Origin of the sequence: Sphingomonas rhizophila (genome assembly GCF_014396585.1) — a bacterium.
Taxonomy (GTDB): Bacteria; Pseudomonadota; Alphaproteobacteria; order Sphingomonadales; family Sphingomonadaceae; genus Sphingomicrobium; species Sphingomicrobium rhizophilum.
Window position 1 is genome coordinate 788,471 of record NZ_CP060717.1, and the last position, 54,919, is coordinate 843,389.

Sequence of the window (54,919 nt, forward strand, 5' to 3'; positions counted from 1 at the left end):
CGATCTGGTCGCGGTCAGTCCTCGATCCGGCCGCGCGGTCAGCGCTGTCGAGGCTGCGCCTTATTCCGACAAGTTGCTGCGCCTGCCGTCGTTCCTTCGTGAAGGCGGGTCAGCGAAGTGGACGGAAATCCTCGACGGGATGGCGTTGACGGGCCACTTCCTGCTTCGCGACCTCATTACCGACCGTTCCGCCCGGTGGCCGAGGCGCGCTCGAGGCTGATCGACCGCTTGCGCCGCGCGGCCGGCGTCGCCTAGGTCATGGTCATGACCGACGCCATGGCGCTCTTATTCCCCATGTCGCCAAGACCGGCGACATCTCGGTGCGCGTCGCGGTCAGTTTCCTTCCCGAACAATCGGCACCGGCGCTTGGCCGCTGGTTCTGGTCGTATCACGTTCGCATCGAGAACGACGGACGCGAGTCGGTGCAGCTTCTCGAAAGGTCGTGGCGGATCATCGATGGCGAAGGTCGCCTGTTCGAGGTGCGCGGCGAGGGCGTGGTCGGTGAAACTCCGCTGATCCGGCCGGGCGAGAGCTTCGACTATGTCTCGGGTTGCCCGCTGGAAACCAGCAGCGGGGAAATGAGCGGCAGTTACCATCTCGTCAGCGAGTCGGGTGCGGTGCTGGAAGTGGAGATCCCCGCGTTCGACCTGGTCGGGCCGGGTTCGGCAACAGCCTGAAACAATCGACCGGGCGCTGGCGGAACGTTGCAGCATGCCGCGCGTAAATCCGCTATGGACCAATCCCCAGCCGTTGCGCTGGACTTGTCGCATGACCGTTAGAGGAGTCGGTGATGAAGTATCTATCAGGCCTCGTCGTTGCTTCGGCCGCCATGGCCATCCCGCTCAGCGCCGCCTCCGCCCAGGGCGTCTGGGTTCCTGGATCGGAAATCGTCGGACAGTCGGTCCAGGTCGAAACGAACGGCATCACCAACACCGTCTATTTCGACCAGGGCGGCGCGGCGCGCATCGTGACGCCGAACGGCACCAGCGTCCCGGCGACGTGGACCGCTTCTGCCGGGAAGTTGTGCCTCTATGGATCTGCTTCGCAGGAGTGCTGGCCGTATCAGGCGCCGTTCCAGGCCGGTCAGCCGGCGACGCTGAGCAGCAGCTGTGCAACCTCGTCGCGTTGGCTCGCCGCGGCAACCAACCCCCTTCCGGAAGCGCCCGTGCAGCAGGTGCAGCCCGAGGTGCGGGGTGAACGCGGACGGTAGATTTCGAGCAATTTGCTTCAGAATTCTCTGATCGATCGCCAACGGGTCTGTGGAGGCCGTTGGCACCTACGAAATCAATACGCCCTCGAGTCATACTTGTCTGGCTTGAGAGAGGAGCGGAACGAATGGCTCTTAGTCTTCTACCTTTCCACGGGTCATAAGTTACTTGGCGTCGAGGCGATCACGCAGGATTGTCCGACAAGAGTGGAATGGGATTTTCGCCATTTGCTTCGACGGGCGCTGCTAATTCGAGCTGACGCAATGATCATCGCGCACAATCACCCGAGTGGAGACGTCACGGCGAGCCGTAGCGACATGATAACCACTGCGCAATTTGCGAGAGTATGCCAAGAATTGGGAATTCCGCTTCTTGCACACTACATAGTCACAGAAAATGAAACTGGGCTTTGCGGATACTGGTGATGCGTCACATGCTCGGGAGATATTGCCTAATCTGGCGCACTGGTGCCGCAATTACTGATCCATAATTTCCGTTAGGCGTTGTCAATGCTGATTGTAACCCAAAAACCAAATAGCGAGTATGTCCTGCCACTTTAGTCACGGCGTATAACGGCCCGCCTGAGTCTCCGGGCATAACATCGCAGTTATTCCACAGTTGATCCTTAGAAATCATTGTCACTCGGCATGATTCATCGACCTTCGGCCCGAGTTTCCAATCCCAATGAGTTCTGAAGCCGGCGCTCTGCAGTGGTTCGCTGTTAGGCTTCCAATAGCTCGTCGCGTCGATTTCGGCTGAACTCAACTCCGCCCACCCTACGGTGTGGCCAATGCAACGGCTGAGTTGTAAGAGCATCCAGTCGCCACGGCGGTCACCAGATAGCAGATCATTTTCGACGTCGAGATCACCAGCCGCGACAACCGTGGCATTGCTTTGTAGAGTCCGTCCACCTCGCAAAGGAATTCGGAACTTCATCAGCGAGCCAACAATTTTCGGATTTGGCCCTCCTACATGCTTAGCTGTCACGACATGGCATGGTCCCACCAGGAAGCCGGTGCCTCTGCCGACGCCTACGCCTCCGCTGACGACGCCAATCGGCGAGTATACTTGCCGGACCTGGCTGGTGCCTACCGTTGCGGCAGCCTCCAGGAGTAATATTGAAAGCGCATGCGGACCCACCGCCCGGCTGTGGGGGCCAACACCGGACTAAACTATTGAAACAGCGTTCGAATCGGACCGAACTCAGATCGCGGAACTGAGTTACGAGAGATTAGGCAGGACTGATTGGATCGGGTTCGGATGAAGAATCCGACGAGGCCAAAGCCGCAGCGGCCACCGCTCCGTTCAAGCCGGCAATCAACGGCCCCAGTAGAAACGCAGCGGGGCCAACCGGCGCAGCGACAACCTGAGCTTGAGTTACTGGGTCAGCCATCGGCAAAACGCAGCCATTTCCTGTCTGAGGCGCAGGAGTTGCCGCAGCGTTACTCGCCGGTGCTGACGGCGTCGCCACCTCTTTAACGTTAGTCTCGTCGGCAACATTGGCGCTCACAACTGATGCGGAAGTTGCACACAAGGCAGTTCGCGAAGCATCGGAAGCCAGATAACTCAAGGCAACGTAGTCTGAGACATGCGCGACGGCGCTGGGCGCTCCGACTGGAGCGGACGCGAATTCCTCTGCGAGCGTCGGCGACGCGCAAAGCGATGCCGATATCAGGGCGAAAGCAACGCGCTTGGTCGGGCTCGGCAGTTTCATTCCCACTACTCCTACGCACTCGGCCTCATCATCTATAGCAGATTGACGTCGAGCGTAAGTCCCCGCTTCGGATTAGAATAACTCGAAACTGGTTCGGCGGTTTCGCAGCATATGGTTGCGATACGATGAAAGTTAGCCAACAGCGTCAAAAAGGTAACACCCGCGGGTGCGTGAGAGGTAGTTGGCGGTGGCGGTAGTGCGCTCAAGGGCTTCGGCGGGGAAGGGCGGCGGGCGGCTGGTCGTGATGACGGCCAATAGCGCCTGGAACATCGTCAACTTCCGGTCCGCCCTGGTCGCCGCGTTGATCGCCAATGGTTTCCGCGTGACCGTGCTTGCGCCGGACGAGCCGGCGACGCGGGCGACGATCGAGGGCCTCGGGGCGTCGTTCGAGCCGATCCCGCTGCAGAGCTCGGGCATGTCACCGCTGGCGGACCTTCGCCTGTTCCTGTCTTACCTGCGCCATTTCCGGCGACTGAAGCCGTTCGCCATGCTCGGCTACACGGTAAAGCCGAACATTTATGGCTCCCTGGCCGCTGGCCTTTGTGGCACCCGCGTCATCAACAACATCAGCGGATTGGGGACCGCCTTCCTCCAGGCAGGTACGCTCCAGAACCTTGTCTCCCGGCTCTACCGAGCGGCGCTTCGGCGGTCGCGGACCGTTGTCTTCCAGAACGGCGATGACCGCGCGTTGTTCGTCGAGCGGGGTCTGATCCGTGACGGGCAAACGGCACTGCTGCCGGGTTCTGGAATAGACCTCGACCATTTCGCGCCGCGACCGTCCCGAAAGGACGATGGCGACGTTCGCTTCCTGCTGATCGCGCGATTGCTGTGGGACAAGGGAGTGGGCGAATTTGTCGACGCCGCGCGGTCGCTGCGCGAACGGCATCCGAACGCGAAGTTCGAGTTGCTCGGCTTCCTGGGTGCCGACAACCGCAGCGCCGTCCCGAAGGCGGTTGTCGAATCGTGGGTCGCCGAGGGGCTTATCGATTATCTCGGGCAAACCGACGACGTCCGTGATGCGATCGCGCAGGCGGATTGCGTGGTCCTGCCGTCTTATCGGGAAGGGATGCCGCGCAGCCTGATCGAGGCAGCGGCGATGGGCAAGCCGGTGATCGCATCCGACGTCCCGGGCTGCCGCGATGCGGTGATCGCTGGCGAGACCGGACTGTTATGCGCTGCCAGATCGGCGGAGGATCTGGCCCGGGCGATGGATGAATTCCTCACCATGTGTCCGGACGATCGGGCGGAGATGGGCCGCTCAGCGCGAAAATGGGCGGAGCAGACGTTTGACCAACATCATGTCATCGATGCCTATCTTCACGCCTTGCGCGATTGATGCCATTCCGGCCCCAGGGACAGGAAGTTTTCGAAATGCTCGGCCGCCTATTCTCGCGAAGTTCGCAGTCCGCTCCATTCGTTCCGGAAGGCTATCGCGTCTATGCGGTCGGCGATGTCCACGGCCGCGATGACCTCCTCGCCGACCTGCTAAGCCAGATCGAACAGGATCATGGCGAACGAGGCCCGGCGCACCCCATCGTCGTCTTCCTCGGCGACCTTATCGACCGCGGTCCGCAGTCGGCGCAGGTGGTCGAACGGCTCCGCCGCTATGCCACCGAGGGTCTCGCCACGGTCTTCCTTGCCGGCAACCACGAGGAAGTGATGCTCCGCGTCCTTGCCGGACAAGCGGAAATCCTGGTCGACTGGCTGCGCTTCGGCGGCACGGAATGCCTGCAAAGCTATGGTGTCGACGTCGATCGGATCGTCCGCATGGCTCCCCAACAGGCGGTCCAGCATATCCTCGGCGTGATCCCCTCCGAACATCTCGAATTCCTTCGATCGATGGGCGATACTTTTCGCCTTGGCGACTATCTGTTCGTCCATGCCGGGATCCGCCCGGGCGTGCCGCTGTCCGGCCAGCGCCAATCCGACCTTCGCTGGATCAGGCACCCTTTCCTGACCGACCGGCGCGATCATGGCTTCTTCGTCGTCCACGGGCACACGATCGCCGAAGATATCGACGAATGCGTCAACCGGATCGGGATCGATACCGGCGCTTATTCTTCGGGTGTCCTCACCGCGATCGGCCTCGAAGGGCAGGAACGCTGGTTCCTGCAATGCCGTTCGGCGTCATGACGCCAAAATCGCCTAAGTCATGGCCACAACGGAACGACCTTGCTAATCAGCCACAAACTGCCCCAGTTTGAGGAGCGTTTCGGTGCGTAACTCATCAGTTCGGATCCACGCCTTCAAGGCCGTCCTCCCCATCATCGCGCTCGGCGCTGCGATGTCAGGGTGTGCCGACAAGCGCGGCGGACCGATCGCCTACGATGTCGGAAACTTTCGCCCGCCGGACGCGCCGACCGTGGTGGCGCTGGAACAGGGCTACAAGATCGCGCCGCTCGATACGGTGACGGTGAAAGTCTTCAAGATGGCGGACCTCACCGGCGACTATGAGGTCGACCTGGCCGGCAATATCTCCATGCCGTTGATCGGCGAGGTCAAGGCCATCGACATGACCACCGCGCAGCTCGACGATGTGCTGACCAAGCAGCTTGGCGACAAATACCTCGAACGTCCCGACGTCAGCGTTGGCATGAAGGCATCGACGCGCCGGAGCGTAACGATCGACGGCGCGGTGAAGTCCGCCGGTTCGTTCCCGGTCAACGGCCCGATGACCCTGATGCAGGCGCTGGCACTTGCCGGCGGGGCCAGCGAGGACGCGAACATCCACCGCGTCGCTATTTTCCGCACGATCGACGGACGGCGTCAGGCGGCGGCGTTCGATCTCGCCGATATCCGGCAGGGGAAATCGCCCGACCCGGCCATTTATGCCGGCGACATCGTCGTCATCGACGGGTCGCGGATCAAGGAACTGCAGAAGCGGATCATGAACAACCTGTCGATTCTGTCGGTTTTCCGGCCCTTCTGATGATCCGGCGTTCAGCCTGCGGAGCCGATGGCGCATGAATAATGAACTTGCGCGTCAAGGGGACGGTTATCGGCCCTATTCCTACCCGCTGGCGCATTTCACGCCGGGGAGCGAGCAGCGTCCCGCCGGCTCTACGCCGCAGCACGGCCTGGATTTTGCCGCGATCTTTCGCGTCATCAACGAATGGAAGTGGCTGGTCCTCGGCGTGCTTGCGGCGGGCATCGCGCTTGGTCTGCTTGCAAGCCTGCTGACGACCAAGATGTACCGGGCGTGGGTGACGCTGGAAGTGAATCCACCGACGGTGGAAATCCTCGATGAAAAGAGCCGCGAAGTCAGCACGCAGACGTCCTGGGACCTGATGGCGACGCAGGTCGGCCTGTTGTCGAGCAGGACGCTGGCGCAGCGCGTTGCGGAGGACCTTAACCTGGCCGCCGACCGCAATTTCGTCGGTGCCGACGGCGATGCATCGGCCCGGCTGGAACGCGCGACGTCACGTGTTGCCGGCGGCCTCAAGGTCGTCGCCCCCGAAGAAGGCCAGTTGATCCGCTTCAGCTACGTGTCGGACTCGCCGGAGATGGCGGCGAAAATCGCCAACGGCGTGGCTGACGGCTTCATCAAAAATGGTCTCGAACGCCGCTTCGAGGCGTCGGCCTACGCCCGTACGTTCCTTCAGCAGCAGATCGCCAAGACCCGCGCGCAGTTGGAGAAGTCGGAGCGTGACCTCGTCACCTACGCGCAGGCCGAAGGCATCATCAACACGTCCTCCGGCGCCCCCGGGACTCAGCCGACCGATGCCAATTCACTCCAGGGGGAATCGTTGGTCGCGCTCAACCAGGCGCTTGCCGAAGCGACGGCACGCCGGGTGATGGCCGAAGGAGCTTACCGCCAGGCCCAGCTTGCCGGAGGGTCTTCGGAAGCCAATGCCAGCACGCAGGCGCTTCGCCAGTCCAAGGCAACGCTCGAGGCGGAATATCAGGACAAGCGAACGCTGATGAAGCCGGAGCATCCCGACATGCTCAGCCTCCGCTCGCGAATCGACGAGCTTGACCGGCAGATCGCCAAGGAGCGGTCGACCACCGCCAGCGCACAGGCGACCACGCTGCTCGGCGCGTACCGGGCGGCGCAATCGGCGGAAAACAACCTTCGTGCCCAGGTCGCCGGCCTGAAGGGATCGGTGCTCAACCTGCGGGGCCGGAGCATCCGCTACAACATCCTGCAGCGCGAGGTGGACACCAATCGCGGCCTCTATGACGCGCTCTTGCAGCGCTACAAGGCGATCGGCGTGGGTGGCAGCGTCGGGACCTCGCCGGTGATGATCGTCGATCGCGCCGAGGTGCCGGGCGCGCCGTACAAGCCCAACGTGATGCTCAATCTCTTGCTGGGAACCGTCGGCGGCCTGGTTGCCGGCATCGCGCTTGCGTTCATGCTCGATGTGCTGAACGACACGATCAAGACGCGCGAGGACGTGCGCAACAAGCTTGGCCAGGCGTGCCTTGGCGTCATCCCCAAGGAACGCGGCAAGGAAGACCTGCTCGCCCAGCTGGAGGATCCGGCGTCGGCGGTTTCCGAAGCCTATTCTGCCGTGCTCGCCGCGCTGCGCTTCAGCGCCGAGACTGGGGCGCCCAAGGCGCTCCTCGTCACCAGCGCCAATCCCAACGAGGGCAAGTCGTCGTCCGCCCTGGCGCTTGCCCAAAGCTACGCGCGCCGCGGCGAAACGGTGCTGCTGATCGATGCCGACCTGCGGCGCCCGGCCTTCAAGGGCGTATCGACCAGCCACGGCGTCACCGACCTGCTGACCAGCAACGAGTCCATTTCCGCCCATGTCGTTCGCACTCAGCACAGCAACCTGTGGCTGCTGCCGTGCGGACCGATCGCGCCCAACCCGGCGGACCTGCTGTCGACCGGCCGTTTCGCGGAAATCCTTGAAGAAGCGAAGGAGCATTTCGACCGGGTCGTCATCGACAGTCCGCCGGCGCTTGGCATCGCGGACGCGACCTTCCTCGCCGCATTCGCCGGCCATGCCATGCTGGTCGTCGAATCCGGCCGCACCCGCACCAACCAAGCACGCGAAGCGGTCGAGCGGCTTCTTTCATCGGGCGTCCATCTCGTCGGCGTGACGCTGACCAAGTCTGCGGAAGGGGCCAGCCGCTACGGCTATGCGTCCTATCGCTACGGCCAGGTCGAGGATAAGCGGAAGGAGATCATCATGATTTCCGAACAGGCCGACGCCTGAGCGCCAATCGCCCCAAACCCGTCGTTCGGCGGCTGCTGGCCGTCGCCTTTGGCGTTGTCGCTGCATTCGGCGCAATCCGTGTCGCGGCAGTGGAATGGCCGACCAGGCACTCACCGATCAGCGCCGAGGCGATCTGGCCTTCGCATCCGGCTGTCCAGTCGAACCGGGCAATGGCGATGATCGGCGCAGCGGCGGCCCAGGGCAAGGCGCCGCCAGAAGCGGCCTTGACTCTTCTCGACCACGTCGCACGCTCGTCTCCCCTGGCGCCAGAACCTTACCTTGTTCGCGGCGCGACGCAGCAGGCGGCCGGCAATTTCGCCGCGGCCGAAGATGCCTTCGAGGCGGCCAGACTTCGCGACCCTCGAAACGGCGCTGCCCGCTTCTTCCTGGCGCAGCGTTACCTGTCGTCAGGACGTGCCGACCAGGGCATCGACGAACTCGCGGCCTTTTCCCGGGTCGTCCCGGAAGCCGGAGAGGCGGTCATTGGACTGCTGGGCGATTTCGCGCGACAGCCGGGCGCCGCCCGGCCGGTTGCGCGCTTCCTCCGGATGCGGCCCTCCTATGAAGCGGGCGTCATGGACCGCCTGCTTCCCGATCTCGCCAACACCGACGCAATGCTCGCCATTGCGCGCGCCATGCCACGCTCCAGCCCGCCGCCGCCGTGGCAGGGGTCGCTGGTGACCCGCCTGCTCGCAGCAGGCGATTATGCGCGGGCTCGATTGGCGTGGCGGCAGTTCACCGGCCGCGATGCCGGCACCTTCCTTTTCAATCCCGGGTTCGCGCCGCTCGACGCCCCGCCGCCCTTCAACTGGACGCTGGCGTCGAACGAGGCTGGGATGGTTGACGCCCGGCCGGAGGGCGGGATTGATTTCATCTTCTACGGCCGCAGCGAGAATGTGTTCGCCAGCCAGACACTTCTCCTGCCCCCTGGCCGCTACCGCCTGACCATCCCGGTTACCATCGAGAAGCAGGGTGGGGCGTCACGCTGGGACATCTTCTGCAATAACGTGCCGACTCCCATCCTGAACCTCCCGCTCGCGGTCGACACAGGCAGCGCCGCCAGCGCCACGTTCGTCGTGCCGAGAGATTGCCCAGTCCAGGCCCTTTCCCTGCGCGGCATCCCGGACGAAACGGGCGCGGGCTTTCGCGGGAAACTCGGACCGCTGAAGCTGGAAAAGGTGCCGTCATGAGCGGGCGCGTCCGAGAAGCGGTCGTCCCGCTTTTCCTGTTTGCCTGCCTCCTTCTGGGAGGAAGCGCGCAGGGCGTCGGCCAACTCCTTCTGCTCGAGTTCGGCGCGATCCTGTTGATCATTGCGGCGACGTGGTCGGGCGGAGCCGGCGCGGCGAAGACGGAAGCGCGACCGCTGCTCTGGCTGGGGTCCGCATTTCTCCTGCTGCTTGTTCTCCAGCAACTGCCACTCCCGCCGGCAATCTGGGGTGCGCTGCCAGGTCGAGGGTTCGTCGCGCAGGGCTATGCGCTGCTGGGCCAGGAATTGCCTTGGTTGCCGCTGTCACTGGCACCTTACGACGCATGGCCTGCGCTATTGCCGGTGCTCGTCCCGCTCGCAGTGTTGGTGGCGATGCGGCGAAAGTCGTGGGTGCGGCCATCGCTGCTGGTGGTTGCCCTGCTCCTGGCGACCTTGCTTGGCGCCATCCTCGGGGCGCTCCAGATCCAAAGCGGGTGGCAGCAATTCTACCTTTACCGTTACAGTGCCTACGGCCAGCCGACCGGTTTCTTTGCCAACAGCAACCACATGGGCACGTTGCTATTGGTCGCGATCCCGTTCGCCGTCGCCTTGGTGACCGAGCAATTGCACAAGCGGCGTAGCCGACGGTGGCGGTCTGCGTTGATCGCGTTCGGGATCTTGGCTGGCCTGGCCCTGCTCGGTGCGCTGGCGCTCAATCGCTCGCTTGCCGTCCTTCTGCTCAGCGCGCCGATCGTGCTGGCGTCGATTGCCATCGCTGCATCCGGCCGAGCGACATGGCGGAAACCGTTGCTGCTTCTGTCCATCGCACTTTTCGCTGCGATGCTGGTTGCCGGCTTCGTCCGCCATTCCGCCGGAGCGTCGAAGGAGTCGTCTTTCGCCACCCGCGAAGAAATCTGGACGAGCAGTCTCACGCTGGTGAAGGAATATGGCGTGACCGGTTCGGGCTTGGGCACCTATCCACGCTTGTATGCTCACGCCGAGGCGCCCGGGTCGGTCGACCTCACCTACGTCAATCATGCCCACAATGATTACCTCGAACTGCTGATCGAACTCGGGCTTCCGGGCGCGCTCCTTCTCGCCGCCTTCCTGCCGTGGTGGTCTCGCCAGGCACGACGCGCGTGGGCAGTTCAAGGCAATGATCCGTACGCTCAGGCAGCCTCGATTTCGTCTGCGGCGATCCTGCTCCACTCACTGGTCGATTTCCCGCTCCGGACCGCCGCCATCGCCGCGGTCTTCGCGATGTGCGTGATGCTTCTTGCGCGCCGGTCCAAGCCGCTGCTCGCCGAGCAGGAGGGGGACCTATGGCCGACGCGGCACCTGACGATCGATCAGCTGGGCGCTCGGTAGCGACGGTTGGCGGCCATCGATCGCCACTGACGGGCGGCTTCGGCCTGTTTGAAGCGAAAGCCTCGCCGAAGGAAGAACTGGCTCAGGTGGATCGGAAGCGTACCCAGCATTCGCTCGGTCGGCTCATCGACCGCGATCTGACGGAGCGCAATCGCGGCGAGCCAGCGAAGGGTGCGGTCACCCTCCAGCTCGACGGACAGGGGCCGCGGCAATGGAAGCCCGAGCAGGCGCTGGCCGAGCAACAGTGCAAGGCCGATACTCCGGCCGGCCCCAAGCTGCAGGGCCGATCGATAGAAGGGCTCGATCCTGTCCGGCCCGGCCCGAAGCAGGAGCGCCGTAATGTCTGCCAGCCATTTCAACCGAAACCAGGCGCTGGATGCGCCGTGGACGGCAAGATAGGCGATCAGGTCAGGACTGGCGATGGTGTCGAGGTGAACGCCAGGCGCGATCTCGACGGACTGACGCGGCGATCGCAGGCCGATGGTCGGGATGAGCAGCGGCTGGTCGGCGAGGCGGCCGTGAAGATCGACGGGAGGACGACCGTCATCGGCCACCCATACCGATTCCTTCCGAAGCGCATGCCAGGCCAGCAACTCGGATAGGCCGGGAGCGGAGGGTTCGGCCAGCCGGTAATCAAGCGATTCTAGAACCGTCGCGGCACCGTCGATGGATGAGGAAGCGACCAAGAGGTCGATGTCGATGGCGGATTTCAGGGCGATCTGCTCATAGGCCAACTGGCCAAGGGCCAGGCCTTTGACAAACAGGTGGTCGATGCCGGCAGCGCGCAGGGCATTGTCGATGGCGCGGCTGGCATCCACAGCCCGGAGGACCGCCACGGCATTGTCGCGGACCGCCCGTTCCAGGGTTGCTCCGATGTCCGGGGGAGCGATCACTCCCAGTGGGGCGAGGCCTGCGGCAAGCAGTGCTTCGACCCTGTGCCGACGAGCGATGATTAGAAGATCGTTCCACTCGTCATGTCCCAACGGCCGATGGTCGAGTGGCTGCGCGCCGATCACCGCGCGGCAGGCGGAAAGCAGCATCGCCATCGCGGGGTTGAACATGGCGGCCAGCGAGAGAATCCCTATAAGACGCGAGGTGCCACAGCGTAGCGGCACAATCGGGGCGTCCCCAAGCCCTAACGAAAGGTCGCCGGGTTCGTGTCGTTCGCCAACCGCCTCCGCATCGCCGCATCGTGGGAAGGCAAACGCCGCACCCTCGCGTTGGAAGCGGCAATGGAGCTGTTGCGCGCTTCGGCGCTGGTCCGCTTTGCACCTTTCCGCGTGTCGATTCGTTCGTCTGCCTCTTCGCTGGGCGAGAGGATGAATCGCGATCCTACCGGAGACGTCCGTTGGGCGATCGACCTTGCAAGCCGCAATCTTCCCTGGCGGATCGTCTGCTTCCAGCGCGGTCTGGCGGCGCAGGCGATGCTGCGGCGGCGCGGTATCGATGCGCGGCTCCATTATGGCGCCGGCCTGGCCCAAGGCGACTTGGCGGCGCACGTCTGGGTCACGGTCGGCGAGCGCATCGTCATCGGCGAGGACGAAGCCGCCGATCATCGGTGCATGGCGGTGTTCCCGTGAACGGGCAGGATGCGCGCTATGACTATCGGCTTTTCGGGCTCCGCATTCGAAGTGACCGCCGGCTACCCGAACTGGTCACCGCGGACGAATTGGGCAAACCCGACGTCATGGTGACCAGCATGGCGGCCCGCGGCGCGGTGTCTGAACAACCGCCGACCATCGAGCAGGGGGCCGTCGTTTTCGCGGTCGAAGGCGTTGCCCGCTACGCGATCGCGGGTGGGCAATCGGTTTCGATGGAGGTGGTGGAGGGAGCGGACGCGCGCGATGTCAGGATGTACCTTCTTGGCTCTGCGCTTGGTTTCCTGATGCAGCAACGCGGTGTCCTTCCGATCCACGCCAACGCCGTGGTTATCGACGGCCGTGCGGTGTTGTTCATGGGCGGCTCGGGCGAGGGAAAATCGACTCTCGCGTCGTGGTTTCACCAGTGTGGGATGGAAGTGCTGGCAGACGATGTCGCCGCAATCTCGTTCGACGCATGCGGGCGCCCGGTCGTCCACGCCGGCCTGGCGCGCTTGCGGTTGTGGGATGACGCGCTGGAGGCAACCGGCCGGACCGCGAGCGACTATCAGCGCTCCTTCGCCGGTGACGAGCAACGTACGAAGTACGACGTCCCTTTGGAGGGCGCTTCGACCGATCGGAGTTACCCGGTCGCGGCGATCTACGAACTCCGTGCAGGGGAGATGATCGAGGTCGAGCGCCTGCGCGGGTCAGCCGCATTCGAACGGCTGGTCGCAAACATCTATCGCGGGGCATTCCTCGCAAAGACCGACCCGACTTCGCGCTATTGGATTTCCTCCACAAGACTGGTCGAAGCGGTCCCTGTCTTCGCGGCCCACCGTCCCTGGAGTCTTGATCGGTTCGACGACAGCGCGGAGGCCATCCTCGCCCACGCGCGGTCTATTACCGCTTAAGGGCAGGGGTGACGGTAGTCGCCGCTTGCCATCATCGCTTCGAATTCGACGACATAGGCGGCGAGCGAAAGCGTGAGGGGGATCATTCGCCGGTATAGTGTCGTCACGCGGTTGCTTCCCCAGTCCCCGCTTGGCCAGTCGGCAATCGCCCGGCGCAGCTTCTGGAAATCGACCAACTCCCGAAGCGTGGGACTGGCCTCGAACTCATCGACCATGGCCAGAGCCTCGGCCGGGTCGAGATGCTCGTGCCAGTCCGCCGTCTGCTGGCCGCGATAGGGGTTATTCATCACCTCGCGAGGCAGCATGTCGGCCAGTACGCGCCGCATCATGGGCCGACCCACCCCGTCCTTGATCAACTGCTCGGGCGGAAGACGCAGGCTGAATTCGACGAGTTCCCGGTCGGCAGTGGGATCGCGTTCGTCGATGCCGAACACTGCCAGGCCACCGTGATGGTTCAGGCTGAAGTCCGACATCTGGATAAGGCGAAGGCGCTGCTCATGGGTCGATCCTGCAAAGAAAAAGCGATGTTCCCGCTGTTCGGCGTCGGCCCGCACCGCCTGCCATTTCGGCAACGCGAAGCTGATGGATTCGGTCGCGTCGGCTTGGCGGAAGAGCCGTTCGAATAACGACACGACGGGCGCGGGAAGGACAGACTTGAAACTGCTGAACAGGATCCCCCGCCAGCGAACGGTCGCAATCCTCCGTGCAGCCAGCGCCTGACGAAGCCACGAAAGCCAGCCGCGTACCTGCCGCCACTCGGCAAGAGATTGCAGCCCGCCATAATGGATCGACAGGTTGCCGAGCGACCCGGTCAGCATCGTTGTGACGTCGTCGGCTTTCGCCTGCGCATGAATCTGTTGCCACCAGGGTTGGTTGATGGCGTTGCGGTCCGGCTCCTGAACGATGCGGGCGTCCCGCCGCAGCATTGCAAGCGCGCCGCCGCTTGCCCGCACAATGCGGTGGGGGATCCCGAGATGATTTGCGGTCAGCGCTGCAAGTCCGGACTCGTCGGACAGGCGATGCCTTACGCTGTCCCCGTCATAATCCGCTCGTGGTGCTGAGGTGTAGGCGACTGGCCGGTCCTCGGGCCGGCCCTTGCTTGCGAAAGCCGCGACGCTGCTGCTATCGAAACCCGAGCTGAGGTGGACGCCCAGACGACCGCCGTGGCGCCGTGACATTGCGGTTACCGCCCTGCGCATGAGGGAGCGATAACGGTCGTCGGCCTCCGCATCGGTCAATGTCAGTAACGAGGTTTCCGGCATCCAATATCGATCGACCTCCAATTGCCCGTCGCGAATACAGGCGATCTCCCCGCCGAGAAGCGTCGATATTTCCCGGAACGGCGTCCGCCGGGTGACCGCCGCGAAGCCCATCGCCTGTGTCGCAAGCCGTTCGAGGTCGAATTTCGGCTCGACCAGGCCGCTGGCCAGAATTGCACCCGGCATGGTCGCAAACACCAGCGTGTCCCCAACAAGCGCAAAGTGCATGGCGCGCCGCGACGCCGGGTCCCGCGCCAACCAGCTCGTTCCGGTCGATCGATCGTGGACTGCGAACGCGAAATCGCCGCGAATCCGCTGGAGGCAGCCTTCGGACCACTTGGCCCAACACAATAGCAGGAGATCGGAGTCCGCGAGCCGGGACTGTCCCGCTTCCAGTTCCGCAGCCAATTCGGATCGATTGTCGAGGCGGACATCTCCGACCAGCATTAGGTCGCCGATGATCACCGGTTGGCGATCGTGATCATCCTCGGGAAGTTTGATGGAAAGCGTGCGGCCGAACAGGGCCGATCCGATCCGCGCGGTAGCGCGTGGGCCGCCTCGATGACCGGGCATCGCACCCAGCATGGCGGCAATCGAATGATCGGTTGGCGTCGTCGGGCCTTGAAAAACGATACCCGCGATCGATGTCATTCAGGCCCTCGCGCCGCCGGCGAGGGAAGTCAGGAACGCGGAGTCTTGGCGTTGTCGGTCCCGCCGCCCTTGCCACTTTCCGCCGAGCCGGCGGCAATCCGCTTTACTTCGGGTTTCACCCACTGCTTCTTGCCCATCGTCAGGACTCCACTCGATTGCCGGCGGGCGCTGCCTGCCTGGTTAACGCAACCAGCCCCATGTCGACGAACTGGTCAAGCAAGGATTTCAATTCGGCGGCACATCGTTCCGGATCGACCTCATATTGCTCGGCTAGCCTGGCGCGGAGCTGCGAGGCGGACTGCGGCTGTTCCAGCATTTTCCAGACATCGGTCGCGACGCTGTTGAACCCGAAACACATGCCGTCATCGACATTCAATGCGACCAGTTCATCGCCGATGTCGGCTTCCAGTATGTCGCCCCGACGTTGGTATATTGTCCCTTCCATCGGGCACGTCCTGCCATAGTTTCGATCAGTGCGCCAATGGCCGCGTCGGTGGACAGTCGATAGCCTCGATGACATATCGGCGCCGGCCAGCCGAAAGCGGGGACTGCGTTGATTCCTTACTGGACCCTGTTTGCGCTGTTCGCGGTAGGCGCGATCCGCCAGGCCCCGATGGAGCTGCAGTTTCGCCGGCCCGGGCTCGGTTTGAAGCTGGCGCTGCTCGCGGTCGCGCTGCTGATCGGGTTGCGGTACCGCGTCGGCGGCGACTGGCGCTCCTACGTGGACTTTCTCACCAAGGTGGAATTCCGGCCACTAGGGGACGTCGTCGCCCTGAGTGACCCCGGTTACTCGGTAATCAATTGGCTGGTGGCCTCCGCAGGCCTGGAAATCTGGGCCGTCAACCTTCTCTGCGGACTAATCTTTGTCTGGGGGATGTGGCGGCTGGTTCGGTTGCAGCCGGAACCGTGGCTGTGCGTCCTGGTTGCGGTTCCATACATCATCATTGTCGTCGCCATGGGCTACACGCGCCAGGCCGTCGCGCTAGGCCTGCTGATGGCCGCGCTCGCGTCATTCCAGCAAAAGCGGATCGGCCAGTTCGCGCTGCTCGTCGTGATCGCGGTAACCTTCCACCGCTCGGCGATTGTCGTGTTGCCGATCGGCCTGTTGTCGATCACCCGCAACCGCATCCTGATCGGTGTCATGCTGCTCGCGCTTGCAGCGTCCCTGTACAGCGTGTTCGTCGCGTCGGAAGTGGACCGGCTCGTCCGCAATTACGTCACCAATCCATACGCCTCGCAGGGTGCCGCCATCCGCGTCGGAATGAGCCTTCCGCCAGCGCTCTTGTTTCTCGTTTTCAGGGACCGCTTCGGTTTCGACCGCGACGCGCGCAAGCTGTGGACCAACCTCGCGATCACGTCGATCCTGACGGCGTTCGTACTCGCATTGACCTCTGCGTCGACGGCCGTTGATCGGCTTGCCCTCTACCTGCTGCCCTTGCAGATGGTGATGCTGTGCCGATTGCCACTCGCCTTCGCGAAGGGTGATCGGGACGCGCAACTCATTCGGGCCGGCGTCGTGATCTATCTGGCCTCGGTGCAGTTCGTGTGGCTCAACTACGCGGCTTACGCCCATTATTGGGTGCCGTACCAATTCTATCCGTTGTTCTAGCGCGCCTGCTCGCCGAGCCACCCCTGGAACATCAATACAGACCATAATGCGGGTGTGAGGTCGCGGCGCCCTGACTGGTGCAAGGCCCAGGCCCGGGCCACTCGCTTTTCATCGAAATGCCCTGAGCGCCGAAGTGAGTCCGGGCTGATCAAATCCTCGGCCCAGGGCTTGAGCGGTCCGCGCAGCCATTGACCGACCGGAATCGCAAAACCCGCTTTCGGCCGGTCGAACAGTTCTGACGGCAAATGCCGGGCGACCAGTTTGCGGAGAAGCGACTTGCCTTCGCCGCCGCGGATTTTCATGGCGAGGGGCAGGCGGGCAGCGAAGGCCGACACGCGGTGGTCGAGGAAGGGTACGCGCGTTTCCAGGCTGACGGCCATCGCCGCTCGGTCGACCTTGCACAAGATGTCGTCCGGCAAATAACTCAGCGCGTCGGTCGCCATGAGCTGCTGTTCGACACTGACGTGCGGGGGCAGGGGATCTGCCCGAACGAGCTGTCGCAATTTGCAGCGGGATTGCCGATTCCCGACCATTGATCGAGGAAGCCCGCCATCAGGCCGTCCAGGTCACGGGCACCTGCCAATGATGCGAACATGCCTTGTACGCGACTGCCGAGGTGCGGCGCGCGTTCGCTTCGCGAGGCAAGGTCGATGAGGCCCTGCCAAGCCGTCGACGGGATGGTTGCGGCGACGCTTCCCACTGCCGTCCGAACAGGAGCGGGCAGGCGGCGCGCGTATCGCCAAAGCCTGGCGACAGTCAGGTAGCGGTTGTAGCCCCCGAACAATTCGTCGCCGCCATCTCCCGAGAGGGCGACCTTGACGTGTTGCCGGGCGAGCTTGCTGACGAGGAACGTCGGGATTTGCGAGGAGTCGGCAAAGGGTTCGTCATAGATGGTCGGCAGGTCGGGTATGACCGCAAGCGCTTCATCCGCATCGACATAATGCTCGGTGTGTTCGGTGCCCAGATGGGCGGCCACCCGCCGCGCGAAGTCGGCCTCGTCGAAACCGGCTTCGGCGAAACCAAGCGTGAAGCTTCGCACCCGGCCCGGCGCGATTGCCTGGTAGAGCGCGGTCACGGTCGAGGAGTCGATGCCGCCGGACAGGAAAGAACCGACCGACACGTCCGCCACCGATTGGCCGCCGATCGATTGCCGGAGCACGGCGTCGAGACCTTCCAGCGCCTCCGCCTCGTCCTCGATCGGATCGCGAAGTCCTTCGACGATCTGGTCGCGATAGGACCAGTAACGCTTCACCGTCACGCCTGGACCTGGCGCGGTTTCGGTCGGAGCGGCGTGGCAAGGGTGCTCGTTGGCGCGGCGGGTGGCTGTAAGGACGTGCCCGGGGGCAGTTTGAAAATGCCCTCGTGGATCGACATGGGCGCCGGAATGTAGCCGCGGGCGCAAAGCGCGTGGATCGCCGGACGATTCAGCGAATTGTCGAAACCTGCGTGGACGCGAACGGCCTTCAATTCCGATGCGAAGACAAAATCCGTCCCGACCCAGCCGTAATAGAGGGGCTTCTCGCCAAAGCGGTCGCGGACGAGCCTGACCGTGCGCTCGCGCGCGTCCCACAGGGCAAAGGCGAACATCCCGATCAGCTTGTCGAGCGTCCCTTCGATCCCCCACCGCGCAATCGCCTCGACCAGTGTTTCGGTATCGCTGTGGCCACGCCATTCGATCCCGCCTGACCGGTCGAGCTCGGCTCGGACAGCCCCATGATTGTAGATCTCGCCGTTGTAGCAGAGCGTGAAACGCCCGTCGGCGCTCACCATCGGCTGGTGTCCTGCGGCCGACAGGTCGACAATCGCCAGTCGGCGGTGGACGAAAGCCACCGGATTTTCGCTGTCCGCCCAGATGCCGTGATCGCCCGGACCGCGATGGGCAATGCTGATACCCATTCGCCGTAATAATGCGGTGTCGCGGCTCGACGGCCCGATGATGCCTGCGATGCCGCACATGACCGGTCAGTCGGCTCCCCGCCACCGTTCCGGACCTACGACCTGTTCGTAGCTGCCCTGGTCGGCGATGCGCCCATCAACCAGCCGGTAAATGCGGTCGCAATTGGCGACGGTCGAAAGGCGATGCGCAATAAGGATGATCGTCAGGTCACTCGACAGGCCCGCGACCGCGTCCATCACTGCCGCCTCGGTCTCGTCATCAAGGGCGCTGGTTGCCTCGTCGAGCACCAGCAGGCTGGCGCGCTTGTAAAGCGCGCGGGCGATGCCGATGCGTTGCCGCTGTCCGCCGGAAAGGCGAATGCCCCGCTCCCCACAAGCGTTTCCAGTCCGTCGGGAAGTGTGTTCACGAAATCGCCTAGTCCAGCCTTCCGGGCCGCATCCCGGACGCGATCTTGATCGACGTCCTCGTCCGCAAGTCCGAATGCGATGTTCGACGCAATGCTGTTGTCGGTGAGGAATATCGCCTGTGGAACATGGGCGATCTGAGCCTGCCAGCGGGCGAGGTTTTCCCAGCCGATCGTCTCACCGTCGATCGCCAATCGACCGCGTTCGGGCTGAAGCAGGCCCATGATGAGGTCGACTGTCGTGCTCTTGCCGCTGCCCGTCTTGCCGATCAGTCCGATCCGCTCGCCCTTGCGGATGACGAGGTCGATGTCGCTCAGGGCGTTCTGCCCGCGGCCATATCCGAACGTCACGCCTTCCAGCGCAATCGACCGTTCGAAAGGCTCGACAACCGCTCCGGGTTGCAGCCGGACGGTCGGATCGATCGGCGTGTCGAGCAGGCTGACGACCCGGTGCAGGCTTTCGTTGTGAAGCGACGTGCCGGACCACCCCTGGTACACCGCCTGGATCATCGGCAGCAATCGCTGCGCGCCCAGCGCCAGCGCACCGAGAACGGGAATGGCGGCGATCACTCCGCCCTCCCGCGTGCCGTACCAGACGGCGAATAATGCCACCATGATGATGACCCCGCCTTCGACCACCAGCCGCGGCGCCGCCTGCAGCACGTTGGCTGTGACCATGAGGCGCTGCTGCTGGTCTTCCAGCCGGCGCATTCGTTCTTCGAAGATGGGCTGTGACTGGTCGAGCAGGATGTCGCGCATCCCGCCAAGCGTTTCCTGCATCGTGCGGATCCGACCGTCCCAGATCTCGCCGATCCCGACCGACACGCGATTGACTGTCCCGCGGATGACGAGGCTGATGCCGATGTAGATCAGGCCGATGAAGCCAGCCGCCACCAGGGCACTCGCCGGGTCGACTGCAATGAGGAAGGCAATGACGACGATTGCCATCACGGCCGAGGTGATCGCGGTAAGCATCGGCAGGATGATCCCCACTGTCACCATGTGAACCTGGCTGAAGGCCGCGATCAGCGCGCTACTGTTTTGCTTGAGGTACCAGCCGTATGGTTGACGAAGAACCCGGCCAAAAATCCGCATCACGAGTTCGTTCTGGAGGCCGAAGGCAAATTGCTGGGTCACCCAGGACAAAAGCAGGCGAATGGCCGTCGCGCAGGCCGCGGCGACCGCCAGCGCCAGCGCGGCGGCGGCAATCGGACTGACATTGAGCGCCCGCGACACGTCGCCGAGCATCTCGCCGACATAAGGCAGCCGGCCGATCGATTCTGGAGCGGCGGCAATCGCCAGAACCGGCAGGACAGCGCCGATGGTGACCAGTTCAGCAGCGGCGCCCAACAAGCTCAGGATGAGGGTGAGTGCGAGCAACGATCTCGTTCGTCCGCTTGCCCCGACTAATAGGCGGCGCAGTCCGGAAGCCGCCGAGCGCGGCCCTGTGTAGGCGGAAGCGGGAGAATTCGTCACTGCAATTAACTAGACGGACGTCTGCGCGCCGCCAAGGCGACGGCGGCCGCGCTGACGTCGTCGGCGTAGAGTGGCGCATCCGCCCAGCGTGCAATGGCGGCGGACCGAATCGCGGCGTAGGCTTTCGGGTCGGCAAGCAGGGCCATCACGCGATCGGTGGCGGCCGCCGGGTCATTCGGATCGATGAGGACACCCGACACGCCCGGCATGACATAGCGGCCCATTTCGCCGGCCGGCGTAACGACCGGGACCAGTCCCAACTGCATCGCTTCGACGCACGACATCGCCATGCCTTCCATGTCGCTTGGCAGCAGGAAGAAACTGGCGCCACGGGCGATACTGGGAAGGTCGGATCGGGCGACAGGGCCATGGAAGCGAATCCGATGGCCGAGCGGAGAGGCTTTGGCGACGAGCGACTCCCTCTCGCCATCGTCAGGCCCGTAAATGTCGAACTCGGCATCGATTCCACGTTCGACCAGTTGGGCAATCAGGTCGATTGCCCGGTCTACCCGCTTCTGCCGGCTGAGCCGCGACCACAGGACAAAGCGGGGGACCGGCGGGATCGCCGGGACGGGCGGCAATCGATCGCTGACGAAACTGATCGTCCTGCTGGTGCCGCGAAAGGAAGGCGAAAGCCTCGCCCCGAGCGTCGCTTCGCTGTCGGCCCAGACCTCGTCGGCGGCGGCCACGGCGGCGGCGGCGGCGGTGGCTTCGACCCGATGAAACGTCCGTTCGTTATTGAGGGTGTAGACGAGGCGAATCGCCGGACGCAGCCGCTTCAGGGCAAGCATCACCGGGACCGTGCGCCACAGCGAGAATATCGCGACGTCGGGCGGGTGGCGAAGGACTTGCCGAAGGACGCGGGCGTGGGCCAGCGGATTGCTGGCCGATCGAAACGGCGATGAGAGAATGTTGGACGCAGACCCGCCGATGGGCCCGCCCGCAAGAAACACGAGCCGAAAGTCGCACCCTCGTGGCGGCTTGGCCGCCATCGACCGCGCGGCGATTTCGACGCCGCCCATCCCGTCGTGGGGAATGAGGTGAAGCAGCCTGACCATCAGGATCGGTCGACCCCGAGCATTTCGAAGTGACGCGCGATCACCCTGTCGGCGGTGAAAGGTCGGACGGCCTCGGCCAAGGTTGCCGCCGGGATGGGATGGTCGATCGCCTGGACGATCGCGTCTGCCATTGCCCGCGCATCCCCAACCGGCACGAGAATGCCGTATCTGCCATCCTGAAGGAGCTCGCGAGGGCCGGTTTCGCAATCGGTGGAAACCGGGGTCGCGCCGCACATCATCGCTTCGACGAGGACATTGGGCATTCCCTCGACCGTGGATGACAGGGCGAACACATCTGCCTTCACGAAATATTTGAGCGGATTATAGGTGAATCCGGCGAGCTTGATCCGGTCGGTGAGGCCGAACTGTTCGATCTGAGCCTGCAGGTCGGCGTAAAGGGGGCCTTCACCAAGGATGATCAATCGGGCGTCGCGCCCGTCCTTCGCGACCAGCGCCATCGCCTCGACCAGCGTGCCGAAGTCCTTCCAGGGTTGCAGGCTGCCAGCAGCGAGCACCATCGGCACGGCTTTTTCAATCAACCAGGGCTCGTCGACGGCTTCGGCCATCCGTTCCCGCGATTCCCGGTCGTCGACGATGTTGTAGACATGGGTGTGTGGCGGATTGCGGAAGACCCGCCGGTATTGCCCCACCATGTCCTTCGACACGCACGTCAGCGCGTCGGCCCGCCACGACAGCGTGCGCATGACCTGTTTCAGAATCCAGCGCTTCGAAAGCGGCGGCCCGCGATAGGTGTCGAACGGAGTGACCCGGCATGAACCGCTGATTTTGGCTTTCGAGCCGGTGATGGCCGCCGCCGCGAGGACAAGGGCGTTCAGATGATCCTCGGCGCTGAAAACGACATCGGGTCGTTCGCGCCGCAGGTACGTGCACAACGGCATGAACATGCCGGCGGTGCGGTGCTTGCCGAGGATGCGGATGTCGATACCGGGAATGGCCGGCGGCTGGAGATGCGGATCGATGCGGCCGATCATCAGCGTCACATCATGTCCCGCCTCCGCCAGCGCACGGGCGAACCGCGTTTGGGCAAGCGCAACGCCAGAGATCATGTATCGCGGGGTGACGACCAGGATTTTCTGGCGCGCGTGACCGGCGATATGCTGCTCGTCGGCCATCCCGGTCATTGCCTCCCCATCGCATGGGCCAGCCGATCGGTCAGCCGGCGAAGGGAATGATGTCGCTCGAATTGCTTGCGAAGCGCGGAATCGAACGCCGGGGCGGTTGGCGGAAGGGCGCGAATGGCTGCGATAAATTCGTCGGCCGTTTCGCAAATCGTGCCGGCTTCCGGAACGGCGTTGTCGTAACCGGAAAAGGCTTCGCCGCTGCCGATGACTTTCTTGCCGAACATCAGCGCCTCGGCGACCTTGGTCTTCATGCCGGAGCCGCCGAAAATCGGGGCGACCACCGCACGCGCCTCGACATAATAAGGGGCAAGGGCGGCGGCCGGACCGATAACCTGCACATTCCTGACCGCCTCGAGCTCGGGGCGCAGCTCATCCATGCCGTGCCCGACGACGACCGTCTTCCGATCGATGGCGGGTGCGACGTGGCGGGCGAACCAGCGGATGCCCGCCTTGTTCGCGTAGAAATCACCGCCGACGAACAGGAGAGGCGCATCCGCGCTCACGACTTGATCGGATGGCGGCACTGAACCGAGGCGATCGTCGACCGAAATCGGCACGATGTCCGTGCCACCGATGCCGTACGTTTCGTGGAGGGCCTTTGACTCGCGGTTGCTGAGCACCAATCGCTGGTCGCTGAATCGCGCCGCAGCCGCTTCCGCCGACCGCACGGCGAGAAGCGTGGCCAGCGCGCGCGGGGAGCGAGATTGTCTGAAGGCGTCGGCAAAAAACCGAGCCTCCACATTGTGGAAGAAGGTAGAGACACGAACGTGCGGAGCGGCGCGTTTGACGGCTCGCGCCAAGATGCCGAGATTGGATCCGTTGAAATAGACCGTGCCGATGTCACCTTCGGCAACGCGCCCAACAGCGCGCCTTCTGCAGTCGTGGTCGCGCCGTCAATCCGCCCGCCGAGCATCGCCGGAAGACGGGTCAGCGTCGGCGGGGTCCTCGCGGGGAGCTCGAACAGCTCGAAATCTTCCGCGAAAATGGACGCAAGTGCGCGCCGGTGCAGGTCGGAAAGCTGCGCGCGGCCGCCCAGGGGCGGGTCGCCAACCGGCGGCGTGACGAACAGAAGGCGACGCATCGTGCCCTTCCTAGAGCGGCGTCCTTGCTTGCGCCACTCCTTGCCGGTCGCCTAGGAACCGGCCGATGATCGCCGCCGCCGCCCGGAAATTCGGCACTTTTCGCCGCCAGTTGAGCGCGCAGGGGCCGCTGCGCCTCGCCCGCATCAAGTTCGACGAGGCGGTGACTTGGATGTTGGCCAAACGCTTCGGGTTTCCGCCGAAATGGCACAATCCGACCAGTGCCAGACCGTACCGGCTGCTGGTCGCGGAGATGATCAATCGCCGTGATCCGCGGGTGGTGGTAGAAGTCGGCTGCGGACTCGGCGCGATCCTGGCGCGACTGAAGGCACCGCATCGCATTGGCTACGACACCGATGCGGGCGCCTTGCGCGCCGCACGGCTGCTGCGGTCGGGCGGCATCGAATTCAAGCAAGGTTCGCTGGCCGAGGTCGGCGAACCCGCAATGGATATCCTGGTACTGGTGAACTGGATTCACGACGTGTCGCCGGCCGACCTGCGGGAAGGGATCATGCCGCTGATCGCCCGCACGAGGTTTCTGATGGTCGACGCCATCGACCCGGGCAGCGATGGCTATCGCTTTTCTCATGACTTCGCGTTTCTTTCGTCCGGCGCGCGGGAAATCGAGCGCAGGCGGGTCGAGGGGGAAAAGCGCGACTTTATCCTGTTCGAGGTTGGTCGATGAGCGCGCGGTACCTGCTTCGTCTCGATGACGCGTGCCCGACGATGAAGCGGGACGGCTGGCAGCGGCTCGAGGATCTTTTCGACGAGCTTCGGATCAAGCCCATTGTCGCGGTCGTCCCCGATAACCAGGATCCGGCGCTTCATTACGACGATGCCGACCCGGGCTTCTGGGACAGGGTCCGCCAATGGCGCAACAAGGGTTGGACGATCGCCCAGCATGGCTATCGACATATCTTGAAGCCAACGCGGGCGTCGCAGTACCTGCCGATCAATCCGGGATCGGAGTTCGCCGGCCTCCCGCTTGCCGAGCAGCAGGAGAAGATCGCGAAAGGCTGGGCACTCCTCGCGAGCGAGGGAGTCGAGCCCACGGTATGGGTCGCGCCGGCCCATTCGTTCGACCGGACGACGCTTTGGGCAATCGAGCGGTCGACACCCATCCGAATCGTCTCCGATGGCTTGGCGCGAAATCCGTTCGCCGCCGACGGCTTTCGCTGGATACCGCAAACGTTGTGGTCGCTGACCCCGAAAGACGATGGTGTGTGGACGGTCTGCCTTCACCCCAGCACGATGGGGGACGATGAATTTGCACGGCTCGCTGGGGCACTTCGTGGCCCTATCGCGGGAAGCTGACATCAGTCGACGAACTGGATCTAAGTGATCGACCGAAGACGGCCGGCGACTGGCTGGAGACGGCAGATTTCTGGCGTCGGCATTTCATGCAGCGCGCCGTTTCGAAGGCTGTCCGGCTTGTCCGCAGATAGCGGCACCAGGCGAAGCATTGCACTGCTGCTGCCCAGCTTGAAGTTCGGTGGCGCGGAACGGGTTGCACTCGCCCTGGCCGATGCCTTCGTCGCCGCGGGTCACAAGGTCAGCATTCTGCTGATGAGCGCGGAGGGCGAGTTCCTGGCTGAAGCGCGCGATCGTTTCGAAGTGGTCGACCTGCAATGCAATCGCACTCGGAAGCTTCCGCTGAGACTGGCGAATTATTTGAGGGACGCCAGTCCGGACTTGCTGGTCTCCAGTTTCTGGAAGCTCAACCTGTGCGCCTGCCTTGCGAGAGTGGCCCATCCATCAACCCGGCTGCTGCTGTGGGAACATTCGCCGCCGAGCCTAAGCAAGCAGAGCCCGAGCCTGCTCTACGGCGTGTCGTCGACTCTCCTCTATCGATTGGCGACGGGTATCGTCTGCGTTTCGCGAGGCGTGCGCGACGATGTCCTCTCGCTGACCACCGGTCTCGAGGATCGTCTGGTCGTCATTCACAATCCCATCCCCGCACCCCGAAACCTGCCGCGACGTTCGGCGAAGACCCGCAGGAAGCGGATCGCGTGGATCGGGCGGCTGGACGAACCCAAGAACCCGGGCTTGATGATCGAGACCCTAGCGATGCTGCCGGATCTCGATTTGGTCATGGCCGGGGAAGGGCGCTTGCGGGCCGACCTCGAACGTTCAGCGAACGCGCTAGGGCTTGACGCTCGCGTTCAATTCCTCGGCTTCGTACCCAACGCATACGCTGTCCTTGCCGAGGCCGACCTGCTGGTGCTGACATCCGACCGCGAAGGGCTTCCCAGCGTTCTGGTCGAGGCGATGCATGCCGGGATCGGCGTTGTCGCCACCGATTGCGGAACAGGCGTTCGCGACATCATTCGGATGCCCGAGCACGGGCTCGTGTGCGCCAAACGTAATCCTGAGGCGCTGGCGGCTGCCATCAACGAGGCGCTGTCACGCACATTCGCACCGGACCATCAGCGGAAGCGGGCGGAGGCGTTCGATCCCGCCGTAATCGCCGGCCAATTTCTGGAAATGGCCCGGCTTTAGGGGCTGCCCCTGAGCCAAGTCGACGTGACGGTGGCGTCGCGGTTTGCAAGAAACTCGCGATGGGTTTTTACGACTTTGCCCGCAGATGATCGAACACCGCCAACGCCACGGCCAGTGGCAGCGCCGCGCAGAAACTGGCGGTGCTGTCTAGCGTTCCCCACAACGTCCGAGCCTCGCGAAGCGGCACGTCGCCGTGAATGCTCCAGCGCAAGTAGGTGATAAGGTCGCGACAGCGGAGCGATGCCGGACGCGGATAGCGGGTGGTCATTTGCCGGCTGATTGCCAGTGATCGCGCCCGTCCCCGGTTGTAACTCATCGTGTTGCTGAAAGAGATCGCGTTGGGCGACCGGTATTCGACCCGCCGCAATATCTCCGGGGTGTAACGCGCCGGCGCGTCACCGATCTGCGACCACACCACGCTTTCCGGAATGACGAGATCGATCTCGGGAAAGGGTGGGCGCGAAGGGTCGTCGTTCGGGCGGCGAAAAACATGTCACCTACAACACGGTGAATTTCGGCGAGGTCGTTCCAACTCACGTCGCGAACGCCACTGCCGTCGAACGGGTCGGCGACCACGCCCTCGCTGGTTGCTACGAGTGCGGTAATCCCAACGAAGTCGGCTCGTTCGTGTTCGGGAATGGAGCGCCAGATCTCCGTTAGGCGGCGAACGGCATCAGGCTCCATCTGATCGTCGGAATCGCACCAGGCAGTGATCTCTCCACGTGCCCGACGGATCGCTTCATTGTCGATCCGCGCCTTACCGACATGGCGGTCGGCGCGGATGTAAAGGATCGGGAAATCGGAAGCTTTCGCGAGGTTGGCGACGATGGCCGGTGTTTCGTCGGTCGACCCGTCGTCACCGATGATCCATTCGAAGTCGCGCGATGTCTGGCTGGCAAGACTGCGCCATACCCGCTCGAGATAGTCGCCGCGATTCCACGTCGGCGTCAGGATCGACAGGAACGGCATCGCCGCCAGCCTTACAGCGGGCTGGCCATGCTGACGGCATAGCCGTCGAAATGCATGAAGTCGCGCTGGCGCCGTGCGATCTCGGTGAGGAAATTGCGGGTCACCTGGCGACCCGGAAGCATCCAGTCGTGGAGTTCGATCAACAGGATCGGGAAACTGTCGATCCAACCCGTGTCGCCAGTGAACAGGTCTTCCTCGAACCCCTCGATGTCGATCTTGATCAGGAAGGGCTCAGCTGTGTCGGCCTGCGCGATAATGTCGGCCACGGTGACGAAGCGGACGGCGCCGCCATCGGCCTCGACAACCTGGAAACCGCAGTTGCGACCGGTGTCGATGAGGTCGCCCGAGCCGGCATGGCTGGCAACGGCGGCCTCGATCAGTGTCGCGGCCGCCGGAAGGTTCTGGCGGGCGATGGCGCAATTCCCCGAGTCCGGCTCGACCGAAAGGATCCGGGCTTCGGGATAGGCTTGGTGAAAGTAAGCCGATGCCAGCCCGATGTTGGCGCCCAGATCGACGATCAACGGAGTCTTTCCCGCCGCCAGGAGCTCGCGATAGCGCCGCTCGACTTCCTTGGTCCGCGCGGTGGGCGTCAGATCGAATTCGTCGTTCAGGAAGATATGCTCGACCTGGATCCAGTCGTCATGATCGCGGATCATGAAGCGAACCCACTTCTTCCCGACACGGTCATATAGCCGCTGTCGGCGCACATTCGGTGGCGTCAGCGGGATGAATCGCCGCCTGCCGAGAAGGCCGCGGAGCAGATAGGAGAACCAGATCAGCCAAATCTTCACGCGCCACTCCGAACGGCTGCAAGGGCCGACTGCGTCAATCTAACGCGGCAAAGCGATCTGCCAATCCGGCGATTGACGGATCATGGGTCAGGTCGAGGTGAAGCGGGGTGACCGAAATGAAGCCGTCGGCGACCGTCTCGAGGTCCGTGATGTGGCCCGGGGTCGTCACCGTCGTGTCCAGCCCGAACCAGAAATAGGGAAATCCGCGCGGATCCGTTCGCCGCTCTATATTCAGACGGCCATGATCGCGAAATCCCTGCCGGCAGACGCGGATGCCGCGCACATCCTTCGGCGCGAGGGCAGGGAAGTTCACATTGACGAGCGTCCCGCGTTCCATCGGCTCCGCGATCAGCGGCGCGAGCACCCGCTCCGCCCAGGCATCGGCAGCAGCGAAGGGCACGGATTCCCCCATGCCCTGCCGCGCATATACCTGGCTAAGCGCGATCGACGGGACGCCGGCCAGCGACCCTTCGATCGCCGCCGATACGGTGCCCGAATAGGTCATGTCCTCGCCAAGGTTGGCACCGCGGTTGACGCCGGACAGGATCAGGTCGGGCGGGGAATCCTTCATCAGGTAGCCAAGGGCCATCATCACCGCGTCGGTGGGCGTCCCGTTCACCGAATAGCGGCGATCTTCCCATTGGCGGAGGCGGAGCGGGTGCGACAGGCTGAGCGAATGGCCGGCACCCGACTGTTCGTCGGTCGGGGCGACGACCCAGACTTCGTCCGCCAACCGCAGTGCGATTTCACGCAGAAGCTTGAGCCCAGGGGCGTGGATGCCGTCGTCGTTCGTTACCAGGATGCGCATCAGGTCGCCATGGCGGAGCAAAAGGGGTGCCGCAAGTTGTTGCGCCTTTCGGGCAACAATCCACAGCTTTTCGTCACACAGCCTCCGGTCAGTTCTTGTTAAGCCTTAGTGCTTTAATTATGAGCGCGGTCGGGGATGCTGGCTCTCTCGCTAAGTGTCGAGAAAAAGCCAGTATATTTGCCTCCGGCCGCACCGGTGGGCCCGGTCGCGGAAGCGGCAGGCGCGCGTTCGGGAGGGTGAAGATGGCAACTGCACTTGTTGACCTATACGGTGATGGTTCGAATAATTTCGACGCCATTATCCTTGCCGATGACTATCGGCCCTCGGAAAGCGAAGAATTTATGTGTGCTGTTCAGCGCGCATACTTCCTCGCGAAACTCCGCGCCTGGAAAGATTCGATCATCGAGGAAAGCCGGGCGACCATGGCCCAGCTCCAGATCGATTCGCTTCGTGAAAGCGATATCGCCGACCGCGCGTCAAGCGAAACGGACTGGTCAATCGAGCTTCGGACCCGTGATCGCCAGCGCAAGCTGATCTCCAAGATCGATGCCGCCATTCGTCGCCTGTACGAGGGCGAGTACGGCTATTGCGAAGTGACCGGCGATCCGATTTCGCTGGCGCGTCTAGAGGCCCGTCCGATTGCGACGATGACTCTCGAGGCACAGGAAAAGCATGAGCGGACCGAGCGCGTTTCGCGCGACGATTGAGCTTTGACGCTTTTGAATGGGAAAGGGCCGGATCGCGTTCGTCGCGCCGGCCCTTTTCGTTGGTCGCTTAATGCCCGACCAAGGCATCCTTCAGTCGAAGCTTCTCTTTTTTTAATCGTGCCAGCAGGTCCATATCCGGGTGGGGGCGATGCTCTTCGGCGTCGACTTGCGCATGAAGCGCAGCATGTTTGGATGCGATTGCCTCGACATGGGCCTTGTCCATCGGTCAATTTCCTTTCGTTGGCTGACACGTGACGGTCACAATAAATCACGAATCGGCGGCCGTGTCGCTACCCAATCGAATCGGCTCGACGCCGCGCTGGAGCGGACCGTCGTTGACCGCCACGCGGGTGACGGCGGCAGGTTCGCAGGCTAGGACGAGCCGATGAACGACGACGATCCCGCCGCCATCCTCGCCTTGCTTCGCGCCGATCATCGGCGATTGGACGAGGAGATTGAGGCGCTTCGGCTCGACGGGGCCGCCGACCAGATCGAACTGGCGCGGCTCAAGAAGCGGAAGTTGCGATTGCGGGACGAGATCGAGGCGCTGTCCGACCGTATCGTGCCAGACATCATCGCCTGATTGTCGTCCCTTGACGGGACATGGACAGCGTCGTCAACGAACCGCTGACCGCATCGGGCGTTTCTTCCTTCATGATCACATGGCAAAACCGGTGCGGAATGGACGACTCGACTAACGCCAATGCGCGCATCACACCGCGCCTTATCGACTCGCTTTATACCGAGGCGATGCTGCTGGCGGACGAAGCGCGGGGTTATTTCGACGAGGCGGGACGCGACGAGCGTCAGCAACTCGAGCCGTTCGTTCGCGTCGGGTTCGCCTGCGAATCACTGAAGGTCACCACGCGCATCATGCACATCGTCGCTTGGCTGTTGACGCAGCGCGCGGTCGAGACCGGCGAGATCAAGTCGCCGGACGGGCGGCGCCCGGAACGGCGTCTCGGCCACGCGAACGATAGCGACCCGGCGGTGGTCGACCAGTTGCCGGAAGCGGCGCAGCGGCTCGTCTTGTCGAGCGCCGATCTCTATGCGCGAATCAAACGCCTCGACGAGGGCCAGATGGATGACCAGCCGGCACCAAGTCCCGCGAGGGCGCTGATGGGTCGGCTGGAGCGTGACCTTATCTGGAACCGGGACCGCTGACGCGGTAAGGGTCGCCGCCATGCGGCCCTTCAATTTCTCCTACGGTCCTCGCGTTTTCTCGACGCCAGAAGGTGCGACGGCGCTTCCGGACTTGCTTCCCAACGGTCCGGTCCTGCTGGTCACCGATGCGCAAATCGTTTCGCTCGGACTGGTCCAGCCGTGGATCGAGGCGCTGCGGACAAAACGCGATGTCGTCGTTTTCGACGCGGTGGAAGCAGACCCGTCGCGCGCCACGTTGCTGGCGGCGGTTCAGATGGGCCGAGAGGCCGGCGTTGCCTCGGTGGTTGGCTTCGGTGGGGGCAGCCCTATGGATGTTGCCAAGCTTGCCGCATATCTGCTCGGATCGGGCGACGAACTCGACGCGATCTGGGGTGTCGAGAATGCGACCGGCCGGCGCTTGCCGTTGGTGCTTGTGCCCACCACGGCGGGGACCGGATCCGAAGCGACCCCGATTTCGATCATCACGCTGGAAGGCGGGACCAAGATGGGCGTCAACGCGCGCGCGCTGACCGCCGATGTCGCCATCCTCGATCCGACGTTGACCGAGGGTCTGCCGCGCCATGTCACGGCAGCGACCGGAATCGACGCGATGGTGCATGCGATCGAGGCGTTCACCTCGGCTCGGCTGAAGAATCCGCTCTCCGACGCCCTAGCCAAGGAGGCGCTTCGCCTGTTGAGCGCGAACCTTCTTCGCGCCTGCAAGCATCCCGACGATTTGGCCGCGCGGTCGGCAATGTTGCTCGGCGCGCACCTCGCGGGGGTCGCCTTCAGCAATGCGCCCGTGGCGGGCGTGCACGCGTTGGCCTATCCACTCGGAGGGCTGTTCCATCTCCCGCACGGTCTTTCCAATGCACTGATGCTCCGGCCTGTGCTGGAGCATAACGCCGAAGCGGCGCGCGAGCTTTATGCGGAACTCGCGCCGATCGTCGCGCCGCATTGCGAAGCTGACGGTAGCCAGTCGAAAGTCAGGGCGTTGATCGACGGGCTCGAGCAGTTGGCGCTCAAGTCCGGCCTGCCCCTACGCCTCACGGACCATGGCATTGGCAGGGGTGATCTTGACCATCTCGCCGACGAGGCGATGAAGCAGACTCGCCTGCTGGTGAATAATCCGTGCCCGATCGATCGCGACGACGCTCGGAGACTATACGAGGCAGCGCTTTGACCCGCGCAGCACCGCGCGAGCGCGAGGTCTATCGCTGGTGGCATCGGGTCGGTTTTCGCTGGGGCGACAACGATGCCTACGGGCACGTCAACAACGCCATTCACTACCAATGGTTCGACAGCGCGGTGAACCAGTGGCTGATCGATACCGGCCTGCTCGATATCGAGAACGGCGACCCGATCGGGTTAGTGGTCGAAACGGGGTGCCGCTACTTCGCGTCGCTGACCTACCCGGGCGAGGCGGAGGTCGGTATCAGGGTCGACCGCATCGGTTCGTCGAGCGTGACGTATCATATCGGCATTTTCCCGCCCGATAGCAAAGGCGCTGCCGCGGAGGGACATTTCACGCACGTCTATGTTGGCCGGCGCGATCGTCGTCCCGTTGCCATTCCGGAAGAGTGGCGCGGAAAACTAGCCGAGTTGGCCTAGCCGCTGGCGCGCCGCCGCATATTCACTGGCCAGGCGAGCGACCAGTTCGCCAGCGGGCTGCACCTTGTCGACCGACCCGATACCCTGGCCCGATCCCCAGATGTCGCGCCATGCCTTGGCGCCCGTCGCCGACTGGAAGTTCATCGCTTCCGGCCCGGCTTCGGGAAGGTTGTCCGGGTCCATCCCCGCCGCGACGATCGAGGCGCGGAGGTAATTGCCGTGAATGCCGGTGAACAGGTTGGAGTAGACGATGTCGGCGGCGCGGCCGGCGACGATTCCTTCCTTGTAGGCCTGGTCGGCCCGTGCTTCGTCGGTCGCGATGAAAGGCGATCCGATGTAGGCGAAATCGGCGCCCATTGCCTGCGCGGCCAGGATTGCGCCGCCCGTGGCAATCGAACCCGACAGTGCCAGCGGGCCGTCGAACCACTGGCGGATTTCCTGAACCAGAGCGAACGGCGACCAGCGTCCGGCGTGGCCGCCTGCGCCGGCCGCGACCGCGATGAGGCCATCGGCACCCTTTTCGATCGCTTTCCGCGCGAAGCGGTCGTCGATGATGTCGTGCAGCGTGATCCCGCCCCAAGCATGGACCGCGTGGTTGAGTTCCTCGCGAGCGCCCAGCGAGGTGATGACGATCGGCACTTTCCACTTGGCGCAGGTCTCGACGTCCTGCTCGAACCGGTCGTTGGATCGATGGACGATCTGATTGACCGCGAATGGCGCGGAGGGCGCCTCGGGATGGTCGCGATCGTGGACCGCCAGCTCCTCGGTGATCTGGTGAATCCACTCGTCGAGCTGGCTTTGCGGCCGCGCGTTGAGCGACGGAAAGCTACCGACGATACCGGCCTTGCACTGGGCGATGACGAGAGCCGGATTGGAGACAATGAACAGCGGCGCGCCGATGACGGGAAGCCGAAGGTGGGACAGGGCGGCGGGGAGGGGCATGGACTCTCCTGCGTCAAGGATCGCGTTTCAATCCGCAACAGGTCTATGGGCAAGCCGTGGCAAAGCAAGGGGCAGCGGATAAACAAGCCGTTGCGTCCGTAAGGCCTGCTCGCCATAGGATCCTGACATTCGAACAGGATCGCCCAGCCCCATGAAGTTTTTCGACGACGATTTCGAAGCCCAGGTCCGTTCCGAACGCCGCCGCTGGCTGGTGACGGGCGCCGCCGGCTTCATTGGCTCGAACATTGCCGAAGCACTGCTTCGCGCCGACCAGGAAGTGGTCGCGTTCGACAATTTCGCGACGGGGCACCAGCGCAATCTTGATGAACTGCTCGCCGGACTGACCGACGCGCAGCGCGACAGCTTCCATTTCGCCGAGGCGGACATCCGCAACCGCGACGATTGCATGGAAGCGGTCAAGGGCGTCGACTTCATCCTGCACCAGGCGGCGCTGGGGTCGGTGCCTCGCTCGCTGGCCGATCCGCTGTCCTCGCATGACGCCAACGTCAACGGCTTCATCAACATGCTGGAAGCGGCCCGGCAGGCAAATGTGTCGCGGTTCGTCTATGCGGCGTCGAGCTCGACCTATGGTGACGAGCCGAATCTTCCCAAGCGCGAGGACCGCATCGGCAACGCGCTTTCGCCTTATGCCGCAACCAAGCTGATCAACGAGATCTATGCCGGCGTCTATGCCCGAAGCTACGGCTTCAAGGCCGCCGGCCTTCGCTATTTCAACGTGTTCGGACCGCGCCAGGACCCGGATGGCGCCTACGCCGCGGTGATCCCGGCCTGGGCCCGGGCGATGCTGACCGATCAGGACGTCATCGTGAATGGCGATGGAGAGACCAGCCGCGATTTCTGTTTCGTTGCCAACGCAGTGCAGGCCAATGTCCGCGCCGCTCTGGCGCCGGAAGTTGCGCAGAACGAGGTTTACAATGTCGCGGTCGGCGATCGCTCGACGCTCAACGACCTATTCAAGCTCATCCGCTCGGAACTGGAGCAGCACCAGATCAGCTACAAGAAGGACCCGGTGTACCGCGACTTCCGGCCGGGCGACGTTCGCCACAGCCTCGCCGACATTTCAAAGGCCGGTCGATTGATGGGCTATCGGCCCACGCATACGCTGGAAAGCGGCATGCGCATCGCGCTGCCGTGGTACATCCAGCATTTCCGCCGCGGCGGGTTCTAAAGGGTCAGACCGCCGCGCGGCCCATGACGTTGCCCGCAGGGAAATAGCGGCAGACGAGGACGTCTGACGATCCCGACGAGCGGATCGCGCAGCCGACGCGCTGCGAACCGCTCCACACCATCTGGGTGTAATGGCCGACGGCCGCCCAATTGCCGTTGCGGCTGACGTTGGGAAAGACACCGGCGCGGTATAGCGACTTCTCGCTCAGCCAGCCGTCATACTTTTCCTGCGTGCTGTAGGCGCCGCGAGTGCCCATCCACAGGTTTTCGCCCTGGTTCGGGCGGGCGCTCATGGGCGAATGACGGAAGTCGTTCTTTCGCGCCAGTTCGTCGGCGTAGGCGGCGGCGGCTCGCGCCAGTTCTGGGTCCCACGCCAGCGGCGCGACTCCCATCCGGGCGCGCTCACTGTTGTGCAGCGCCAGCGTGTCCTGAACAAACGCGGCGTTCATCATGTACGACGGCGGAGTTTCGGTGCGCGAGATGGTCGCGGCGGAGACGGTGACGGAGGGAACGACGGCAACCGTAACGGCAGCGATCGCCGCGAGGCCAAGCGCGCCGCGACGCGCGATCGAACGATACAAGCCGGTCATCCCCCCGCGATACGCACGAATGCTTAATCATTCGTATGCGGGAGGAAACTATCCGAAGGTGGTCACGTTCAAACCCGATGCTCACAGTTGCAGACGACAAAGACCATCCGCTCGCCGATAACTTCGTTAAATTTATCTCGGCTAAAGATTTCCCCTGTGTCGGCGCCAAGGCGGCGCTCAACCGCGGTGGCATGCACTTCGTCGTTGCGCGCGATTTTCGGTCGGCGTGGGATGATCTCAGGATTCTCCCGACGCTGCTCGAAATCGCCCGCGACTATCGCGCAGATCCGGAACCTTTCCGCTCGCTCGTCGTGCTGTTCCAGAACGGCGCGCCGAAGGATGAGGCCAGCTTTGAGGCCGGACTTTGGGAACGGCTGCAATCGCTTTCCGACAAAGACGACTGGCTTGGCCAGCTGCCGGACCCGCGGGTCTCGCACGATCCCGATGATCCGCATTTCGCCGTCAGTTTCGGAGGTGAGGGATTTTTCATCGTCGGCCTCCACCCACGGTCGAGCCGCCCTGCGCGCCGTTTTGCGATGCCTGCGCTCGTGTTTAATCTCCACGACCAGTTCGAGCGGTTGCGGGAGGAGGGGCGCTACCAGGCGCTGCGGGAGGCGATCATCGCCCGCGACGTCGCCATGGCGGGGACAGCGAACCCGATGCTGGCCCAGCACGGCAGCGTTTCGGCCGCACGGCAGTATAGTGGCCGGGCAGTAGGCGCCGACTGGCAATGCCCGTTCAGCCGAAAGTCGACCAGCCGTGCCGCATGAAATCGCGCCCCGCTCGGGGGTCGCCTTCACCATCGACAAGGGCCAGACGCTCACCGTGATCGATCCGCGCGGTGAACAGGTCGCCGATCTTCTCGCCTTCAATCGTGACGACATCGGCGAGGTCATTTCGTCGGGGCGCACGCTGGATTACGCCAGCCGCATTTATCTTACGACCGGAGACCCGCTCTATTCCAACCGGTCCAATGTCATGCTGACGATCGTGGAAGACGACGTGGGTCGCCATGATTTCCTGCTGACTCCCTGCTCGAAAGATACCTTCCGCATCATCTACGGCGATACCGATCCGCATCGCGGCTGTTTCGGCAATCTTGCCGAGGCGCTAGCGCCGCATGGCGTGACACCGGACATGATCCCGATCGCCTTCAACGTCTTCATGAATGTGCCGATCGACGGGACAACCGGCGAACTCAAGGTCGAGCCGCCGCTAAGCAAAGCGGGTGATCGTCTGGTGCTCCGCGCCGAAATGGACCTAATCATCGGCCTGACCGCCTGCTCCGCGCTGCAATCGAACAACGGTTCATTCAAGCCGATCCACTGGATGGTGGAATGACGTCGGTTTCGCCGGCGCTAACGGTGCCGGCGCAGGCCCGAACCGGATTGCCCCTTGCGATCAGGTCGGCGCGGGTCGCGCTCACCTATTTCTGGCGGCATCGGCGCTGGCCATCCCTCAGCGGGCCTCGGTTGTTCACTGAGTGGGTCCAGTGGAGAAAGCTCCACGACCGGCGGGACGGCCTCGCCCGCCTGACCGACAAGCTGAAGTCGAAGTTGATCGCTTCATCAGCTTTGGGACCCGCGATGGTCGTCCCGACACTGTGGAGCGGGAAGGAATTGCCGTCGGTGCCGCCAGGGCCGTATCCCCTGATGGTCAAGGCCAATCATGGGTGCGGCCATCATGTCGTTGTCCGAAGCGATGCCGACTGGCAACGAGCCCGGCGGCGATCCCGGGATTGGATGCGCGTCAGCTACGGGGCGTGGCTCGATGAATGGCATTATGGCGCCGCGCGGCGGCTTTTGATCGTCGAACCGATGCTCGGGGAAGGCGGCGGGTTGCCCGTCGACTTCAAAATTTACGTCCTGGGAGGACGCGCGGTGATCGTTCAGGTCCACGAGGGGCGCGGCGGCAATCACCGCTGGGCGCAGATGGACCTGGACTGGCGGCCGCTGTCGCGCCGGACGACGTCAGTCGTGCGCCCCGCCAGCCTCGAGGCGATGATCGACGCTGCGGAGCGATTGTCGAGCGGCCATGACATGCTCCGGGTCGATTTCTACGAGATCGCCGGCCAGCCGCTGTTCGGTGAATTCTGCCTCTTCCCCGGATCAGGCCTCGACCCCTTCGATCCGCCGGAACTCGACGATTGGCTCGGGATGCTGTGGACCGAAGCCCGTGGCTTATCCGGAATTGCGGAGCGCGGTTGCGATGGCGTTGATGGACAGCTGGATCCCGTCGCGGACGCGATGATCGGTTTCGCCGCTCCGATGCCGCTTCAGTAATTCGATCTGCAAATGGTTGAGCGGCTCGATGTAGGGCAGGCGCAGCCGGATCGAGCTGTCGAGCGAGGCATTGCGTTCCAGCAGCCGTGATTGCTCGGTGACCGCCAGCAGGCAGTCGCGGGTCCGTTCCCATTCCGACCGGATCTCGCCGAACAGCCGATCGGCTGCCGAATGATCGTGGACAAGGCGCGAATATAGCTGGGCAATCCCCATGTCCGACTTCGCCAGCACCATTTCCAGGTTAGACAGCGTCACCCGGAAGAACGGCCATTCGCGATACATCTCCCGCAAGAGCGGCAGGTCGTCGAAGCCGGACAGCGCGCTTCCGACCCCGAACCAGCCGGGCAGCATCACCCGGGCCTGCGACCAGCTGAAGACCCACGGGATCGCGCGCAAATCCTCGATCCGGTCCGACTTGGTCCGGCTTGCCGGCCTGGACCCGATCTTGAGGTCGGCGATTTCCGCGATCGGGGTCATTTGGCGGAAGAAGTGGTTGAAGCCCTTCGTGTCGTAAACCAGTGCCCGGTAGGCGTGAAAGGCGCGATCGGCGAGGTCCGACGCGGCCTCCGAGAAACGTGGCCGGTTGGTGAGGGAGCGCGGCTTCAGGCTGGCCAGGAACGTCGCGGCGGCCATCGCCTCGAGGTTGCTGGCCGTGCTCTGACGCGTGCCATATTTTGCGGCGATGACCTCGCCCTGTTCCGTGATGCGGATTCGCCCTTGGACCGTTCCCGCCGGCTGGGCGCGAATGGCGGCGAACGCCGACCCGCCGCCGCGGCCGACGGCGCCGCCTCGACCGTGGAAAATCTGGAGCGTCGTTCCGGCCCTGGCGAACACCTGCTCCAATTCCTGGCTGGTGCGATGCAATCCCCAGACCGACGCGAGATAGCCGCCGTCCTTGTTGCTGTCGGAATATCCGACCATCACTTCCTGAAACCCGCGCGCGATCGACAGCGGGGCAAGGTCCGACAGGCTGAACCATTCCGACATGATGCCCGCGGCGCGGTCCAGATCCGAAATCGTTTCGAACAGCGGCACGACCATGATCGGGCATTGCGGCGGACTGCCCGCGCGCCACAGGCCCGCTTCGCGGAGAATGACGTAGACTTCGAGCAGGTCGGAGACGCTGGCCGCCTTTGAAATGATATAGGTGGTGATGCAGCCCGGCCCGAAGGTCGCCAGCGCTTCCGCCGCTGCGCGGACGATGGCGAGTTCGCTCGCCGTTTCCTCGTTATAATCTCCGTGGGGAGTCGAAAGCAGCCGGTCACCGGCCAACTCACGGCGAAGCAGGGCGGCGCGGGAAACGTCGTCCAGCGACAGATAGTCGTCGTGGACCCCCGCGGTCTTGAGCAAGTTCGCCACGACGCGTTCGTGGACGTCGGCGTTCTGGCGAAGGTCGAGCGTCGCGAGGTGGAAACCGAAGGTTTCGATCGCGCGGATCAGCCTGTCGAGGGAACCGGCGCTGAGCTCGCCCTTGCCGGTCTGGTCGAGCGATTGCGCGAGGATTTCCAGATCCGCCCGGAAATCGGCGGGACCCGCATAACGTTCGCCGGCCAATGGGGTCGGGCGCTGCGGCGGCTTGCCGACGAGCGCCGCAAACGTTGCCGCCAGCCGACCGTAAATGCCGCGCAACGCCTGCCGGTACGGTTCGTCAAAGCGCGAAGAGCCCGTGTCGCCAGATCGTTTCGCAAGGTCGGCCAGTTCGGGCGTTACCCGGGCCAACTCGCTGGAGATGGAGAGTTCGGCGCCAAGCTGGTGAACTTCGTCAAGGTAATGCGACAGCACGGCCTCGGCCGCGCCGCGAAGCGCAAATTTCAGGGATTCCGCGTTGACGAAGGGATTGCCGTCGCGGTCGCCGCCAATCCAGCTACCGGGGCGAAGGAAACTTGCGATCCGCTCGCCAAGCAGCCGCTCCCATCGCGCGTAGAGCGTCGGCAGGACCGGAAGGAAACTATCGCGCAGATAGGACAGGGCCGTTTCCACTTCGTCGGCGACGTAGAGTCGCTCGCGGCGAAGCGGTCGCGTTTCCCAGAGCAGCGCAATTTGACGCCGAATGGCGGGTTCGATTTCTTCCCCATCCTCGGTTTCCCGAACGCCCGCATCGCGAAGAGCCATCAGGTCGGCGATCCGGTTGCGATGGTCGATCATGCTCTTGCGCCGCACCTCGGTCGGATGCGCCGTGAGCACGGGCGCGATCAACGCGCGCTGCGCCAGATCGGCGACTGCTCTTTTCCCGACCCCATCCTTCTCCAGCGACCGCAGGGCCTCTTCCATCGTCGCGCCGGGTTCGGCCGCACTCGCCTGACGGTCCTCGGCAAGGTTCGCGAGCATCGAGAACAGCATGAAGCCTCGCGTGAAGGCGAGCGTCTCATCCAGCGTCAGGGCGCCAAGGCCCGGATCGGTCGCCCGCGGGTCGACGACGCCACGATGACGGTCGACGGACGCAGAGCGAATATATTCGATGCGCCGGTAAAGGGGTTCACCGCCGTAATCGCGGATGACGTCGCCCAGCAGCCGACCAAGGAATCGGATATCCGGGTTCTGAGCGATTTGCGCCGGACGGCTGCTTCGCGACTGCGGCGGGTCGACCAACGGCCCTTTACTGAGCGACCCTTCGGGCCGCTGCTCGTTCGTGGTGCGGTTCACGGGCGTAATGAACACCCATCCGCCCATCGGCGCAATGGCAGAGCGCCGGTGAGAAACTCACGATCTTCACGGGGAGGAGGATGGTGGACGCACTAGGGCTCGAACCTAGGACCCGCTGATTAAGAGTCAGCTGCTCTACCAACTGAGCTATGCGTCCATGCCTGTCAGGCAGTGCGCGGGCCGCAAGAGCGGTGGCGCGGGCGGGCCTCTAACAGCGATTGGCGAGGGGCGCAACGCCTGATTCATTCAATCGTCAACTCAGCCGCGACTTCGTCCGTTGCTGCCGCTCGAGGCCCATCAGCACGCCGAGGCACAGCATCACGGTCATCACCGCCGAACCGCCGTAACTCACGAGGGGGAGGGGAATGCCGACGACCGGCGCCAGGCCCATGACCATCAACAGATTGACCGAAAAATAGAAGAAGATCGTCGTCGACAGGCCGGCGGCGGTCAATTGGCCGAAGCGGGTTGGCGAGCGCTTTGAAACCTGCATTCCCCAGCGAACGACCATCAAAAAGGCGAGGATCAGGACTGTTCCGCCGATCAGGCCCCATTCTTCGACCATCGCCGCGAAGACAAAATCGGTATGACCTTCGGGCAGGTAGTCGAGGTGGCTTTGGCTGCCGTTGAGGTACCCCTTGCCGGCAATCCCGCCCGATCCAATCGCGATCTTGGATTGCGCGAGGTGATAGCCCGATCCGAGCGGGTCGCTTTCCGGGTCGAGGAAGATGAGCACCCGCTTGCGCTGATAATCGTGCATCATCGAATAAAGGATCGGCATCGCGACCGCGACGGCGCCGGCGGCCGACATGAAATACCACATCGGCAAACCGGCCAGGAACATGACGGTCACGCCGGACAGTAGCACCATTGTTGCCGTTCCCAGATCGGGCTGGACGAGGATGAGAGCCCATGGAACCAGCACCAACAGGGCAGCGGGCCACAGGCCGCGCCATCTCCGGACGTCACCCGCGGGAAGCAGGTCGTAAAATCGTGCGAGGGTCAGGACAATCGCCGGCTTCATGAACTCGGATGGCTGCAGCCGAATGAAGCCAAGGTCGACCCAGCGCTGTGCCCCCTTGCCGACAAACCCGACCGCCTCGACAATGATCAGCAGAATCAGGATCGCGGCGTAGGCGGGGAAAGTGAGCTGCTTGATCGTGTTCTCGGGAATCCACGAGACGGCGAGCGCGACGCAGAAAAAGAAGACGATCGTCACGCCCTGGCGAAGTGCCCAAGGCGAGGCCGAACCGCCGGCTGCCGAGTACAGCGTAGTGAGTCCGACGAGGCAAATTCCGAACACGAGGAAGATCAGCTTCCAGGGAAGGCGGGCCAGCGGCTGGGGGATGATGGCGGAGCTGATCATACGTTTTTCGCGGCGGCGGCAGTAACGAGCGCTGCACGGCGCGCCATCCGTTCGGCGAGCGTTCCGCCCCAGCCGGCTTCCAGCTCGGACAAGCGCGCCATCGCCTGGTCCGGCGCGAACAGGTAGGTCAGCACGTCCTTGGCCACCGGGGCGGCAGCCTTCGCGCCGCCAAGTCCATGTTCGATGACGACCGCACCGGCGTAGCGCGGCGCGGAGTAGGGCGCGAAGAACACGAACAGGCCGTGATCGCGATATTTCCAGTCGCCCGACTGGCCCCGCTGCGACCCGACGATTTTCCGCACCTGCGCCGTGCCGGTTTTGCCACAGAGCTCGATACCGGGCAGGGTGATCCGGCTTGCTCCGGCGGTGCCGTCGCCGTTGACGACTTCCCACATTCCGCCGCGCACCGCGTCAAGATGTTCCTGCGGGATGCCGAGCATCGGTGCAGCCTTCTTGTGAACGCCGAGCAAATGCGGCTGAACGTCGCGGCCCGAAGCGATGCGTGCTGCCATGACAGCGAGCTGGAGGGGATTCAGGATCAGGTATCCCTGTCCGATCGATGCGTTGAGCGTGTCCGATGCGGTCCAGTCCGGGCGCTCGATCAGGCGCTTGTTCTCCTTGTAGCGCCGCGCTTTCCACGCGCTGTCGGGAACGGTGCCGTAGCTCTGGCTGACGACCGGAAGGTCGAACTTCTGGCCGAGGCCGAGCCGCCGCGCCATCGGCGCGATGGCGTCGTAGCCGATGCGATGTCCCATCGCGTAGAAGTAGGTGTTGCAGCTTTTGGCGATCGCCCGCCGCATGTTGACCGTGCCGTGCCGTCCCAGGCAGCGGAAGAAGCGATTGCCGAGCCGATAGCCGCCCGGGCAGAATATCGTCTCATCGGGATCGATGCCGGCAGCCTGGATGGCGAGCGCCCCCATCGGCTTGATGGTCGAACCAGGGGGTAAAGCGCGTTGAGCGTCTTATTGACCAGTGGGCGCCGCTCGTCTTCGGACAAAATGGCCCATTCGCTTCGGCCAATCCCGTCCGAGAAGCTGTTCGGATCGTAGGCCGGCATTGACGCATTGCAGAGGATGTCGCCGGTCAGGCAGTCGAGGATGACGCAGCTGCCCGATTCTTCCCCCAGTCTGCGGGCGGCATATTCCTGAAGTCCGGCGTTGATCGCCAGTTGGACCGTCTCGCCGGAGCGGTCGGGCTTGGGCTCCAGTTCCCGGACCAGTTTGCCCGCGCCGTCAATTCCACGCGCTGGCCGCCCGGCAGGCCACGCAGCCGTTGTTCGAGGGTCTTCTCAAGTCCTTCCTTGCCGATCTTGTAGCCCGGGGTCACCAGCAGGGGATTGCGATCCTCGGCCTCGAATTCCTTCGCATTTGCGGCCCCGACATAGCCGACCAGATGGCCGACCGCGGCGCCCGCCGGGTAAAATCGCGAAAAGCCGCGCATGGGCTGGACGCCGGGGAGCTCGGGGAGCCGCACCGTGACAGCGGCATAGCGGTCGTACGGCACATTCTCCGCCACCTGCACCGGCTGGTAGCCCTTCGCCGCTTTCAGGTCGCGGATAATGCGGTCCACCTCGTCGGGTTGGAGCGCGAGGACCTGGCTGAGAATCTTAAGCGTCCGCGTCGGATCCTCGACCTGTTCGGGGATGATGTCGACGCGGAAGTCGGACCTGTTGATCGCGATCGGCTTGCCCGTGCGATCGACCAGCCAGCCGCGGCGGGGCGGGACGACGATCAGCTGGACGCGGTTGCTTTCGCTTAGCAGACGGTAATGCTCGTTCTGGCTGATCGACAGATAGCCGAGGCGGGCGATCAGCGCTCCGCCGATGGCAGCCTGTGCACCGCCGACCAGAAGCATCCTGCGCGAAAAAGTGAGCGCTTGGTGAGCGCCGGTGAAGCGAGTTGCCTTGCGCCGCTTGGACTTCATCGGGCCGATCATTGCCCGAGCCTCCACCGATCAAGCCGAGCCACGAGATACGCGGCAATCGGGAACAGCAACGCCGATACAAGGACGGCAGGCCAGATGGTCGCGAACCGCACCGGTGCCCCGGCAATGGCGGCCGCGCGCCACTGGGCGATCTCCGCAACTGCGATGAACGCCGCCGCCAAGGCCCATTCGATCCAGTAATCACGCCACATGGTCCGGCGATCCACCACGTCCATCGCCAGCATCATCGCGGTCCACAGGGCGACTGACAGGCCGACCGGCGATCCGGTGACCAGGTCATTCCACAATCCCAGCGGCGCCGCGACCCAGGCCGCCCAGGCGTCGGCTCGGAGCAGTCGCCAGGACAGGAGCATGACCAGCCCGAAGTTCGGCCACCAGCCGTTCTGCGAAATGATCGGCAGGACCGCCAAGGATGAAGCGAGCACGACGGAGATGGCCGGATAAAGCTCGTGGCTCGCGCGCGGTCCCTTCGACAGCGGGCGATGCTTGTTCGTCGCGAGGGCCGAACGCGGCACGCTACGGCTCCACTGTCCCGCGCGCAGCTTCGGCGAGGGCGGCCGGCTCGAACGGCGGTTCGACCAGGGCGAAACTGACCCGCCCGGGATCAGCGAGGGGGAGAGCGATCGCCCCATCGTCGTCGAGCCGGATGATTTTCGCGATCGGAACTAGCGGCGGGTAGAGGCCGCCGGTCCCCGAGGTGATGATGAGGTCGCCGCGAATGAACGGGTTCTTGCCGACTTCCAGCGGCCGGACGTCGATCGTTCCGTCGCCGCGGCCGGTGGCGATCACCGGCTGTCCGCCGCGCATCAGGCGCGCCGGCACGATGTTGGCCCGGTCGGTGACCAGCAGGACGCGGCTGGCGAGACGGCCGGTTTCGACCACCCGCCCGATCAGCCCGTCGGCGGCCCGCACCGGCATTCCGACCTGTACGCCGTCACTCGACCCAATCGAGAGGACCGCAAAGCGGCGGGGGCTATCGAACGAAGATCCGACGATGCGTCCGGTCGCTACGGTGCGGCGGTCGCGCTCGCGAAGAGCCAGGGCCTTTTTCAGCTCGGCGTTCTCAAGCGTGATCGCCTTCGCCTCGACCATGCGTCGCATCATCGCCGCGCGCTGTCGCTTGAGTTCGCCATTCTGCTGTGCGGCGTTCCAGTAATCGCCCGCTCCGCTGACGATACCCGTCGTGGTCGTCACGACCTCCCGCAAGGCTCCGGTAATTGGGGCCGTGACGTCCAGGGCGGCGCCCCGGATCGTCGCGTAGCTCTTTGGCGCGACCAGCGAGAGGGTGAGCATGACGAGGCCCACGATGATCGCCGCGACGGCAACCACGAAGCCGAAGAACAGTCCGTATTGAGCGCGCCTCGACCAACCGGGGCGTGGTCTCGCTCCCGCGGCCATGAAGTGTCCTTACGCCGTCTGGAGGACGCCGCGGAACTGCTCTTCCTCGAGCGCGCGGCCGGTGCCCAGCGCGACGCAGGTCAGCGGATCCTCGGCCACGGTCACGGGAAGACCAGTTTCGTCGCGAAGCACTTCGTCCAGCCCTTGCAGCAGCGCACCGCCGCCGGTCAGGACGATGCCCTGGTCGCAGATGTCGGCCGCCAGCTCCGGCGCCGTGTTTTCCAGCGCGATGCGGACGCCTTCGACGATCGTGCCGACCGGTTCGGACAGCGCTTCGGCGATCTGGCCCTGGTTGATCGTGATTTCCTTGGGACGCCGTTGACGAGGTCGCGGCCCTTGATGTGGACGGTCTTGCCGATGCCGTCGGTCGGCGGCTTGGCGATGCCGACTTCCTTCTTGATCCGCTCCGCGGTGGCTTCGCCGATCAGCAGGTTATGATTGCGGCGGACGTAGGACGAAATCGCCTCGTCCATCTTGTCGCCGCCGACGCGGACCGAAGTGGTGTAGGCAAGGCCGCGCAGCGACAGCACCGCGACTTCCGTCGTGCCGCCGCCGATATCGACCACCATCGAACCGACCGGTTCGGTGACCGGCATGTCGGCGCCGATCGCGGCGGCCATCGGTTCCTCGATAAGGTAGACCGCGCTGGCGCCGGCGTTGGAGGCGGCGTCACGGATGGCGCGCCGCTCGACGCTGGTCGAACCCGACGGCACGCAAATCACGATTTCCGGAAAGCGCCAGGCGCGCATCTTGCCGCCGTGCACCTTGTGGATGAAGTGCTTGATCATCTGCTCGGCGACGTCGATGTCGGCGATGACGCCGTCGCGAAGCGGGCGGATGGCTTCGATCTGGTCGGGGGTCTTGCCCATCATCAGCTTGGCGTCGTCGCCGACCGCCTTGACCTTCTTCTCGCCCCGGATGGTCTCGATCGCGACGACCGACGGTTCGTTAAGGACGATCCCGCGGCCGCGGACATAGACCAGCGTGTTGGCCGTCCCCAGGTCAATCGCCATGTCGTGGGACATCCATTTGAACCAGCGGTTCCAGAACATTCGCGTCTCTCGCTTTCACCCATGGGCACCGACGCGAATAGCCGCGGCCGATTCACCCTCCCTTAACCCGTATCCCTTGAAACAATTGTGAATTTTCCGAGAAAATCAGCGCTTCGCGGGGTGCCTCCGATTGGGCTAGGAGTCCTGCCATGTCAATAAGAAGGCTGCCCTCCGAACTGATCGATCGCATCGCCGCCGGCGAGGTGGTCGAAAGGCCGGCTAGCGCGTTGAAAGAATTGATCGAAAATGCGCTCGACGCCGGCGCTAGGGCGGTCTCGGTCCGGCTTGCCGCGGGCGGCCTGGATCTCGTCGAGGTCAGCGACGACGGTTCCGGCATGAACCCGTCCGACATGCACCTCGCGTTGGAGCGGCATGCAACCTCGAAGCTGCCCGACGATCACATCGAAAACGTGGTCAGCTTCGGCTTCCGCGGAGAGGCGCTGCCGTCAATCGCCAGCGTTTCGCGGCTGACCCTGGAAAGCCGCCCACGGGACGGTGAGGGATGGCGAGTCACGATCGACCATGGCGCAAAGGCGGGCGAGGGGCCCGCCGCGCTGCCGCCGGGGACCCGGGTCAGGGTAGAGGGACTGTTCGACAAGGTGCCCGCCCGGCGCAAATTCCTCCGCACCGCCCGTGCCGAATATGCTGCCTGTCTCGACGGGGTGAAGCGGCTGGCGATGGCCAGACCCGATGTGGCTTTCAGTCTCGATCATGACGGACGACGGGTCCTGTCGGTCCAGCCGAGCGACGGGCCGGCGCGGGTCGCCGCGCTGCTCAGCCACGAACTCGACCGGCACGGTCTGGGCATCGACACGGTGCGCGATGGGCTAGCCCTGTCGGGGGTCGTGAGCTTGCCGACCTTCAACCGCGGGATGGCCGACCAGCAGTTCCTGTTCGTCAACCGGCGTCCGGTGAAGGACCGATTGCTCGTCGGCGCCTTGCGCGCGGCCTATCGCGACATGCTTCCTCGAGATCGCCACCCGGTTGCAGCGCTTTTCCTCGATGTCCCGACCGCGGAGGTGGACATCAACGTCCACCCGGCCAAGACCGAAGTCCGCTTTCGCGACCCTTCCGCGGTTCGCGGCTTGATCGTCGGCGGATTACGTGCCGCGCTCGACGAGGCCGGCCACCGCAGCGCCGCCCGTGAGCAATTCGCGCAGCCCGCAGCCTGGCAGGCGGAGCCGATTCGAGACGAGCAGCCGGCGCGCAGCTTTTTCGATTCCGCACCGTCCGGATTCGCCGCGGCGGTCGTCGCCGAACGACCGGCCGTCTTCGCGCCGCCGCAGGGCCGAGCGGAACCTGCTGCGCCGGTCGCCCTGGCGGAGCAGCAATATCCGCTAGGTGTTGCCCGCGGCCAAGTGGCGGCGACCTACATCGTCGCCGAAGCGAAGGACGGCCTGGTGATCGTCGACCAGCATGCCGCGCACGAACGGCTGGTCCTTGAACGCATGCGCGCCGGGTCGTCAGGCGGGCCGGTCGCCCGGCAGGCGCTGCTGATCCCCGACGTGGTCGAGTTGGAGGAGACCGAATGCGATCGGCTGGAGGGCGCCGCAGGGGAGCTTGCCATGTTGGGACTCGAGCTGGAGCGTTTCGGACCGACGGCAATCCTTGTCCGGGCCACGCCGGCGCCGTTGGGAAAGACGGACATCCCAGCCTTGCTGACGGATCTTGCCGCCGAGATTGCCGAGCTTGGCGGCGCGTTGGCGCTGCGCGAACGGCTTGACCTCGTCGCTGCGACGATGGCTTGCCACGGTTCGGTACGTGCCGGCCGTGTCCTGACTGTCGCCGAGATGAATGCGCTGCTCCGCGAAATGGAGGTCACGCCGCGGTCGGGGCAGTGCAATCACGGCCGTCCAACCTGGGTCAAATTGGCGCACGGCGACATCGAAAAGCTGTTTGGAAGGCGTTGACCTGACAAATGCTAAAGGAATTGCTATAAGGTTGCAGCCTCTTCGGGAGTCCGCGCCATGAGCACGCAGGATCGCATCTACTTCGTTCGTCGCGCGGCCGAGGAAATGGAACTGGCCGAATCCGCGACCGACCCAACCGCGATCGAGGCGCACCGCGTCCTCCAGCGCAAATATGTCGAGCGCGCTTCTATCGGAGAACGCGCACACGAGGCGCGCGACCCGATCGGTTAGCCTTTCGGCTCCAGCGACAATCTCGCCTGTTCGACCGCCGCTTCGCGCGCCCTTCGCCGCGCCTCCGTGAGCTTGGGATAGCCCGAGCCGGCCTCCTGTTTCAGCGCCTCGGCGAAGCTGCCGCTGCGGACCTCGTGCATAATCGACCGCATCGTCTGGCGCGTCCGGTCGTCGACGATCCGCGGCCCGCCGATGACCGCGCCCAGTTCCGCCGTGTTGCTGATCGCCTCGCGCATTCCGGCGATGCCGCGGGCGGCGATCAGGTCGGCCAGCAACCGCAATTCGCCGACGCACTCCATATAAGCGATTTCCGGTTTGACACCGGCCTCGACGAGCGTGTCGAACCCGGCCGCGAGTATCTCGGGCACCGGTCCCCAAACCACGGCGAGCTCGTTGAACAGGTCGGCCTCGCATTCTTCGGCGAAGCTTGTTTCCAGAAGGCCGGCCCGGCCGCACCCGATCGCGCGGCCGTAGGCGAGGGCGATTCCACGCGCATGACCGGTTGCGTCCTGTTCGGCCGCGAACAGGCCCATCATTCCCCTGCCTTCGGCGAACAGGGAACGGAGCGCACTGCCTGGACCCTTGGGTGCGACCATGAAGACGTCCAAGTCCGCTCGCGGCTTCAGTAGCCCGAACCTGATCGCCAAGCCGTGCGAGAAGCCCAGCGCGGCGCCGGCTTTCAGGCGTGGCTCGATCGACCGGTAGAGCTCGCCCAAGGTTTCATCCGGGGCGAGGAGCATGACGACATCGGCGCCGTCGACGGCGTCGCCGAGGGACAGGGCGGCAAGCCCGTCGACCTCCACCCTGGCGAGGCTTTGCGAACGATCGCGAAGGCCGACCACCACGTCGTAGCCGCCATCGGCAAGGTTCAGGGCCTGCGCGCGTCCCTGGTTGCCGTAGCCGAGGATCGCAATCCTTTTGCCGGCGAGCGGAGTGGGATCGATGGCATCGTCTCGGATGAGGTCCATCGCTCGACACTACTGCCTCGGGTCGAGCAGGGCCAGCGCCGCTTCGATGGCGTTTGGGTCGTCCAACGGCCTGGTGAAGCGCGGCCATGCCGCCGGCGGCTGGTGGGCGAACCATGTATACTGCCGCTTCGCATATCGACGGGTCGCTTGCGCTCCGGCAGCGAGCGCCTGACCGCGATCGATCTCGCCAGCCAGGAGCCTGCGAAGCTCCGGGACGCCGATGGCGCGCATGACGGGCAGGTTGGGGTCAAGATTTCGATCCGCCAACTTGCTGACTTCGCTTAAGGCACCGGCGTCGACCATGGTCATGAACCGCTGGTCGCATCGCGCGTAGAGCCAGTCGCGCGGCGGCAAAAGGATGAGCGGGCGCAGGGACACCATGGCGACGATGCCGCCGACCTTGTCCGATTGCCATGATTTCAACGTGCGGCCCGTGGAGCGGATGACCTCCAGTGCACGCGCGACGCGGGTAGCGTCGGCGGCATGGAGCGACGCTGCGGCCGCGGGATCGAGCCTCGAAAGCTCTCCGTAGTTTCGGGCCGTTGCGGCCGACCTGACAGCCAGGCGCACCTCGGGATCTATCGAAGGTACGGGGGCGATACCGTCCAGCAGTGTCCGGATGTAGAGCCCCGTCCCGCCGACCAGGATCGGCAGGCGACCCTGTGCGTGGACCTTGTCGATCTCGGCTTTGGCTAGTTTTGCCCATTCCGCGGCCGAGCATGGCGTGGCCCCATCGCGGACCCCGTAGAGCCGATGTTCCACGCGAGCCTGCTCTCCGGCCGACGGCATGGCGCTCAGGATCGGCAAGTCGCGGTAAATCTGCGCGCTATCGGCATTAATGATGACGCCGCCCGTCCGTTCGGCGAGCGCCAGCGCCAGCGCGCTCTTGCCGCTGGCGGTTGGACCGGCGATGAGGGCGAGAGGAGGAAGGCCGTTGACCATCGCGACGCTGATAGCAGCCGGCCGGCTCGATGAAAGCTTGCTGCATGGCGCTTTGGATCGCCTGTCCGCCGCCGGGCTGGCCGCGGAAGTGTCGAGCTGGATCGATGAAGGCGACGCGGTCGACCTTGCCATCGCTGGAGGCGGGGAAGCCATCCGCTCGGCGTTGGAAGGGTGGGAATCGGTCGACATCATTCCCCATGCCGATGGCGACCGTTCGAAACGGCTGTTCGTCGCCGACATGGATTCGACGATGATCGGCCAGGAATGCATCGACGAGCTTGCCGACTATGCCGGTGTGAAGCCGCAGGTCGCGGACATTACCGAGCGGGCCATGCGCGGCGAGCTCGATTTCGGCGGGGCGCTTGCGGAGCGGGTCGCGCTGCTGAGAGGGCTGGACGAGAACGTCATCGGCCGCTGCCTTACCGAACGCGTTTCCCCCAATCCGGGCGCGGCGACACTGGTGGGAACGCTGAACGCGCGGGACGTGACGACCGTTCTCGTCACCGGCGGGTTCACCGCATTCGCGGAGCCGGTCGCGCGCGATCTCGGTTATGCCTACGTCTACGCCAACCGGCTGGAGGTCGAAAAGGGAAAGCTGACCGGCCGCACCGTCGGTGGCATCGTTGATGGTGCGCGCAAGGCCTCCGTTCTTCGGGAAACGAAAGAGTCACTGCAGCTTGGACGTTCGCAGACCATGGCGATCGGCGACGGAGCCAACGATTCGGCGATGATCAAGCTGGCCGGGCTTGGGATAGGCTACCGGCCCAAGCCGGCGCTGGCGGAGGTCGCCGACGCGGTCCTGCTCAATCATTCCCTCGACGCGCTCCTCTGGTCGCTGGGAATTCCCGCGCGGATTGGATCGAGCGCGGCTAGCGCGCCGGCACTTCGAAACAGGCCTGGCCGCGCCCTTGGAGGCGCTTGCACGCGGCGGATGCTTCGGCGCGACTGGCGAAGGGGCCGACCTGGAGGCGGGTGACGGCGCCCGCTTGCACGTAAAAGGCTTGGCGCCCGCTCAACGAGCCCGAGACGCTTCGAAACAGGGATTCGGCGGACGACCGTTTCGAAAAAGCTCCGAGTTGGATGCGCCAGCCGCCGGACACCGGCGCAGTTTTTAATGCCGTTGGTGCAGGAGCGATCTTCGCCGGCGCTTCATTCGCGACCGGCCGGGCACTTGTTTTCGCCGCCGCCGCCGCCGCCCTGGCCAGGGCCAGTCCTTTCTGGCGCTGCTTGAGCGGGATCATCGCATCCATGTCGGCCAGCGTGGCGCGGGCGGGGGCAAGTCCCTGCGCCGCGGCTCTGCTGACGTAGGCGTAGGCCGTGACCGGATCGGCCTTGACTCCGTCGCCATTAAACAGCGCTGTCCCGTAAAGCAGCAGGGCCCGTGGTTCCCCGGCAACCGCCGCCTGCTGGAGCCAGCGCATCGCACCCGCGCGGTCACCATTCTGGAAAAGCAGGATTCCCAGGCTGGTGGCGGCGTCGACATGTCCGGCCTTCGCGGCTTTTTCATACAGGCTCTGCGCGGTCGACAGGTTGACAGGCACGCCCTTGCCGAGGCGGTAGGCCTGGGCGAGATTGAAGGCGGCGTCGGCGTCACCCCTGGCGGCGAGCGGCTTCCATGCCGCGACTGCGGCGGCGAATTCGCCCTTTTGCCACGCCTGGATGCCGGAATTGACGGTTTGCGCCGCGACGAACGTTGACGTCATGAGCGCAAAAAATCCCGCCGCGCCCATCGTCAGTCGTGCAAGTCGTGTTGCGGCCATGGCCTACCCTAATCGCCGGTGCGGCATCGGCAACAGGGTCGTGAGCACATTAACCAATAATTAGAGCCTTTGGCGGCAAGTGGCAGCTTCGAACATGCGTCACATGACGAGGGGAATAGAATGCGCGTTCTGGCAATGGCATCGCAGAAGGGCGGTTCGGGCAAAACGACCCTGTCCGGCCATCTTGCGGTGCAAGCGCAGCTGGCAGGGGCCGGTCCGGTCTGCTTGATCGATATCGACCCGCAGGGCTCTCTCGCCGACTGGTGGAATGAACGGCAGGACGACATGCCCGCCTTTGCGCAGACCACGGTCGCGCGGCTCGCGTCGGATCTTGAAGTTCTTCGCCAGCAAGGCTTCCGGCTGGCGGTCATCGATACACCGCCGGCGATCACCATGGCGATCCAGTCGGTCATCGCGGTCGCCGAACTGATCGTCATCCCGACCCGCCCGTCGCCGCACGACCTGCGCGCCGTCGGCGCCACCGTCGACCTTTGCGACCGCGCCGGCAAGCCGCTGATTTTCGTCGTCAACGCTGCGACGCCCAAGGCCAAGATCACCTATGAAGCGGCGGTCGCCCTGTCGCAGCATGGCACGGTTGCCCCCGTCACCGTCCATCACCGCACCGACTTCGCTGCCTCGATGATCGACGGCCGCACCGTGATGGAAATCGATCCCACCGGCCGCTCGGCCCGCGAGATCGTCGAGCTTTGGGATTACATTTCCGACCGGCTTGAGAAGAATTTCCGCCGTACCGTCTTTGCCGCGCCGAACGCCGCTCCGGGCATCAGCGCGGCCAGTCCGCGCCCCGTCGGCGGCTTCGGTCGCCGGGTCGTCGGTTAAGTTCGGAGGCATACCCACATGTCCAGTGAACCCAAGGCCTTCGCATCGCTCTCCTCCGGGCTGCTTGCCCGCAAGGGTGCGGCGCGTCCCGCCATGCGTCCCCAGGGTTTCGGCCAAATCGGATCCGCCGGTCTTGAAGACCTCGGCTGGAACGACATGGGCTTCGAAGCCCCCAAGCCCGCCGTCACTCCGATCCGCGACGACGAACATGATGCGTTCGGCGAGGAGATCGGCAATCCGTCGCTGCGCAATCCGATTGCTGCGCTGACCCCCGTCGCTTCGCCGGTCCATGACCAGCAGGCCGAGATCGTCGGTCGCATGGGGATCGAGGAAGGGGCCGTCGACGAGGAAGAAATCGACGAGACCGCCGAAGCCTATGATCCGGAGACCGACGGCGATGTGTCGCCCCTGCAGGTCAAGCCGTCCGAGCGGAAGGCGGAAAACCCGCCCGTGCCGTTCCCGGCCGTTGCCGTCCGCCACGCCCGCCCGCGCCGTCCGCGCGCTGCGCCGGGGAGCAAGGGCAAGGCCGCGTTCACGCTTCGGCTGGACGCTGCCCGCCACCTGAAACTGCGCCTGGCGTGCGCGGTCGATGGTCGGTCGGCCCAGATGCTGGTGACTGAAGCGTTGGATTCGCTGCTGGCGGCAATGCCCGAACTGGACGGAATGGCCGAACGGGCGCCAAAGAAGCACGCGAGCAAATAATACTCGAGGGAGTGGGGACATGAAGCCGTATCGACTGGGAGTTACCCTTACCGCGATCGGCCTCGTCGGGGCATTGGCCGGCTGCGCAAGCCCCGGGACCAAGTCCGCGATGTATGGCAAGACGATTTTCGGGCAGAAGATCGACAGCTCCAACATCGGCCTGGCAACCCGCGCGCAGATGGCGCTGGCGTCGAACGACGTTCCCACGGCCATCAAGTTGGCCGAGCGTGCGGTCGAAAACAGCCCGACCGACGCCGGCTTCCGGGCCTTGCTCGGTAACGCTTACCTCGCCGCCGGACGGTTCGCGTCGGCTGAAGCGGCGTATGCCGATTCGCTGTCGCTATTCGCCAACCAGCCGCAGGTCGCGCTGAAGCTGGCGCTGGTGCAGACCGCGCAGGGCAAGAATGCCGACGCGCTCGCCAACCTCACCGCTTCGCAGGAACTGCTCGATCCGGCCGACCTCGGCCTCGCGGTCGCGCTCGCCGGACGCCCTGACCAGGCCGTACAGGTCATGGAGCCGGCGGCCCGCGCTCAGAACGCCGATCCACGTCTTCGCCAGAACCTGGCGCTGGCCTATGCGCTTGCTGGCAACTGGGTAATGTCGCGCACGGTCGTCGAACAGGACGTCCCGGGCGACCAGGTTGAGGAACGCCTGGAACAATTCCGCGCGCTGACGAAGCCGGGCAAACCCGGCGTCGCGGTCGCAAGCTTCATCGGCGTCAGCCCGGCCGCGTCTGATGCGGGCCAGCCGATCCGTCTCGCCGTGAAGAAGGCCGCCGCCAAGGCACGCATGGCCGCGGCCAAGGCCCCGTCGCCGCCCCCGCACCAGTCGCCGTGGTCAAGGCAGCGCCGGCGCCTGCGCCGGTCGTCGTGGTCAAGGCAGAGCCGATTCCCGCGCCGGTCTCTGTTGCCGCGACTGCTCCCGCGACGCCTGTCCGTGTCGCGCCGATCGCACCGATGGCGCCGGTCGCGGTCGCCGCCGCTCCGGCCTCGGTTAAAATTGCACCGGTGACTCCGGCCGTAGCACCGGTTCGCGTCGCTTCGGTTCCGAAGCCCCAGCCGGTCAAGCTCAACCAGGCTCGCCCGGCGTTGAGCCCGGCCGCGGTCCGGCTATCGGAATCGATCCCGCAGTTCCGCCATGCTGCACTCCGCACCGGTGGGAGTCGTGCGGTCGTCCAGCTTGGGGCCTACTCGTCTCGCGACCGGATCAGCACCGCCTGGAACACGGCGAGCGCCAAGTTCGCGTCGCTGCGTGGCTATCAGCCGCACTCCGCCCGCTTCGAAGGCGCTCGCGGCACCTTCTACCGCCTGTCGGTGAAGGGTTTCGCCAGCAACCGCGAAGCGATCGCCCTGTGCGCGTCGCTCAAGCGTTCCGGCCGCGCCTGCTTCGTTCGCAACGAATCGGGTGACGCGCCGGTCGAGTTCGCCTCGCGCTAATCTCTAGCTGCCTCGATCGGCCGTCAGCAGGTCGAGGCACGCCATCCGGACCGCAACGCCCATTTCAACTTGCCGGACGATCAGCGATCGCTCGGCATGGTCTGCCAATGTGCCGTCGATCTCCACGCCGCGGTTGATCGGACCGGGGTGCATCACTACCGCATTGGCATTGGCGCGGGCGAAACGATCGAGGGTCAATCCGTAGCGCGCCAGGAATTCTCCCGGCGCGTCGCCCAGTTCCTCATCCAGCCGCTCGCGCTGGATCCGGAGCATCATCACGACGTCCGCGCCGTCGACGGCATCGTCGATCGACAGGTTGGCGACATTTGCTTCGGCCAGGGGAGGCGGGGCGGCGAAGCGGAGTTCGGCGCCAAAGCGCTGCAACAGCTTCGCGTTGCTGTGGGCGACACGGCTGTGGCGGATATCGCCGCAAATCGCGACCTTAAGTCCTTCGATCCGACCGAAATGTTGGCGAATGGTTGCCGCATCGAGT

Annotated in this window: 60 protein-coding genes, 1 tRNA gene and 2 pseudogenes (2 of these 63 cut by a window edge); 32 read left to right on the forward strand and 31 right to left on the reverse strand. The window is 64.4% G+C overall.

Translation table 11 applies throughout. The features are described from left to right. From recO to H9L12_RS14370, 4 genes and pseudogenes are all read left to right on the forward strand, one after another. A pseudogene (recO, locus tag H9L12_RS03830) lies at positions 1-255 on the forward strand (DNA repair protein RecO) (it extends 481 nt beyond the left edge of the window). Positions 256-320: 65 nt separating this feature from the next. Then, positions 321-677, forward strand: coding sequence for a Co2+/Mg2+ efflux protein ApaG (gene apaG, locus H9L12_RS03835; RefSeq protein ID WP_246450577.1), 357 nt, complete (start codon positions 321-323; stop codon positions 675-677). A gap of 113 nt (positions 678-790) precedes the next feature. Next, positions 791-1,210, forward strand: coding sequence for a hypothetical protein (locus tag H9L12_RS03840; RefSeq protein ID WP_187542686.1), 420 nt, complete (start codon positions 791-793; stop codon positions 1,208-1,210). Positions 1,211-1,315: 105 nt separating this feature from the next. Further along, positions 1,316-1,633 (forward strand): JAB domain-containing protein, encoded by a 318-nt coding sequence (locus H9L12_RS14370; RefSeq protein ID WP_425506812.1) that lies wholly within the window; start codon positions 1,316-1,318, stop codon positions 1,631-1,633. Between the two features lie 4 nt (positions 1,634-1,637). Here H9L12_RS14370 and H9L12_RS14375 read toward each other — a convergent pair whose 3' ends face one another. Further along, a complete protein-coding gene (locus H9L12_RS14375) occupies positions 1,638-2,348 on the reverse strand; it encodes a trypsin-like serine peptidase (protein WP_425506800.1) in 711 nt (236 codons plus the stop codon). Between the two features lie 761 nt (positions 2,349-3,109). Between H9L12_RS14375 and H9L12_RS03855 the strand changes: the two genes are divergently transcribed. The 6 genes from H9L12_RS03855 to H9L12_RS03880 all read left to right on the forward strand — a co-directional run bounded on the left by H9L12_RS03855 (position 3,110) and on the right by H9L12_RS03880 (position 10,638). Then, complete coding sequence (locus H9L12_RS03855) at positions 3,110-4,258, forward strand: glycosyltransferase family 4 protein (protein ID WP_246450579.1); 1,149 nt, start codon at positions 3,110-3,112, stop codon at positions 4,256-4,258. A 35-nt stretch (positions 4,259-4,293) separates the two neighbouring features. After that, positions 4,294-5,055: a metallophosphoesterase gene (locus H9L12_RS03860; RefSeq protein ID WP_187542689.1), complete on the forward strand. Its 762-nt coding sequence runs from the start codon at positions 4,294-4,296 to the stop codon at positions 5,053-5,055. An 82-nt stretch (positions 5,056-5,137) separates the two neighbouring features. After that, positions 5,138-5,851 carry a polysaccharide biosynthesis/export family protein gene (locus tag H9L12_RS03865; protein ID WP_187542690.1) on the forward strand — a complete coding sequence of 238 codons (714 nt, stop codon included), beginning with the start codon at positions 5,138-5,140 and terminating at the stop codon, positions 5,849-5,851. 34 nt (positions 5,852-5,885) lie between these two features. Next, positions 5,886-8,084, forward strand: a complete 2,199-nt coding sequence (locus H9L12_RS03870) for a GumC family protein (protein ID WP_187542691.1) — start codon at positions 5,886-5,888, stop codon at positions 8,082-8,084. 170 nt (positions 8,085-8,254) lie between these two features. Then, positions 8,255-9,274 (forward strand): tetratricopeptide repeat protein, encoded by a 1,020-nt coding sequence (locus tag H9L12_RS03875; protein WP_187542692.1) that lies wholly within the window; start codon positions 8,255-8,257, stop codon positions 9,272-9,274. Further along, on the forward strand, positions 9,271-10,638 hold the full coding sequence (locus tag H9L12_RS03880) for an O-antigen ligase family protein (protein ID WP_187542693.1): 1,368 nt from the start codon (positions 9,271-9,273) through the stop codon (positions 10,636-10,638). The genes H9L12_RS03875 and H9L12_RS03880 overlap by 4 nt, the downstream gene beginning before the upstream one ends. On the opposite strand, the gene H9L12_RS03885 is transcribed toward H9L12_RS03880, so the two are convergent. Continuing rightward, positions 10,620-11,699, reverse strand: coding sequence for a nucleotidyltransferase family protein (locus H9L12_RS03885; protein ID WP_187542694.1), 1,080 nt, complete (start codon positions 11,697-11,699; stop codon positions 10,620-10,622). The genes H9L12_RS03880 and H9L12_RS03885 overlap by 19 nt on opposite strands. Before the next feature lie 96 nt (positions 11,700-11,795). Here H9L12_RS03885 and H9L12_RS03890 point away from each other — a divergent pair, with 96 nt between their 5' ends. Next, the gene (locus H9L12_RS03890) at positions 11,796-12,218 is read left to right on the forward strand and encodes a lasso peptide biosynthesis B2 protein (RefSeq protein ID WP_187542695.1); all 423 of its coding nucleotides are present in this window, start codon (positions 11,796-11,798) and stop codon (positions 12,216-12,218) included. Next, complete coding sequence (locus H9L12_RS03895) at positions 12,215-13,129, forward strand: hypothetical protein (protein ID WP_187542696.1); 915 nt, start codon at positions 12,215-12,217, stop codon at positions 13,127-13,129. The genes H9L12_RS03890 and H9L12_RS03895 overlap by 4 nt, the downstream gene beginning before the upstream one ends. Here the strand turns inward: H9L12_RS03895 and H9L12_RS03900 are convergent. After that, on the reverse strand, positions 13,126-15,039 hold the full coding sequence (locus tag H9L12_RS03900) for an asparagine synthetase B family protein (RefSeq protein WP_187542697.1): 1,914 nt from the start codon (positions 15,037-15,039) through the stop codon (positions 13,126-13,128). The genes H9L12_RS03895 and H9L12_RS03900 overlap by 4 nt on opposite strands. A gap of 139 nt (positions 15,040-15,178) precedes the next feature. Beyond that, a complete protein-coding gene (locus H9L12_RS03905; protein WP_187542698.1) occupies positions 15,179-15,484 on the reverse strand; it encodes a PqqD family protein in 306 nt (101 codons plus the stop codon). A gap of 108 nt (positions 15,485-15,592) precedes the next feature. Between H9L12_RS03905 and H9L12_RS03910 the strand changes: the two genes are divergently transcribed. After that, entirely contained in the window at positions 15,593-16,648 is a 1,056-nt protein-coding gene (locus tag H9L12_RS03910) for an EpsG family protein (protein ID WP_187542699.1), read from the forward strand. Here the strand turns inward: H9L12_RS03910 and H9L12_RS13895 are convergent. From H9L12_RS13895 to H9L12_RS03940, 8 genes are all read right to left on the reverse strand, one after another. After that, positions 16,645-17,181: an asparagine synthase-related protein gene (locus H9L12_RS13895; protein ID WP_343060480.1), complete on the reverse strand. Its 537-nt coding sequence runs from the start codon at positions 17,179-17,181 to the stop codon at positions 16,645-16,647. The two genes, H9L12_RS03910 and H9L12_RS13895, sit on opposite strands and share 4 nt — an antisense overlap. Beyond that, complete coding sequence (locus H9L12_RS13900) at positions 17,073-17,900, reverse strand: asparagine synthetase B family protein (RefSeq protein WP_281399805.1); 828 nt, start codon at positions 17,898-17,900, stop codon at positions 17,073-17,075. Before H9L12_RS13900 ends, H9L12_RS13895 begins: the two co-directional genes overlap by 109 nt. Before the next feature lie 2 nt (positions 17,901-17,902). Next, positions 17,903-18,604 (reverse strand): asparagine synthetase B family protein, encoded by a 702-nt coding sequence (locus H9L12_RS13405; RefSeq protein ID WP_246450582.1) that lies wholly within the window; start codon positions 18,602-18,604, stop codon positions 17,903-17,905. Positions 18,605-18,610: 6 nt separating this feature from the next. After that, the gene (locus H9L12_RS14380) at positions 18,611-18,874 is read right to left on the reverse strand and encodes a hypothetical protein (RefSeq protein ID WP_425506813.1); all 264 of its coding nucleotides are present in this window, start codon (positions 18,872-18,874) and stop codon (positions 18,611-18,613) included. Beyond that, entirely contained in the window at positions 18,781-20,328 is a 1,548-nt protein-coding gene (locus H9L12_RS03925) for an ATP-binding cassette domain-containing protein (RefSeq protein WP_187542701.1), read from the reverse strand. The genes H9L12_RS14380 and H9L12_RS03925 overlap by 94 nt, the downstream gene beginning before the upstream one ends. 101 nt (positions 20,329-20,429) lie before the next feature. Then, positions 20,430-21,482, reverse strand: a complete 1,053-nt coding sequence (locus tag H9L12_RS03930; RefSeq protein WP_187542702.1) for a glycosyltransferase family 4 protein — start codon at positions 21,480-21,482, stop codon at positions 20,430-20,432. Further along, positions 21,482-22,624 carry a glycosyltransferase gene (locus H9L12_RS03935; protein ID WP_187542703.1) on the reverse strand — a complete coding sequence of 381 codons (1,143 nt, stop codon included), beginning with the start codon at positions 22,622-22,624 and terminating at the stop codon, positions 21,482-21,484. The genes H9L12_RS03930 and H9L12_RS03935 overlap by 1 nt, the downstream gene beginning before the upstream one ends. Continuing rightward, positions 22,621-23,424 carry a glycosyltransferase gene (locus H9L12_RS03940; protein WP_187542704.1) on the reverse strand — a complete coding sequence of 268 codons (804 nt, stop codon included), beginning with the start codon at positions 23,422-23,424 and terminating at the stop codon, positions 22,621-22,623. Before H9L12_RS03940 ends, H9L12_RS03935 begins: the two co-directional genes overlap by 4 nt. Positions 23,425-23,770: 346 nt before the next feature. Here H9L12_RS03940 and H9L12_RS03945 point away from each other — a divergent pair, with 346 nt between their 5' ends. The 3 genes from H9L12_RS03945 to H9L12_RS03955 all read left to right on the forward strand — a co-directional run bounded on the left by H9L12_RS03945 (position 23,771) and on the right by H9L12_RS03955 (position 26,202). Continuing rightward, complete coding sequence (locus H9L12_RS03945; protein ID WP_187542705.1) at positions 23,771-24,388, forward strand: class I SAM-dependent methyltransferase; 618 nt, start codon at positions 23,771-23,773, stop codon at positions 24,386-24,388. Continuing rightward, entirely contained in the window at positions 24,385-25,017 is a 633-nt protein-coding gene (locus H9L12_RS03950) for a DUF2334 domain-containing protein (protein WP_187542706.1), read from the forward strand. The genes H9L12_RS03945 and H9L12_RS03950 overlap by 4 nt, the downstream gene beginning before the upstream one ends. Positions 25,018-25,134: 117 nt before the next feature. Then, positions 25,135-26,202, forward strand: coding sequence for a glycosyltransferase (locus tag H9L12_RS03955; RefSeq protein WP_187542707.1), 1,068 nt, complete (start codon positions 25,135-25,137; stop codon positions 26,200-26,202). 67 nt (positions 26,203-26,269) lie between these two features. On the opposite strand, the gene H9L12_RS03960 is transcribed toward H9L12_RS03955, so the two are convergent. The 4 genes from H9L12_RS03960 to surE are packed head-to-tail and all read right to left on the reverse strand — an operon-like array spanning position 26,270 to position 28,770. Then, positions 26,270-26,470, reverse strand: a complete 201-nt coding sequence (locus tag H9L12_RS03960) for a hypothetical protein (RefSeq protein WP_187542708.1) — start codon at positions 26,468-26,470, stop codon at positions 26,270-26,272. A gap of 44 nt (positions 26,471-26,514) precedes the next feature. Beyond that, positions 26,515-27,171: a glycosyltransferase family 2 protein gene (locus H9L12_RS03965; protein WP_187542709.1), complete on the reverse strand. Its 657-nt coding sequence runs from the start codon at positions 27,169-27,171 to the stop codon at positions 26,515-26,517. An 11-nt stretch (positions 27,172-27,182) separates the two neighbouring features. Then, positions 27,183-27,962 (reverse strand): FkbM family methyltransferase, encoded by a 780-nt coding sequence (locus H9L12_RS03970; RefSeq protein WP_187542710.1) that lies wholly within the window; start codon positions 27,960-27,962, stop codon positions 27,183-27,185. A 34-nt stretch (positions 27,963-27,996) separates the two neighbouring features. Further along, positions 27,997-28,770, reverse strand: coding sequence for a 5'/3'-nucleotidase SurE (gene surE / locus H9L12_RS03975; RefSeq protein WP_187542711.1), 774 nt, complete (start codon positions 28,768-28,770; stop codon positions 27,997-27,999). 242 nt (positions 28,771-29,012) lie between these two features. Between surE and dksA the strand changes: the two genes are divergently transcribed. Then, entirely contained in the window at positions 29,013-29,477 is a 465-nt protein-coding gene (gene dksA, locus H9L12_RS03980; RefSeq protein ID WP_187542712.1) for an RNA polymerase-binding protein DksA, read from the forward strand. A 67-nt stretch (positions 29,478-29,544) separates the two neighbouring features. On the opposite strand, the gene H9L12_RS03985 is transcribed toward dksA, so the two are convergent. Continuing rightward, positions 29,545-29,700 carry a YdcH family protein gene (locus H9L12_RS03985; RefSeq protein WP_187542713.1) on the reverse strand — a complete coding sequence of 52 codons (156 nt, stop codon included), beginning with the start codon at positions 29,698-29,700 and terminating at the stop codon, positions 29,545-29,547. A gap of 162 nt (positions 29,701-29,862) precedes the next feature. Here H9L12_RS03985 and H9L12_RS03990 point away from each other — a divergent pair, with 162 nt between their 5' ends. From H9L12_RS03990 to H9L12_RS04005, 4 genes are all read left to right on the forward strand, one after another. Next, positions 29,863-30,060 carry a DUF465 domain-containing protein gene (locus H9L12_RS03990; RefSeq protein WP_187542714.1) on the forward strand — a complete coding sequence of 66 codons (198 nt, stop codon included), beginning with the start codon at positions 29,863-29,865 and terminating at the stop codon, positions 30,058-30,060. Between the two features lie 98 nt (positions 30,061-30,158). Continuing rightward, on the forward strand, positions 30,159-30,641 hold the full coding sequence (locus tag H9L12_RS03995) for a DUF1465 family protein (RefSeq protein WP_187542715.1): 483 nt from the start codon (positions 30,159-30,161) through the stop codon (positions 30,639-30,641). Positions 30,642-30,660: 19 nt separating this feature from the next. Continuing rightward, entirely contained in the window at positions 30,661-31,803 is a 1,143-nt protein-coding gene (locus H9L12_RS04000) for an iron-containing alcohol dehydrogenase (protein ID WP_187542716.1), read from the forward strand. Continuing rightward, positions 31,800-32,231 carry an acyl-CoA thioesterase gene (locus H9L12_RS04005; protein WP_187542717.1) on the forward strand — a complete coding sequence of 144 codons (432 nt, stop codon included), beginning with the start codon at positions 31,800-31,802 and terminating at the stop codon, positions 32,229-32,231. The genes H9L12_RS04000 and H9L12_RS04005 overlap by 4 nt, the downstream gene beginning before the upstream one ends. On the opposite strand, the gene H9L12_RS04010 is transcribed toward H9L12_RS04005, so the two are convergent. Further along, positions 32,214-33,173 carry an NAD(P)H-dependent flavin oxidoreductase gene (locus tag H9L12_RS04010; protein WP_187542718.1) on the reverse strand — a complete coding sequence of 320 codons (960 nt, stop codon included), beginning with the start codon at positions 33,171-33,173 and terminating at the stop codon, positions 32,214-32,216. The two genes, H9L12_RS04005 and H9L12_RS04010, sit on opposite strands and share 18 nt — an antisense overlap. A 151-nt stretch (positions 33,174-33,324) precedes the next feature. Here H9L12_RS04010 and H9L12_RS04015 point away from each other — a divergent pair, with 151 nt between their 5' ends. After that, on the forward strand, positions 33,325-34,362 hold the full coding sequence (locus H9L12_RS04015; protein WP_187542719.1) for an SDR family oxidoreductase: 1,038 nt from the start codon (positions 33,325-33,327) through the stop codon (positions 34,360-34,362). Between the two features lie 4 nt (positions 34,363-34,366). Here H9L12_RS04015 and H9L12_RS04020 read toward each other — a convergent pair whose 3' ends face one another. Then, positions 34,367-34,951: a CAP domain-containing protein gene (locus H9L12_RS04020; RefSeq protein ID WP_246450585.1), complete on the reverse strand. Its 585-nt coding sequence runs from the start codon at positions 34,949-34,951 to the stop codon at positions 34,367-34,369. A gap of 77 nt (positions 34,952-35,028) precedes the next feature. Between H9L12_RS04020 and gntA the strand changes: the two genes are divergently transcribed. Genes gntA through H9L12_RS04035 form a run of 3 tightly spaced genes read left to right on the forward strand, consistent with a single transcriptional unit; the run spans position 35,029 to position 37,233 of the window. Then, positions 35,029-35,721: a guanitoxin biosynthesis heme-dependent pre-guanitoxin N-hydroxylase GntA gene (gene gntA / locus H9L12_RS04025; protein WP_187542720.1), complete on the forward strand. Its 693-nt coding sequence runs from the start codon at positions 35,029-35,031 to the stop codon at positions 35,719-35,721. Next, a complete protein-coding gene (locus tag H9L12_RS04030; RefSeq protein WP_187542721.1) occupies positions 35,711-36,292 on the forward strand; it encodes a DUF1989 domain-containing protein in 582 nt (193 codons plus the stop codon). Before gntA ends, H9L12_RS04030 begins: the two co-directional genes overlap by 11 nt. After that, entirely contained in the window at positions 36,289-37,233 is a 945-nt protein-coding gene (locus H9L12_RS04035; protein ID WP_187542722.1) for an ATP-grasp fold amidoligase family protein, read from the forward strand. Before H9L12_RS04030 ends, H9L12_RS04035 begins: the two co-directional genes overlap by 4 nt. Here H9L12_RS04035 and ppc read toward each other — a convergent pair. The 8 genes and pseudogenes from ppc to H9L12_RS04070 all read right to left on the reverse strand — a co-directional run bounded on the left by ppc (position 37,132) and on the right by H9L12_RS04070 (position 45,636). Beyond that, positions 37,132-39,822 carry a phosphoenolpyruvate carboxylase gene (gene ppc / locus H9L12_RS04040; RefSeq protein WP_246450695.1) on the reverse strand — a complete coding sequence of 897 codons (2,691 nt, stop codon included), beginning with the start codon at positions 39,820-39,822 and terminating at the stop codon, positions 37,132-37,134. The genes H9L12_RS04035 and ppc overlap by 102 nt on opposite strands. Before the next feature lie 135 nt (positions 39,823-39,957). Then, positions 39,958-40,033, reverse strand: a tRNA-Lys gene (locus H9L12_RS04045). Between the two features lie 96 nt (positions 40,034-40,129). Next, complete coding sequence (gene rodA, locus H9L12_RS04050) at positions 40,130-41,242, reverse strand: rod shape-determining protein RodA (protein ID WP_187542724.1); 1,113 nt, start codon at positions 41,240-41,242, stop codon at positions 40,130-40,132. Then, positions 41,239-42,162: a penicillin-binding transpeptidase domain-containing protein gene (locus H9L12_RS13410; RefSeq protein ID WP_246450587.1), complete on the reverse strand. Its 924-nt coding sequence runs from the start codon at positions 42,160-42,162 to the stop codon at positions 41,239-41,241. Before H9L12_RS13410 ends, rodA begins: the two co-directional genes overlap by 4 nt. A gap of 163 nt (positions 42,163-42,325) precedes the next feature. Beyond that, positions 42,326-43,177, reverse strand: coding sequence for a penicillin-binding protein 2 (locus tag H9L12_RS13415; protein WP_246450589.1), 852 nt, complete (start codon positions 43,175-43,177; stop codon positions 42,326-42,328). Continuing rightward, positions 43,174-43,701: a rod shape-determining protein MreD gene (mreD, locus tag H9L12_RS04060; protein WP_187542725.1), complete on the reverse strand. Its 528-nt coding sequence runs from the start codon at positions 43,699-43,701 to the stop codon at positions 43,174-43,176. The genes H9L12_RS13415 and mreD overlap by 4 nt, the downstream gene beginning before the upstream one ends. A gap of 1 nt (position 43,702) precedes the next feature. Continuing rightward, positions 43,703-44,584, reverse strand: a complete 882-nt coding sequence (locus tag H9L12_RS04065; protein ID WP_187542726.1) for a rod shape-determining protein MreC — start codon at positions 44,582-44,584, stop codon at positions 43,703-43,705. A 9-nt stretch (positions 44,585-44,593) separates the two neighbouring features. Then, positions 44,594-45,636 (reverse strand): annotated as a pseudogene (locus tag H9L12_RS04070) (rod shape-determining protein). A 149-nt stretch (positions 45,637-45,785) separates the two neighbouring features. Between H9L12_RS04070 and mutL the strand changes: the two are divergent. Continuing rightward, a complete protein-coding gene (gene mutL / locus H9L12_RS04075; RefSeq protein WP_187542727.1) occupies positions 45,786-47,546 on the forward strand; it encodes a DNA mismatch repair endonuclease MutL in 1,761 nt (586 codons plus the stop codon). 57 nt (positions 47,547-47,603) lie between these two features. Then, entirely contained in the window at positions 47,604-47,777 is a 174-nt protein-coding gene (locus tag H9L12_RS04080; RefSeq protein ID WP_187542728.1) for a hypothetical protein, read from the forward strand. Here the strand turns inward: H9L12_RS04080 and ilvC are convergent. Then, on the reverse strand, positions 47,774-48,745 hold the full coding sequence (gene ilvC / locus H9L12_RS04085; protein ID WP_187542729.1) for a ketol-acid reductoisomerase: 972 nt from the start codon (positions 48,743-48,745) through the stop codon (positions 47,774-47,776). The two genes, H9L12_RS04080 and ilvC, sit on opposite strands and share 4 nt — an antisense overlap. A gap of 9 nt (positions 48,746-48,754) precedes the next feature. Continuing rightward, complete coding sequence (miaA, locus tag H9L12_RS04090; protein WP_187542730.1) at positions 48,755-49,687, reverse strand: tRNA (adenosine(37)-N6)-dimethylallyltransferase MiaA; 933 nt, start codon at positions 49,685-49,687, stop codon at positions 48,755-48,757. Here miaA and serB point away from each other — a divergent pair. Continuing rightward, positions 49,680-50,663 carry a phosphoserine phosphatase SerB gene (gene serB / locus H9L12_RS04095; RefSeq protein WP_187542731.1) on the forward strand — a complete coding sequence of 328 codons (984 nt, stop codon included), beginning with the start codon at positions 49,680-49,682 and terminating at the stop codon, positions 50,661-50,663. The genes miaA and serB overlap by 8 nt on opposite strands. Here serB and H9L12_RS04100 read toward each other — a convergent pair. After that, complete coding sequence (locus H9L12_RS04100; RefSeq protein WP_246450591.1) at positions 50,557-51,447, reverse strand: SPOR domain-containing protein; 891 nt, start codon at positions 51,445-51,447, stop codon at positions 50,557-50,559. The genes serB and H9L12_RS04100 overlap by 107 nt on opposite strands. A 120-nt stretch (positions 51,448-51,567) precedes the next feature. Here H9L12_RS04100 and H9L12_RS04105 point away from each other — a divergent pair, with 120 nt between their 5' ends. From H9L12_RS04105 to H9L12_RS04120, 4 genes are read left to right on the forward strand one after another with little or no spacing between them, the layout of a single operon-like run. Further along, the gene (locus H9L12_RS04105; RefSeq protein WP_187542732.1) at positions 51,568-52,287 is read left to right on the forward strand and encodes a ParA family protein; all 720 of its coding nucleotides are present in this window, start codon (positions 51,568-51,570) and stop codon (positions 52,285-52,287) included. Between the two features lie 18 nt (positions 52,288-52,305). Then, a complete protein-coding gene (locus tag H9L12_RS04110; protein WP_187542733.1) occupies positions 52,306-52,989 on the forward strand; it encodes a hypothetical protein in 684 nt (227 codons plus the stop codon). Between the two features lie 19 nt (positions 52,990-53,008). Beyond that, complete coding sequence (locus H9L12_RS04115; RefSeq protein WP_187542734.1) at positions 53,009-54,001, forward strand: tetratricopeptide repeat protein; 993 nt, start codon at positions 53,009-53,011, stop codon at positions 53,999-54,001. Next, on the forward strand, positions 53,998-54,426 hold the full coding sequence (locus H9L12_RS04120; protein ID WP_187542735.1) for an SPOR domain-containing protein: 429 nt from the start codon (positions 53,998-54,000) through the stop codon (positions 54,424-54,426). Before H9L12_RS04115 ends, H9L12_RS04120 begins: the two co-directional genes overlap by 4 nt. Before the next feature lie 3 nt (positions 54,427-54,429). Here H9L12_RS04120 and H9L12_RS04125 read toward each other — a convergent pair whose 3' ends face one another. After that, on the reverse strand, positions 54,430-54,919 hold the 3' portion of the coding sequence (locus tag H9L12_RS04125; protein ID WP_246450593.1) for an aspartate carbamoyltransferase catalytic subunit. The gene runs 407 nt beyond the window's last position; only the last 490 of its 897 coding nucleotides appear in the window; its start codon lies beyond the right edge, outside the window; it ends in the stop codon at positions 54,430-54,432.

Excerpts from the sequence above, each read along its gene's own strand:
- H9L12_RS03840 (WP_187542686.1), top strand. The coding sequence starts at position 791 with ATGAAGTATCTATCAGGCCTCGTCGTTGCTTCGGCCGCCATGGCCATC.
- H9L12_RS03860 (WP_187542689.1), top strand. The coding sequence starts at position 4,294 with ATGCTCGGCCGCCTATTCTCGCGAAGTTCGCAGTCCGCTCCATTCGTT.
- H9L12_RS03870 (WP_187542691.1), top strand. The coding sequence starts at position 5,886 with ATGAATAATGAACTTGCGCGTCAAGGGGACGGTTATCGGCCCTATTCC.
- H9L12_RS03875 (WP_187542692.1), top strand. The coding sequence starts at position 8,255 with ATGGCGATGATCGGCGCAGCGGCGGCCCAGGGCAAGGCGCCGCCAGAA.
- H9L12_RS03880 (WP_187542693.1), top strand. The coding sequence starts at position 9,271 with ATGAGCGGGCGCGTCCGAGAAGCGGTCGTCCCGCTTTTCCTGTTTGCC.
- H9L12_RS03885 (WP_187542694.1), bottom strand. The coding sequence starts at position 11,699 with ATGTTCAACCCCGCGATGGCGATGCTGCTTTCCGCCTGCCGCGCGGTG.
- H9L12_RS03900 (WP_187542697.1), bottom strand. The coding sequence starts at position 15,039 with ATGACATCGATCGCGGGTATCGTTTTTCAAGGCCCGACGACGCCAACC.
- H9L12_RS03905 (WP_187542698.1), bottom strand. The coding sequence starts at position 15,484 with ATGGAAGGGACAATATACCAACGTCGGGGCGACATACTGGAAGCCGAC.
- H9L12_RS13895 (WP_343060480.1), bottom strand. The coding sequence starts at position 17,181 with ATGGTCGGGAATCGGCAATCCCGCTGCAAATTGCGACAGCTCGTTCGG.
- H9L12_RS13405 (WP_246450582.1), bottom strand. The coding sequence starts at position 18,604 with ATGTGCGGCATCGCAGGCATCATCGGGCCGTCGAGCCGCGACACCGCA.
- H9L12_RS03930 (WP_187542702.1), bottom strand. The coding sequence starts at position 21,482 with ATGGTCAGGCTGCTTCACCTCATTCCCCACGACGGGATGGGCGGCGTC.
- H9L12_RS03935 (WP_187542703.1), bottom strand. The coding sequence starts at position 22,624 with ATGACCGGGATGGCCGACGAGCAGCATATCGCCGGTCACGCGCGCCAG.
- H9L12_RS03945 (WP_187542705.1), top strand. The coding sequence starts at position 23,771 with ATGATCGCCGCCGCCGCCCGGAAATTCGGCACTTTTCGCCGCCAGTTG.
- H9L12_RS03950 (WP_187542706.1), top strand. The coding sequence starts at position 24,385 with ATGAGCGCGCGGTACCTGCTTCGTCTCGATGACGCGTGCCCGACGATG.
- H9L12_RS03960 (WP_187542708.1), bottom strand. The coding sequence starts at position 26,470 with ATGACCACCCGCTATCCGCGTCCGGCATCGCTCCGCTGTCGCGACCTT.
- H9L12_RS03965 (WP_187542709.1), bottom strand. The coding sequence starts at position 27,171 with ATGCCGTTCCTGTCGATCCTGACGCCGACGTGGAATCGCGGCGACTAT.
- surE (WP_187542711.1), bottom strand. The coding sequence starts at position 28,770 with ATGCGCATCCTGGTAACGAACGACGACGGCATCCACGCCCCTGGGCTC.
- dksA (WP_187542712.1), top strand. The coding sequence starts at position 29,013 with ATGGCAACTGCACTTGTTGACCTATACGGTGATGGTTCGAATAATTTC.
- H9L12_RS03985 (WP_187542713.1), bottom strand. The coding sequence starts at position 29,700 with ATGGACAAGGCCCATGTCGAGGCAATCGCATCCAAACATGCTGCGCTT.
- H9L12_RS03990 (WP_187542714.1), top strand. The coding sequence starts at position 29,863 with ATGAACGACGACGATCCCGCCGCCATCCTCGCCTTGCTTCGCGCCGAT.
- H9L12_RS03995 (WP_187542715.1), top strand. The coding sequence starts at position 30,159 with ATGGACGACTCGACTAACGCCAATGCGCGCATCACACCGCGCCTTATC.
- H9L12_RS04000 (WP_187542716.1), top strand. The coding sequence starts at position 30,661 with ATGCGGCCCTTCAATTTCTCCTACGGTCCTCGCGTTTTCTCGACGCCA.
- H9L12_RS04010 (WP_187542718.1), bottom strand. The coding sequence starts at position 33,173 with ATGCCCCTCCCCGCCGCCCTGTCCCACCTTCGGCTTCCCGTCATCGGC.
- H9L12_RS04015 (WP_187542719.1), top strand. The coding sequence starts at position 33,325 with ATGAAGTTTTTCGACGACGATTTCGAAGCCCAGGTCCGTTCCGAACGC.
- H9L12_RS04020 (WP_246450585.1), bottom strand. The coding sequence starts at position 34,951 with ATGACCGGCTTGTATCGTTCGATCGCGCGTCGCGGCGCGCTTGGCCTC.
- gntA (WP_187542720.1), top strand. The coding sequence starts at position 35,029 with ATGCTCACAGTTGCAGACGACAAAGACCATCCGCTCGCCGATAACTTC.
- H9L12_RS04035 (WP_187542722.1), top strand. The coding sequence starts at position 36,289 with ATGACGTCGGTTTCGCCGGCGCTAACGGTGCCGGCGCAGGCCCGAACC.
- rodA (WP_187542724.1), bottom strand. The coding sequence starts at position 41,242 with ATGATCAGCTCCGCCATCATCCCCCAGCCGCTGGCCCGCCTTCCCTGG.
- H9L12_RS13410 (WP_246450587.1), bottom strand. The coding sequence starts at position 42,162 with ATGGGGGCGCTCGCCATCCAGGCTGCCGGCATCGATCCCGATGAGACG.
- H9L12_RS13415 (WP_246450589.1), bottom strand. The coding sequence starts at position 43,177 with ATGATCGGCCCGATGAAGTCCAAGCGGCGCAAGGCAACTCGCTTCACC.
- H9L12_RS04065 (WP_187542726.1), bottom strand. The coding sequence starts at position 44,584 with ATGGCCGCGGGAGCGAGACCACGCCCCGGTTGGTCGAGGCGCGCTCAA.
- mutL (WP_187542727.1), top strand. The coding sequence starts at position 45,786 with ATGTCAATAAGAAGGCTGCCCTCCGAACTGATCGATCGCATCGCCGCC.
- H9L12_RS04080 (WP_187542728.1), top strand. The coding sequence starts at position 47,604 with ATGAGCACGCAGGATCGCATCTACTTCGTTCGTCGCGCGGCCGAGGAA.
- ilvC (WP_187542729.1), bottom strand. The coding sequence starts at position 48,745 with ATGGACCTCATCCGAGACGATGCCATCGATCCCACTCCGCTCGCCGGC.
- miaA (WP_187542730.1), bottom strand. The coding sequence starts at position 49,687 with ATGGTCAACGGCCTTCCTCCTCTCGCCCTCATCGCCGGTCCAACCGCC.
- H9L12_RS04100 (WP_246450591.1), bottom strand. The coding sequence starts at position 51,447 with ATGGCCGCAACACGACTTGCACGACTGACGATGGGCGCGGCGGGATTT.
- H9L12_RS04105 (WP_187542732.1), top strand. The coding sequence starts at position 51,568 with ATGCGCGTTCTGGCAATGGCATCGCAGAAGGGCGGTTCGGGCAAAACG.
- H9L12_RS04110 (WP_187542733.1), top strand. The coding sequence starts at position 52,306 with ATGTCCAGTGAACCCAAGGCCTTCGCATCGCTCTCCTCCGGGCTGCTT.
- H9L12_RS04115 (WP_187542734.1), top strand. The coding sequence starts at position 53,009 with ATGAAGCCGTATCGACTGGGAGTTACCCTTACCGCGATCGGCCTCGTC.